This window comes from Maritimibacter sp. UBA3975 (assembly GCF_002384975.1).
Classification (GTDB): Bacteria; Pseudomonadota; Alphaproteobacteria; order Rhodobacterales; family Rhodobacteraceae; genus Maritimibacter.
Genome location: NZ_DGCP01000009.1, coordinates 223,367 through 279,407 on the forward strand (window position 1 = coordinate 223,367; position 56,041 = coordinate 279,407).

Annotated in this window: 56 protein-coding genes (1 of these 56 only partly in view); 31 read left to right on the top strand and 25 right to left on the bottom strand. The window is 65.7% G+C overall.

The window, feature by feature from the left end; genetic code table 11:
- Positions 1-597, top strand: a 597-nt coding sequence (locus B2585_RS06060; RefSeq protein ID WP_292021049.1) for a ferredoxin--NADP reductase, incomplete at its 5' end; no start/stop codon positions are given.
- Positions 598-655: 58 nt separating this feature from the next.
- Here B2585_RS06060 and B2585_RS06065 read toward each other — a convergent pair.
- A complete protein-coding gene (locus B2585_RS06065; RefSeq protein WP_292021051.1) occupies positions 656-1,591 on the bottom strand; it encodes a hypothetical protein in 936 nt (311 codons plus the stop codon).
- 181 nt (positions 1,592-1,772) lie between these two features.
- Here B2585_RS06065 and infC point away from each other — a divergent pair, with 181 nt between their 5' ends.
- Positions 1,773-2,318 (top strand): translation initiation factor IF-3, encoded by a 546-nt coding sequence (gene infC, locus B2585_RS06070; RefSeq protein ID WP_349678302.1) that lies wholly within the window; start codon positions 1,773-1,775, stop codon positions 2,316-2,318.
- 58 nt (positions 2,319-2,376) lie between these two features.
- Here infC and B2585_RS06075 read toward each other — a convergent pair whose 3' ends face one another.
- From B2585_RS06075 to B2585_RS06105, 7 genes are all read right to left on the bottom strand, one after another.
- Positions 2,377-3,921 (bottom strand): glutamate synthase-related protein, encoded by a 1,545-nt coding sequence (locus tag B2585_RS06075; RefSeq protein ID WP_292021055.1) that lies wholly within the window; start codon positions 3,919-3,921, stop codon positions 2,377-2,379.
- Positions 3,922-4,019: 98 nt separating this feature from the next.
- Entirely contained in the window at positions 4,020-6,149 is a 2,130-nt protein-coding gene (locus B2585_RS06080) for an OmpA family protein (protein ID WP_292021056.1), read from the bottom strand.
- 203 nt (positions 6,150-6,352) lie between these two features.
- A complete protein-coding gene (locus B2585_RS06085; protein WP_292021057.1) occupies positions 6,353-7,135 on the bottom strand; it encodes an FAD binding domain-containing protein in 783 nt (260 codons plus the stop codon).
- A gap of 12 nt (positions 7,136-7,147) precedes the next feature.
- Positions 7,148-9,511: a xanthine dehydrogenase family protein molybdopterin-binding subunit gene (locus tag B2585_RS06090; protein ID WP_292021059.1), complete on the bottom strand. Its 2,364-nt coding sequence runs from the start codon at positions 9,509-9,511 to the stop codon at positions 7,148-7,150.
- 38 nt (positions 9,512-9,549) lie between these two features.
- Positions 9,550-10,035 carry a (2Fe-2S)-binding protein gene (locus B2585_RS06095; protein ID WP_292021061.1) on the bottom strand — a complete coding sequence of 162 codons (486 nt, stop codon included), beginning with the start codon at positions 10,033-10,035 and terminating at the stop codon, positions 9,550-9,552.
- Between the two features lie 112 nt (positions 10,036-10,147).
- A complete protein-coding gene (locus B2585_RS06100) occupies positions 10,148-11,146 on the bottom strand; it encodes a molybdopterin-binding protein (protein WP_292021062.1) in 999 nt (332 codons plus the stop codon).
- Positions 11,146-12,114, bottom strand: coding sequence for an XdhC family protein (locus B2585_RS06105; RefSeq protein WP_292021065.1), 969 nt, complete (start codon positions 12,112-12,114; stop codon positions 11,146-11,148). The genes B2585_RS06100 and B2585_RS06105 overlap by 1 nt, the downstream gene beginning before the upstream one ends.
- 163 nt (positions 12,115-12,277) lie before the next feature.
- Here B2585_RS06105 and trpC point away from each other — a divergent pair, with 163 nt between their 5' ends.
- From trpC to lexA, 4 genes are all read left to right on the top strand, one after another.
- The gene (trpC, locus tag B2585_RS06110; RefSeq protein WP_292021067.1) at positions 12,278-13,078 is read left to right on the top strand and encodes an indole-3-glycerol phosphate synthase TrpC; all 801 of its coding nucleotides are present in this window, start codon (positions 12,278-12,280) and stop codon (positions 13,076-13,078) included.
- Positions 13,075-13,557, top strand: a complete 483-nt coding sequence (gene moaC, locus B2585_RS06115) for a cyclic pyranopterin monophosphate synthase MoaC (RefSeq protein WP_292021069.1) — start codon at positions 13,075-13,077, stop codon at positions 13,555-13,557. Before trpC ends, moaC begins: the two co-directional genes overlap by 4 nt.
- The gene (gene glp / locus B2585_RS06120) at positions 13,554-14,726 is read left to right on the top strand and encodes a gephyrin-like molybdotransferase Glp (RefSeq protein WP_292021071.1); all 1,173 of its coding nucleotides are present in this window, start codon (positions 13,554-13,556) and stop codon (positions 14,724-14,726) included. The genes moaC and glp overlap by 4 nt, the downstream gene beginning before the upstream one ends.
- A 96-nt stretch (positions 14,727-14,822) precedes the next feature.
- Positions 14,823-15,515: a transcriptional repressor LexA gene (gene lexA, locus B2585_RS06125; protein ID WP_292021072.1), complete on the top strand. Its 693-nt coding sequence runs from the start codon at positions 14,823-14,825 to the stop codon at positions 15,513-15,515.
- Here the strand turns inward: lexA and B2585_RS06130 are convergent.
- The gene (locus B2585_RS06130; RefSeq protein ID WP_292021074.1) at positions 15,509-17,605 is read right to left on the bottom strand and encodes a ComEC/Rec2 family competence protein; all 2,097 of its coding nucleotides are present in this window, start codon (positions 17,603-17,605) and stop codon (positions 15,509-15,511) included. The two genes, lexA and B2585_RS06130, sit on opposite strands and share 7 nt — an antisense overlap.
- A gap of 90 nt (positions 17,606-17,695) precedes the next feature.
- Between B2585_RS06130 and gltX the strand changes: the two genes are divergently transcribed.
- Together gltX and gltA are read left to right on the top strand one after the other, a co-directional pair.
- Positions 17,696-19,099: a glutamate--tRNA ligase gene (gltX, locus tag B2585_RS06135; protein ID WP_292021076.1), complete on the top strand. Its 1,404-nt coding sequence runs from the start codon at positions 17,696-17,698 to the stop codon at positions 19,097-19,099.
- Between the two features lie 42 nt (positions 19,100-19,141).
- Entirely contained in the window at positions 19,142-20,437 is a 1,296-nt protein-coding gene (gene gltA / locus B2585_RS06140) for a citrate synthase (protein ID WP_292021078.1), read from the top strand.
- Positions 20,438-20,575: 138 nt separating this feature from the next.
- On the opposite strand, the gene B2585_RS06145 is transcribed toward gltA, so the two are convergent.
- The 3 genes from B2585_RS06145 to B2585_RS06155 all read right to left on the bottom strand — a co-directional run bounded on the left by B2585_RS06145 (position 20,576) and on the right by B2585_RS06155 (position 23,885).
- Positions 20,576-21,352: an enoyl-CoA hydratase-related protein gene (locus B2585_RS06145; RefSeq protein WP_292021079.1), complete on the bottom strand. Its 777-nt coding sequence runs from the start codon at positions 21,350-21,352 to the stop codon at positions 20,576-20,578.
- Between the two features lie 101 nt (positions 21,353-21,453).
- A complete protein-coding gene (locus B2585_RS06150) occupies positions 21,454-21,909 on the bottom strand; it encodes a cytochrome c-type biogenesis protein (RefSeq protein WP_292021081.1) in 456 nt (151 codons plus the stop codon).
- Positions 21,906-23,885, bottom strand: a complete 1,980-nt coding sequence (locus tag B2585_RS06155; RefSeq protein WP_292021083.1) for a heme lyase CcmF/NrfE family subunit — start codon at positions 23,883-23,885, stop codon at positions 21,906-21,908. Before B2585_RS06155 ends, B2585_RS06150 begins: the two co-directional genes overlap by 4 nt.
- A gap of 237 nt (positions 23,886-24,122) precedes the next feature.
- On the opposite strand from B2585_RS06155, the gene B2585_RS06160 reads away from it, so the two are divergent.
- From B2585_RS06160 to B2585_RS06170, 3 genes are all read left to right on the top strand, one after another.
- A complete protein-coding gene (locus B2585_RS06160; protein ID WP_292021084.1) occupies positions 24,123-24,590 on the top strand; it encodes an outer membrane protein in 468 nt (155 codons plus the stop codon).
- A 480-nt stretch (positions 24,591-25,070) separates the two neighbouring features.
- A complete protein-coding gene (locus B2585_RS06165) occupies positions 25,071-25,406 on the top strand; it encodes a hypothetical protein (RefSeq protein WP_292021086.1) in 336 nt (111 codons plus the stop codon).
- A gap of 21 nt (positions 25,407-25,427) precedes the next feature.
- Positions 25,428-25,586 carry a hypothetical protein gene (locus B2585_RS06170; protein ID WP_292021087.1) on the top strand — a complete coding sequence of 53 codons (159 nt, stop codon included), beginning with the start codon at positions 25,428-25,430 and terminating at the stop codon, positions 25,584-25,586.
- 37 nt (positions 25,587-25,623) lie between these two features.
- Here B2585_RS06170 and B2585_RS06175 read toward each other — a convergent pair whose 3' ends face one another.
- Positions 25,624-26,046, bottom strand: coding sequence for a hypothetical protein (locus tag B2585_RS06175; RefSeq protein ID WP_292021089.1), 423 nt, complete (start codon positions 26,044-26,046; stop codon positions 25,624-25,626).
- Here B2585_RS06175 and B2585_RS06180 point away from each other — a divergent pair.
- On the top strand, positions 26,045-26,251 hold the full coding sequence (locus B2585_RS06180; protein WP_292021090.1) for a hypothetical protein: 207 nt from the start codon (positions 26,045-26,047) through the stop codon (positions 26,249-26,251). The two genes, B2585_RS06175 and B2585_RS06180, sit on opposite strands and share 2 nt — an antisense overlap.
- Positions 26,252-26,356: 105 nt before the next feature.
- On the opposite strand, the gene B2585_RS06185 is transcribed toward B2585_RS06180, so the two are convergent.
- From B2585_RS06185 to B2585_RS06210, 6 genes are all read right to left on the bottom strand, one after another.
- A complete protein-coding gene (locus B2585_RS06185) occupies positions 26,357-26,887 on the bottom strand; it encodes a holin family protein (RefSeq protein WP_292021092.1) in 531 nt (176 codons plus the stop codon).
- The gene (locus B2585_RS06190) at positions 26,878-27,489 is read right to left on the bottom strand and encodes a holin-associated N-acetylmuramidase (protein ID WP_292021094.1); all 612 of its coding nucleotides are present in this window, start codon (positions 27,487-27,489) and stop codon (positions 26,878-26,880) included. Before B2585_RS06190 ends, B2585_RS06185 begins: the two co-directional genes overlap by 10 nt.
- A 66-nt stretch (positions 27,490-27,555) precedes the next feature.
- On the bottom strand, positions 27,556-27,999 hold the full coding sequence (gene ccmE / locus B2585_RS06195; RefSeq protein ID WP_292022747.1) for a cytochrome c maturation protein CcmE: 444 nt from the start codon (positions 27,997-27,999) through the stop codon (positions 27,556-27,558).
- A 73-nt stretch (positions 28,000-28,072) separates the two neighbouring features.
- Complete coding sequence (gene argC, locus B2585_RS06200; protein ID WP_292021096.1) at positions 28,073-29,101, bottom strand: N-acetyl-gamma-glutamyl-phosphate reductase; 1,029 nt, start codon at positions 29,099-29,101, stop codon at positions 28,073-28,075.
- Between the two features lie 57 nt (positions 29,102-29,158).
- Positions 29,159-29,971 (bottom strand): glutamate racemase, encoded by an 813-nt coding sequence (locus B2585_RS06205; RefSeq protein WP_292021098.1) that lies wholly within the window; start codon positions 29,969-29,971, stop codon positions 29,159-29,161.
- Positions 29,972-30,290: 319 nt separating this feature from the next.
- Entirely contained in the window at positions 30,291-33,713 is a 3,423-nt protein-coding gene (locus tag B2585_RS06210; RefSeq protein WP_292021100.1) for an indolepyruvate ferredoxin oxidoreductase family protein, read from the bottom strand.
- Positions 33,714-33,872: 159 nt separating this feature from the next.
- Here B2585_RS06210 and B2585_RS06215 point away from each other — a divergent pair, with 159 nt between their 5' ends.
- The 5 genes from B2585_RS06215 (at position 33,873) to grxD (ending at position 38,533) form a co-directional block, all read left to right on the top strand.
- Positions 33,873-34,778: a LysR family transcriptional regulator gene (locus tag B2585_RS06215; RefSeq protein WP_292021103.1), complete on the top strand. Its 906-nt coding sequence runs from the start codon at positions 33,873-33,875 to the stop codon at positions 34,776-34,778.
- Between the two features lie 319 nt (positions 34,779-35,097).
- Positions 35,098-37,263, top strand: a complete 2,166-nt coding sequence (purL, locus tag B2585_RS06220; protein WP_292021105.1) for a phosphoribosylformylglycinamidine synthase subunit PurL — start codon at positions 35,098-35,100, stop codon at positions 37,261-37,263.
- A gap of 63 nt (positions 37,264-37,326) precedes the next feature.
- A complete protein-coding gene (locus B2585_RS06225; protein WP_292021107.1) occupies positions 37,327-37,836 on the top strand; it encodes a hypothetical protein in 510 nt (169 codons plus the stop codon).
- Positions 37,837-37,905: 69 nt separating this feature from the next.
- On the top strand, positions 37,906-38,148 hold the full coding sequence (locus B2585_RS06230; protein WP_292021108.1) for a BolA family transcriptional regulator: 243 nt from the start codon (positions 37,906-37,908) through the stop codon (positions 38,146-38,148).
- A 25-nt stretch (positions 38,149-38,173) separates the two neighbouring features.
- Entirely contained in the window at positions 38,174-38,533 is a 360-nt protein-coding gene (gene grxD, locus B2585_RS06235) for a Grx4 family monothiol glutaredoxin (RefSeq protein WP_292021110.1), read from the top strand.
- Positions 38,534-38,806: 273 nt separating this feature from the next.
- Here grxD and B2585_RS06240 read toward each other — a convergent pair whose 3' ends face one another.
- On the bottom strand, positions 38,807-39,172 hold the full coding sequence (locus tag B2585_RS06240) for a cell division protein ZapA (RefSeq protein ID WP_292021112.1): 366 nt from the start codon (positions 39,170-39,172) through the stop codon (positions 38,807-38,809).
- Positions 39,165-39,665 (bottom strand): hypothetical protein, encoded by a 501-nt coding sequence (locus tag B2585_RS06245; RefSeq protein ID WP_292021114.1) that lies wholly within the window; start codon positions 39,663-39,665, stop codon positions 39,165-39,167. The genes B2585_RS06240 and B2585_RS06245 overlap by 8 nt, the downstream gene beginning before the upstream one ends.
- A gap of 223 nt (positions 39,666-39,888) precedes the next feature.
- On the opposite strand from B2585_RS06245, the gene tkt reads away from it, so the two are divergent.
- A complete protein-coding gene (gene tkt / locus B2585_RS06250; RefSeq protein WP_292021116.1) occupies positions 39,889-41,910 on the top strand; it encodes a transketolase in 2,022 nt (673 codons plus the stop codon).
- Positions 41,911-42,105: 195 nt separating this feature from the next.
- On the top strand, positions 42,106-42,654 hold the full coding sequence (locus B2585_RS06255; RefSeq protein WP_292021118.1) for a hypothetical protein: 549 nt from the start codon (positions 42,106-42,108) through the stop codon (positions 42,652-42,654).
- A 9-nt stretch (positions 42,655-42,663) separates the two neighbouring features.
- Here B2585_RS06255 and B2585_RS06260 read toward each other — a convergent pair whose 3' ends face one another.
- Positions 42,664-43,641: a DUF808 domain-containing protein gene (locus B2585_RS06260; RefSeq protein WP_292021119.1), complete on the bottom strand. Its 978-nt coding sequence runs from the start codon at positions 43,639-43,641 to the stop codon at positions 42,664-42,666.
- A 291-nt stretch (positions 43,642-43,932) separates the two neighbouring features.
- On the opposite strand from B2585_RS06260, the gene gap (B2585_RS06265) reads away from it, so the two are divergent.
- The 5 genes from gap (B2585_RS06265) (at position 43,933) to B2585_RS06285 (ending at position 47,624) form a co-directional block, all read left to right on the top strand.
- Positions 43,933-44,928, top strand: coding sequence for a type I glyceraldehyde-3-phosphate dehydrogenase (gene gap, locus B2585_RS06265; protein ID WP_292021120.1), 996 nt, complete (start codon positions 43,933-43,935; stop codon positions 44,926-44,928).
- Between the two features lie 85 nt (positions 44,929-45,013).
- Entirely contained in the window at positions 45,014-45,157 is a 144-nt protein-coding gene (locus tag B2585_RS06270) for a glyceraldehyde-3-phosphate dehydrogenase (protein WP_292021123.1), read from the top strand.
- Positions 45,158-45,280: 123 nt separating this feature from the next.
- The gene (gap, locus tag B2585_RS06275) at positions 45,281-46,279 is read left to right on the top strand and encodes a type I glyceraldehyde-3-phosphate dehydrogenase (protein ID WP_292021125.1); all 999 of its coding nucleotides are present in this window, start codon (positions 45,281-45,283) and stop codon (positions 46,277-46,279) included.
- 114 nt (positions 46,280-46,393) lie between these two features.
- Positions 46,394-47,356 carry an alpha/beta fold hydrolase gene (locus B2585_RS06280; protein ID WP_292021127.1) on the top strand — a complete coding sequence of 321 codons (963 nt, stop codon included), beginning with the start codon at positions 46,394-46,396 and terminating at the stop codon, positions 47,354-47,356.
- Between the two features lie 106 nt (positions 47,357-47,462).
- Complete coding sequence (locus B2585_RS06285; RefSeq protein WP_292021129.1) at positions 47,463-47,624, top strand: hypothetical protein; 162 nt, start codon at positions 47,463-47,465, stop codon at positions 47,622-47,624.
- Here B2585_RS06285 and coaD read toward each other — a convergent pair whose 3' ends face one another.
- From coaD to B2585_RS06300, 3 genes are all read right to left on the bottom strand, one after another.
- The gene (gene coaD, locus B2585_RS06290; protein WP_292021131.1) at positions 47,625-48,122 is read right to left on the bottom strand and encodes a pantetheine-phosphate adenylyltransferase; all 498 of its coding nucleotides are present in this window, start codon (positions 48,120-48,122) and stop codon (positions 47,625-47,627) included.
- A 169-nt stretch (positions 48,123-48,291) separates the two neighbouring features.
- Entirely contained in the window at positions 48,292-48,726 is a 435-nt protein-coding gene (locus tag B2585_RS06295; protein WP_292021133.1) for a CBS domain-containing protein, read from the bottom strand.
- A gap of 64 nt (positions 48,727-48,790) precedes the next feature.
- The gene (locus tag B2585_RS06300; protein ID WP_292021135.1) at positions 48,791-49,687 is read right to left on the bottom strand and encodes a LysR family transcriptional regulator; all 897 of its coding nucleotides are present in this window, start codon (positions 49,685-49,687) and stop codon (positions 48,791-48,793) included.
- Between the two features lie 150 nt (positions 49,688-49,837).
- Here B2585_RS06300 and B2585_RS06305 point away from each other — a divergent pair, with 150 nt between their 5' ends.
- The 7 genes from B2585_RS06305 to B2585_RS06335 form a co-directional block, all read left to right on the top strand.
- Complete coding sequence (locus tag B2585_RS06305) at positions 49,838-51,337, top strand: CoA-acylating methylmalonate-semialdehyde dehydrogenase (RefSeq protein ID WP_292021136.1); 1,500 nt, start codon at positions 49,838-49,840, stop codon at positions 51,335-51,337.
- A gap of 101 nt (positions 51,338-51,438) precedes the next feature.
- Positions 51,439-51,846, top strand: coding sequence for a hypothetical protein (locus B2585_RS06310; protein WP_292021138.1), 408 nt, complete (start codon positions 51,439-51,441; stop codon positions 51,844-51,846).
- Positions 51,847-51,948: 102 nt separating this feature from the next.
- Complete coding sequence (locus tag B2585_RS06315) at positions 51,949-52,548, top strand: L,D-transpeptidase (RefSeq protein WP_292021140.1); 600 nt, start codon at positions 51,949-51,951, stop codon at positions 52,546-52,548.
- Positions 52,549-52,627: 79 nt separating this feature from the next.
- Positions 52,628-53,044: a hypothetical protein gene (locus B2585_RS06320; protein ID WP_292021142.1), complete on the top strand. Its 417-nt coding sequence runs from the start codon at positions 52,628-52,630 to the stop codon at positions 53,042-53,044.
- Between the two features lie 61 nt (positions 53,045-53,105).
- Entirely contained in the window at positions 53,106-54,239 is a 1,134-nt protein-coding gene (locus B2585_RS06325) for a carboxylate-amine ligase (RefSeq protein WP_292021144.1), read from the top strand.
- A gap of 218 nt (positions 54,240-54,457) precedes the next feature.
- The gene (locus B2585_RS06330; RefSeq protein WP_292021146.1) at positions 54,458-55,603 is read left to right on the top strand and encodes an acyl-CoA dehydrogenase family protein; all 1,146 of its coding nucleotides are present in this window, start codon (positions 54,458-54,460) and stop codon (positions 55,601-55,603) included.
- A 1-nt stretch (position 55,604) separates the two neighbouring features.
- Positions 55,605-56,041 carry the start of an enoyl-CoA hydratase/isomerase family protein gene (locus tag B2585_RS06335; protein ID WP_292021148.1) on the top strand. Its footprint extends 592 nt past the window's final position, so 437 of the gene's 1,029 nt are visible here — the first part of the coding sequence; its start codon is at positions 55,605-55,607; its stop codon lies beyond the right edge, outside the window.

Consider the following 56,041-nt stretch of genomic DNA (forward strand, 5'->3'; position numbering starts at 1 on the left):
GAGCTGGAGTTCTATTCGATCAAGGTGCAGGACGGCCCGCTGACCTCGAAACTTCAGCACATCCAGCCGGGCGACGAGATCATCCTGCGGCCCAAGCCCGTCGGCACGCTCGTCCATGACGCGCTGCTGCCCGGCAAGCGGATCTGGTTCTTCGCCACCGGCACGGGGTTCGCCCCGTTCGCCTCGCTCCTGCGTGATCCACAGACCTATGAGGATTATGACGAGGTCATCATCACTCACACCTGCCGCGAGGCGGGCGAGCTGGTCTATGGTGCCGAGATGATCGAACAGATCAAGAGCGACGAACTGCTGGCCGAGCTGATCGGGGAAGAGAACCTCGCCAAGCTGAAATACTACCCGACGACGACCCGCGAAGAGAGCGTCAAGATGGGACGGATCACCGACCTCATGCGCTCGGGCGAGGCGTTCGCCGACCTCGGGGTCGAGCCGCTCAATCCTGAGACCGACCGCGCGATGATCTGCGGCAACCTCGCCTTCAACCTCGAACTCAAGGAAATGCTCGAAGGCTACGGGCTTGAGGAAGGGGCGAATTCGGACCCCAAGCACTACGTTGTCGAAAAGGCTTTCCTCGACTGATCCTTGTTGAGGCAAGACATCGGAAAGCCGCCGCAACCCCTTGCGGCGGCTTTTCTTTTTACGGGTCGAGCGCCTCGTCCAGCTCGCTGATAACCGCGTCGATCAGCGTCTCGTCGCGGGCGGCGGCCTCCAGCTTGGCCGTGAGCGAGGCTTTCTGCACCTCGTCCAGATCGCTGCGGGCCACGACCAGTTTCAGCGCGTCCGCATTGAACCCTTCACGGGTCAGGTAGTCTTCCAGCGTCGGGGGATCGCCCGCGACGCTGCGCGCGGTTTCAGCGGCGCGGTTCGCGGCCTGAGCGGCGTTGAGGGCGGCCTCTTCAGCTTCCCGCGCGGCGCGCGCTGCGCCTTCCTCGGCAGCATCCTCGGCCCGGTCGGCGGCCTCGCGCGCCGTTTCGGCGGCGTCCTCGGCCAACGACGCGGCCCCTTCAGCGGCGGCCTGCGCGGTATCGGTGGCGCCCTCTGCGGCAGCCTCGGCCGTCGCGGCCGCCGCCGCGGCCTGCTCTGCGGCCTCTTCGGCGGCTTCGACGGTCTCGGCCAGCGCGGCCCCGGCGTCCTCGACGGCGGCACCCGCATCCTCGGCAGCTTCGCTCGCCACCTCTGCCGAGTCTCCTGCGGCGTCCACGGCGGCCTCCGCCGCGTCCTCCGCTTGACCTGCCGCTTCTTCGGCATCTTCCGCGGCCTCGTTGGCCATCGAGCGCAGGCTCTCGGCCACGCCGTCGACCATCTCCTGCGTCCGCTCACCGTCGGTCTCGGCGCCGGCCGCCTCACGCGCCGCGTTCGCGGCTTCCTCGGCCGCCGACGGCGGGGTCTCATCCGGCTCCGGCGTGTCACCGGTGACTTGCTCCACGGCTTCGCCCGCCGCCTCCTGCGCGTCCTCGGCGGCATCCGATACCGCGTCGCGCATCCCTGTCGCTTCCTCGTCCGGCGACAGGAGGACATAGCCCCCGACAGCCAGCACAGCGACGACGATTAACGCGATGATCCCACGGCCCATGTGATGCCCTCCCAAAAGACCGCCAAAGGTGGCGGCCCTCCATGATAAGGGGTGCGCGGCGGAAATCGTCAAGAGAACAGGCAAAACAGGGCGCTCCAAGCAGATAACGGCTTGAAAGCCCCCTTTGCCGCCTTTACGTTTCAGCCCCGAACTTCCCGTAAACGAACGAAGGAATTAGACCATAGCCCGCAGACCCCACAACGCGCCGCCAACGCGCGATACCGGCCCCCGAGTGAACGAAAAGATCAGGGTCCCTGAGATCCGACTGATTGGTGCCGAAGGCGAAAACGTCGGCGTCGTGACGCCCGAACGCGGCATGGAGCTCGCCGCGCAAGTCGGGCTCGACCTTGTCGAGATTTCGCCGAACGCCACACCGCCCGTCTGCAAGATCATGGATTTCGGCAAGTTCAAGTATGAACAGCAGAAGCGGGAATCCGAGGCACGCAAGAAGCAGAAGACCATCGAGGTCAAGGAGGTCAAGTTCCGCCCGAACACCGACATCCACGACTACGACGTCAAGATGCGCAACGTGCAGAAGTTCCTTGAAAACGGCGACAAGGTGAAGGTGACGCTGAGGTTCCGGGGGCGCGAGATGGCGCACCAGAACCTCGGGCGGGAACTGCTGGAACGCGTGGCCGAGGACACCAAGGAAATCGGCAAGGTCGAGAACATGCCCAAGATGGAAGGCCGCCAGATGATCATGATGATCGGTCCGGTCACCAAGTAGTCGCGTCACATGTGACGGATGCCAAAGGCCCTGCCAATGCGGCAGGGCCTTTTCGTTTTCACTCGGCCTCGCCCGCGAGCCCCGCGTAGCGAATGCGCGTCAGATCGGCCATCTCGCGTTTCCAGGTGGTCACGTCGCGCGGCGCGAAGTCCGACAGCGCCCCGTGGCCGCAGGCCCGCGCCATCACCTGCATCAGTTCGGTCGACGCCCCGAAGAATCGCGCGAGCCGCTTTGAGGCGGCCTCGACGTCCAGCCGCTTGCGCAGCTCTGGTTTCTGGGTAGCGACCCCGGTCGGGCAGTTGTTCGTGTGGCAGATCCGCGCTCCCACGCAGCCCACCGCCTGAATCGCGGAATTTCCAAGCGCGATGGCATCCGCGCCGAGCGCCAGCGCCTTGACGAAATCCTCGGGCACCCTGAGCCCGCCGGTGATGACCAGCGACACCTCGCGCCCCGTGCGCCGGTCGAGATGCGCGCGCGCCCGGGCCAGCGCCGGGATCGTCGGGATCGAGATGTGGTCGCGGAAGATCAGGGGCGCCGCGCCAGTGCCGCCCCCGCGCCCGTCGAGGATGATGTAGTCGGCCCCGGCGGCGAGCGCGAAGTCGATGTCATCCTCGATATGGTTGGCCGACAGCTTGAACCCGATCGGAATGCCCCCCGACCGCTCGCGAACCTCATCGGCCATCTTGGCGAAATCCTCGGGCGTGTGCAGATCCGGGAAGGTGGCGGGCGACACGGCGTCCTGCCCCTTCTCCAGCCCGCGCACCTCGGCGATCTTGTCGGTGATCTTGGACGCCGGGAGGTGGCCGCCCGTGCCGGTCTTGGCCGCCTGCCCGCCCTTGAAGTGGAAGGCCTGCACCCTCTCGGCGATATCCGGCGACCAGCCGAACCCTGCGGAGGCGTATTCGTAGAAGTAGCGCGAATTGGCTTCCTGCTCCTCGGGCAACATGCCGCCCTCGCCCGAGCAGATGCCCGTCCGCGCCATCTCGGCGCCGCGGGCGAGCGAAATCTTGGCCTCGGGCGATAGCGCACCGAAGCTCATGTCGGTGACGAACAGCGGAATGTCGAGGGCGAGCGGCTTGTCGGCGCGCGGCCCGATGGTCACGCCGGTCGCCACGTCGGCATCGTCCATCAGCGGCTTGCGCGCCACCTGCGCGGGCAGGAGCAGGATATCGTCCCAGGCCGGCAGGTCCTTGCGCGGCACGCCCATCGCATCGACGGTGCCATGAGGGCCGGACATTCCTTCGCGTGCGAGCTTGTGGATGCGTTCGACCGTCGGCTCTTCGGGTGTGGCCTCGGCCTTGGGCGGGCCGTCGCCCTCGTTCACCGGCGAGGGGTCGCCCGGTTCGAGGTCGTCGTCCAGCGTGGAATGGGTCCCATCACAGTAGGGCTGATCCCCCGTCGCCTTGCACCGGCACAGCGTGGCCGTGCCCGTTTCCTTGGCGGTGAAGCCCACCGGCGTGAACCCCGTTCCCTTGTGGGAGCCATCGCAGAACGGCTGGTTCTGCGAGCGGCCGCAGCGGCACCAGTAGTATTCCTTGCCCTCCTCCAGCTCGACCTCGACGGGGGATTTGGCGGCGATGATGGGGACTTCGTCCTTGGCCATCTGGCGTACCTCTCTGTCTGGAACCACTTTACCTCATTACGCAGAAAAAGGGCGCGGGGATCAAACCCCCGCGCCCGATTCCATATCTTTTCAATCGCTTATTGAAGCAGCGGCGTGATGTTGCGGACATTCGCGCGACGGTTGGCGCGCTCCGCATCCGACGTCACGATCTTCAATTCGCTCTCGCCGTAACCTTGCGTAATCATGTTCTCCGGCGGCACGTCGAAGTATTCGGTCAGTGCCAGCGCCACGCTTTCGGCGCGACGGTCGGAGAGCGCGAGGTTGTAGGCTGCGCCGCCCACGGCGTCCGTGTGGCCCTCGATGAGGAACACGGCGCCCGGGCGCTCTTCGATCACTTCGCGGATCGCCTGACCGAGTGCGGACAGTTCTTCCGCCTGACCCGCACGGATCGTCGACGACCCGGTGTCGAAGGTGATCGCGTCCACCTCGATCACGGGGGCGAGGTCCCGCACACCCGAGAACTGGCGCACCTGACGCAGCGAGTAGCTGCGGCCCGGGTCGCGATCCATCGAGGCCATGAGCGCCTGGCGCAGGGCCCGTTCGTCCGAAGTCGATGTCCTGATGTCGTCGATCGGCTCGTAATCGGCTACGTCCTCCTGGCTCACCGGCTGGGCCTGCTGCGTATCGTCGAACAGCACATAGCGGTCGCCGTTCTGGAGCACGCGGGTCCGTTTGAGGACCGTGCCGTCGGCTGCGCGGATGGTCACGATGCGCACGCCGTTCTGGCGCTCGACCACGGTGCGGGTGGACCCGTCATCGTAGTTCTTGGTGGAGACGACAACGCCCGGCTGGCGCAGGATCTGGTCGTCGTTCTTGAGGACTTCGTAAGTGCCGTCCTCACGCTGCACGACGATCCGGTCACCAGAGTTCGACACGATTTCCTTGCCATTGGCGAGGATGGTGCCGACGGCCACACCGCCAAGCCCGGCGAGGACCAGCTTCTCGAAATCGGTCAGGTCGCGGTTCAGGCCGGAGTTGTTCTGATTGCCGGTGTTGTTCGTCTGGGCCGAAGCTTCTTCGGTCACCGTGGCCTCGGTTTCAAACTCTTCGTTCGACGAGCGCGCGGTTTCCTCGGTCACTTCTTCAACGACGACATCTTCGTCCGAGGCCATGTCTTCCTCGACAGTCGTGTCACCGTCGCCTTCGGCAGCGGCCGCCGCTTCGGGAGCTTCGTCTTCCATCGGCTCTTCCGGCGCGGACGGAGCCTGCGCGGTTTCGGCATCGGTGTTTTCCTCGATGCGCTCACCGGCGGTCATCTCTTCGTCGCCCGCTTCGGCTTCGGCGTTGGCTTCGGCCGTCGCCTCGGCAGACGCGTCGCCTTCCGCCTCTTCCAGCGCGTCGGCCAGCTCGTCCTCGTCCGACGTCGCCTCGGTATCCGCATCGGCCTGGGCCGTCGCGTCCGTTTCGGCTTCAGCTTCCGCTTCAGCGTCGGCCTCGGCAGTGGTCTCAGACTCGGCTTGCGCGTCCGTTTCGGCTTCGGCCGTCGCTTCCGCGTCTGCCTCGGCTTCAGCTTCGGCCTCTGCGGTCGCCTCGGCTTCCGCGTCGTCGCCACCCGTCACGGCGTCAGCAAGGTCTTCGACCGCTTCACGGCCTGCCTCGACAGTATCGCTCACGGCGTCGCTGACAGCGTTGCCGGTTTCTTCGGCAGCATCGCCGGCCTCGGCAGCCTGTTCCTCGGCCATCTCACCCGCGTCTTCGGCTGTCTGTTCGGCAGCCTGGGTGGTGTCTTCGGCAGCTTCACTGGCATCTTCCGCGGTCTCGGCCATCGCCTCGCCCGCCTGTTCGCCGGCTTCCATCGTGCCTTCCGCCACGTCCTCCACAACGCCGGAGTCATCGGTTTCGGCGTCTACCGTCGCCTCGACCTGCGCGTCGGCTTCGCCTTGGGCGTCAGCCGCCGGAGTGTCTTCGGCAACTTTTTCGCCCGGTGCATTCGGGTCGGCGGGCGTTTCCGGCTCGGCCGGCGTTTCGGGTGCCTGCGGGGCGGTCTCGGCCTGTTCTTCACCCTCGTCGTTGCCCGGCATCAGGGTCTCGGAGGCAAGCTCCATCGCGTTCTCGATCTTGGTGCCGTCTTCCAGCACGCAGGGGAACGGCCCTGTGACGCCGCATTCTTCAAGGTTCTCGTCGGCGTTCTGGGCCAGCACCGGGGGCGTCATCAGCGCGGTGCACAGCGCCACCACCGAGGTGGATTTCATGGCGTTCTTCAGCATTGAGTGATCTCCGTTTCTTTCCCTCAGGAAGTCATGTGTTGGGCCAGTAACGCAGACGGAGGGTGCCGGGTTCCTCACACGCCACGTCACAAAGGCGGGGTGTCGGCGATAAGCCGCTGATTCACGGAGATTTTTCCGGCCGCACGAAAAGGGCCGCGCTCCGGGTGGAAGCGCGGCCCTTCATTTTTCTTCGATCGGACGGATCAGCCGGCCTTGGCCACCGCCCGCTTCGTCAGAACACCCACGAGGTGAGCCCGGTACGCGGGCGAGCCGTGCATGTCGCCGATCATCCCGTCCGCCGGGACGGACAGCCCGTCCAGCGCATCGGGCGAGAAGTTGGACGACAGCGCGTCCTCCGCCTCGCTCCAGCGGAACACGCCGCCCTCGGAGGCGCCGGTGACCGCGACGCGCACGCCATCGGCCCCCTTGGATACGAAGACGCCGACGAGAGCGAAGCGCGAAGCGGGTTGCTCGAACTTCACATAGGCGGCCTTCTCGGGCACCGGGAATTTCACGCCGGTCACGATCTCGCCCTCGTCCAGAGCGGTCTCGAACATGCCGGTGAAGAAGTCGTCCGCAGCGACCTCACGGTTGTTCGTGACGATGGTCGCCCCGGACCCGAGCGCGGCGGCCGGGTAGCAGGCCGAGGGGTCGTTGTTGGCGATCGAGCCGCCGATGGTGCCCCGGTTGCGGACATGCGGGTCCCCGATCAGGCCAGCGAGCTCGGACAGGGCCGGATAGGTCCCGTCGCGCGCCACATCGGCATGGCAGGTGGCCCCGCCGATGGTGAGCGTGCCGCCTTCGTTCTTGATGCCCTTCAGCTCTTCGATGCCGGTGAGCGACACGAGGGTTGAGGGCATGGCAAGCCGTTGGCGCAGGGTCGGGACGAGCGTCTGCCCGCCCGAGAGGGGCTGTGCGTCCTCCTCCCCCAGCGCCTTGATCGCATCGGCCAGCGAGGTGGGCCGTGTCAGTTCGAAATCATACATGGCGCAGTCTCCTTACTGGGTCATCGCGGCCCAGACCCGGGACGGGCTGAGCGGCATGTCGATGTGGGTGATGGACGATCCGTTGCGCTGAAGCGCATCGACCACGGCGTTGACCACCGCCGGTGGCGAGCCGATCGCGCCCGCCTCGCCGCAGCCTTTCACCCCGAGGGGGTTGTGGGTGCACGGGGTCTGGCAGGAATGGTCGACGTGGTAATACGGCACGTCATCGGCACGGGGCATGGCATAGTCCATGTAGGAGCCGGTCAGAAGCTGACCATCCTCGTCATAGACGCAGCCTTCGAGCAGCGCCTGACCGATGCCCTGCGCGATCCCGCCGTGAACCTGACCATCGACGATCATCGGGTTCACGATGTTGCCGAAGTCGTCGGCCGCCGCGAACCGTTCGATCGTGGCCTTGCCGGTGTCCGGATCGACCTCCACCTCACAGGCATAGGCGCCCGAGGGATAGGTGAAGTTGTTCGGATCGTAGAACGCCGTCTCCTCCAGCCCCGGCTCGATGTCCTCGAGCGGGTAGTTGTGCGGGACGTAGGCCGCGAGCGTCACGTCGCCCCAGGCCACCGACTTGTCGGTGCCCGCCACCGAGAACGCGCCATCCTTGAGCTCGATATCCCCTTCCGAGGCTTCGAGCAGGTGGGCCGCGATCTTCTTGGCCTTGGCGATGATCTTCTCGGTCGCCCGGACCATCGCCGAGCCGCCGACGGCGAGCGAGCGCGAGCCGTAGGTGCCCATGCCCATCGGGGCGTTGGCGGTGTCGCCGTGGACGATCTCGACCATCGAAGCGTCGATCCCGATCATTTCCGCGATCACCTGCGGGAAGGCGGTCTCATGCCCCTGCCCGTGGCTGTGCGACCCGGTCATCACGACAAGCCCGCCGGTGGCATTCACACGCACCGTCGCGGATTCATACAGACCCGCACGCGCGCCGAGCTGCCCGACGAGGTTCGACGGCGCGATGCCGCAGGCCTCGATATAGCAGTTGACGCCCAGCCCGCGCAGCTTGCCGCGCGACTTGGACTCGGCCAGACGAGCCTCGAAGCCTGAGAGGTCCGCGATCTCTTCGAGCTTGTCCATCGTCGCGTGGTAATCGCCGGTGTCGTATTCCACCGCAACCGGGGTCGCATAGGGGAACTCGGTGATGAAGTTCTGGCGACGCAGCGCGATGGGATCGACGCCCAGCTCGCGCGCCGCCTTGTCGATGACGCGTTCGAGTTGGTAGGTCGCCTCCGGCCGCCCGGCACCGCGATAGGCGTCCACCGGCACGGTATTGGTGAAGACCGCCTTCACGTTCACATAGATGAGCGGCGTCTTGTAGTTGCCGGCCATCAGAACGCCATGCAGCCACGTCGGCACCGACGGCGCGAAGGTGGAGAGATAGGCCCCCATGTTCGCATAGGTGTCGGTCCGCAGCGCGGTGAAGTTGTTGTCCGCGTCCAGTGCAAGCTGGATGGTCGACACATGGTCGCGACCGTGGGCATCCGACATGAACGCCTCGGAGCGCGACGACGTCCACTTGACCGGGCGCTTGAGCGCCCTGGCTGCGAAGGTGCAGAACGCTTCCTCCGCGTAGTGGAAGATCTTGGTGCCGAAGCCGCCGCCCACATCCGGGGACACGACCCGCAGCTTGTGCTCGGGAATGCCCAGCACGAAGGCCCCCATCAGGAGCCGGATCACATGCGGGTTCTGCGAGGTTGTGTAGAGCGTCGACATATCGCCCGCCGGGTCGTAATCGCCGATGGCCACGCGGGGTTCCATCGGGTTGGCGATCAGGCGGTTGTTGACGAGTTCCAGCGTTGTGACATGGGCCGCGTCCTGAAACGCCTGCTCCACCGCGTCCTTGTTCTCTTCGACGAAGCCCCAGTCATAGCAGAGGTTCGAGGTGAGGTCGTCATGCACCTTGGGCGCGCCCTCCTCGACCGCCTTCTTCATGTCGATCACGGCGGGCAGGTCTTCGATATCGACCTCGATCGCCTCGGCAGCGTCGCGCGCCTGTTCGGCCGTGTCGGCCACCACCGCGGCGATGGGATCGCCCACATGGCGCACCTTGCCCTGCGCCAGAACCGGGTGGGCCGGCTCCTGCATCGGCTGGCCGTGCTTGTCGGTCACCTGCCACCCGCAGGGGATGCCGCCCACGCCTTCGAAATCGGCGCCGGTGAAGATGCGCGCAACGCCCGGCATGGCGGCCGCGTCATCGGTGTTGATCGACTTGATCTTTCCGTGCGCAACGTTCGAGCGCAGGAAAAAGACATAGGCCTGACCGGGCCGGTTGAGATCGTCCGTGTAACGTCCGGTTCCGCTCAGGAACCTGATGTCCTCGCGGCGCTTTGTGGATGCGCCGATACCTCCATCTGCTGGCATGTCTATCCTCCCTGATAGTCGCTGGCTTGCAGGCCGGCTTATTCGGCGGCGATGGCGCTCACGTCCTGTCCGGACGCGGCCATGATCGCCTTGACGATGTTGTGGTAGCCCGTGCAGCGGCACAGGTTGCCCTTGAGATAATCCCGCACCTCGGTTTCCGAGGGCTTCGGGTTCTCTTTCAGCAGCGCGGCGGCGGTCATCACCATGCCCGGCGTGCAGAAGCCGCACTGGAGCCCGTGATGATCCTGAAACGCCTGCTGAATCGTGTTCAGCGAGCCATCAGCGTTGGCCATGCCTTCGATCGTCGTGACCTCGGCCCCGTCGGCTTCCTGTGCGAAGACGGTGCAGCTCTTCATCGAGGCCCCGTTCACATGGACGGTGCAGGCGCCGCATTGCGCGGTGTCGCAGCCGATGTGGGTGCCGGTCAAACCCGCCGTCTCGCGCAGGAATGTCGAAAGCAAGGTTCGACCTTCCACGGCTCCGGAGACGGCACGACCGTTAATGGTCATGGTAACGTCAGTCATGATTTCCTCCCTATTGTCATGTAACTAGAACACCGTTGCGGCGACTTGAGAACCGGAATTTTTTATCCCGGCGCATATCGGCTGCACATTTTCGCGACCATGCCTGCATGACTTAGCCGCCCGAACGTGGTTGCTTGCGCCCCGGGCTTTCCTTCAACAGCCCGCCGACGCCCATCGCGCCAACCTCGCCAGATGTGGGCGGATGGCCCGCTGCGAGCCGCTCCAGCACCCAGTCCGCGCCGTTGAGCGCAGGCGAGCGGGCGCAGCCCGGAAGGCCGATCACGGGGCGCCCGTCCGCGGCCGTGCCGTAAAACAGAAGATTGCCCGGATCGACCGGCATCCCGAAGCGCGTGACGCTGCCGCCTGCCCGCCTCAATGCCTCCGGCCCCACGTCGTGCGGGTCGGACGTGGCCGAGGCTGTGAGGATCAGGATCATCGCGCCCTCCGCCCCGGCAATAGCCTCTGCCACAGCGTCGGTCATATGCCCCACGCGCCGGGTGGCCGCGAGCCGCATCCCTAGCGCATCGAGCCGCGCCTCGATCGCGCGGAAGCCCTTGCCGGTCTCCTCGCCCGATCCCGCCTCATGATCCGTGACGATAAGCGTCGCATCCGGAGTCACAACCGGCGCCAGTCTCACTGCGCCGCGGGCAAGGTCCGACGCCCGTTCGACCGAGGCACGCGGCGCGCCATAGGCGATGACCTTGACCGTCCCGACCATGCCCCCCTCACCCATCCGGTGCCAGGGCGGCACGGTCGCAAGCGTCACCATGTCATCCACCGCGTTGGCCGCGTTCAGCCGCGCCGCGTCGAGTCGCGCGAGCCCGATCCCCGTCGCATGAATATTGACCCGTCCCGTGAAAGGTTCGGACAGCCTGAGGCCCCCGGCACCGTCGATCAGCGCCTCGGCCAGCAGACGCGCCGCCTCATCCTCGCCCACGTCACCGGGTCCAAGCCGCGCGATGGTCACCTGCGCCAGCCCCTCCGCCTGAAGCGCCGTGATATCCGCCGCATCCAGCCGCCGGCCCTTCTTGAGCCGCCCGCTCTCCAACGCGACGGAATGGGCGAGCACGGCGCCCTCGGCCTCGGCGACAGGCACGGCGCCGAATTCCATCAGCCCTGCCTCAGCGCCTGCGTGACCTGCGCCATGACCGAGACCGCGATCTCGGCGGGCGAACGCGAGCCAATGTCGAGCCCGACAGGCGCGTGGATGCGCCCGATCTGCGCCTCGGTGAAGCCGCGCCCGGTCAGCCGCTCCACCCGTTTCGCATGGGTGCGCGTGGAGCCGAGGGAGCCAAGATAGAAACACTCCGAGGCGAGCGCCGCCTCGATCGCCGGATCGTCGATCTTGGGGTCGTGGGAAAGCGTGACCACAGCCGTGCGCGCATCCAGCCCGACGTCAGGAAGCACCTCGTCCGGGTAGTCCTCGCGGATGTCCTCGCCGGGAAAGCGGTGATCCTGCGCAAAGGCCCCGCGCGGGTCGATGATAAGCGGGTCGTAGCCCGCGAGCCGCGCCATCGGCACCAACGCCTGCGCGATATGGACCGCGCCCACGATAATCATCCGCAAGGGCGGATTGTGAATGCCGACAAAGGTCACCACGTCGTCTTCGAATCCCGAGCGGTCGCCCCGGAACCGGTCGGGGAAATCGCCTGCGCCCACAAGCCGCCGCTCCCAGCTGTCCGTGTTCACAACATAGCCGACCGGCACCCGCGCCGCGCGCTTCTCGACGACGTCCGCCAGCAGCGCCTCAGGCACCGCCTTGCCCACCGGCTCCACCAGAACCCGGATCTTGCCGCCGCAGGCCAGCCCGACGGCGAAGGCCTCGTCATCGGACACCCCGAAGGTCAGAAGCCGCGACTCGCCGTCCTCGACCGCCTCCAGCGCCTCGGTGATGACCGCGCCTTCGACGCAGCCGCCCGACACCGATCCCTGGATCTCGCCGGTGCCCGACACGGCAAGCTGGCTGCCCACGGGGCGCGGGGCCGAGCCCCAGGTCTGCACGACCGTGGCCAGCACGGCGCCCTTCCCGGCCCGATGCCAGTCCAACGCCACTTCGGGAATGTCGTCGAAACGATCCATGCCAAATCCTCCGCGCCCGAGCCTGCCCCCCGCCTCGCCCGAGAGCAAGTCCCTTCGGTGAGCCCTGAGCTTTCCCGACAAGGAAACGAGCGTGCGGCGCAAGCCGTACACATTTTGACAACACCAACTTGCCCAAGTCCCGCGCCCTGCGTAAACCGGGGCCATGACCAACGTGCTCGACAAGATCAAGGCCTACAAGCTCGACGACGTGGCCGCGCGCAAGGCCGCGCGCCCGCTGCCCGAGGTCGAGGCCGCCGCACGCGACGCCCTGCCGACCCGCGGCTTCGCCACGCGCCTGAAACAGGCTGCCGATACCGGATACGGGCTCATCGCGGAAGTGAAGAAGACCTCGCCGTCCAAGGGGCTGATCCGGGCCGATTTCGATCCGCCCGCGCTCGCCCGCGCTTATGAGGCCGGGGGCGCCACCTGCCTGTCGGTGCTCACGGACGGGCCGTCTTTTCAGGGCGACGACTCGTTCCTGATCGCGGCCCGTACGGCGACGACGCTTCCTGCACTGCGGAAGGATTTCATGTACGATACCTATCAGGTGGTCGAAGCGCGCGCCCTCGGGGCCGACTGCATCCTCATCATCATGGCGAGCGTCACCGACGGACAGGCCGCCGAGCTGGAGGCCGCCGCGTTCGAATGGGGCATGGACGTGCTGGTGGAGGTGCATGACGCCGACGAACTGGAGCGTGCCACAACCCTGAAATCCCCGCTGCTGGGGATCAACAACCGCAACCTCAAGACATTCGAGACGACGCTGGACACGACCCGCGAGCTTTCCAGGCTCGCCCCGGATGATCGTCTTCTGGTCTGCGAATCCGGCCTCTCCACCCCTGCCGACCTTGCAGACATGGCCGGCGTCGGGGCGCGCGCCTTCCTGATCGGGGAAAGCCTCATGCGGCAGGACGACGTCGAGGCCGCGACCCGCGCGCTGCTCAAGGATCCGGTGCCGGTATGAGCGGCAAGCTCACCCATTTCGACGCGGCGGGACAGGCCCACATGGTCGATGTGTCCGCCAAAGAGGTCACCGACCGCACCGCCGTTGCCACGGGCCACGTTATCATGGAACCCACGACGCTCGCTCTGGTCAAAGAGGGCACCGCGAAGAAGGGCGATGTGCTGGGGATCGCGCGGCTGGCCGGGATCATGGGGGCCAAGAAGACCGCGGATCTCATTCCGCTCTGCCACCCGCTGCCCGTGACCAAGGTGTCGCTGGATCTCGAACCCGACGACGACCTGCCCGGTGTGCGCATCACGGCGACCGTCAAGACCTCCGGCCAGACAGGGGTGGAGATGGAGGCGCTCACCGCCGTCTCGACCGCCGCGCTAACGGTCTATGACATGCTCAAGGCCGCCGAGAAGGGTATGCGGATCGAGGGGATCAAGCTTCTCGCAAAGACCGGCGGAAAGTCAGGTACTTACGAGGCAAAGTCGTGATTTCAGTTGAAGAGGCGCGCACGCGCATCCTCGATCTGGTGCGCCCGGTCGGGACCGAAACCGTGCCGCTGGCTAAGGCCGCCGGACGCATCCTCGCGGCCCCCGTCATCGCGACCCGCGACCAGCCGCCCTTCGCGGCCTCCGCGATGGACGGCTATGCGCTCAACAGCGTCGAGGCCGATCCGGAAGCGCAGTTCAAGGTCATCGGCGAAGCCAAAGCGGGTGAACGGTTTTCCGGCCGTGTCGGTGCCGGACAATGCGTGCGCATCTTCACCGGCGCCCCGGTGCCCGAGGGCGCCGACCGCGTCATCATCCAGGAGGACGTCGACCGCTCCGGCGACCTTGTCACCCTCCACCGCGACCTGTCGGACGGGGCCAACATCCGCCCGGCGGGCAACGATTTCCGCGTGGGCGATACGGTCGACGCGCCCCGCCGCCTCAGCCCGCGCGACGTGGCGCTCATCGCCTCGATGAACGTGCCAGCGGTCACGGTCGCGAAAAAACCCGACATCGCCCTGATCGCGACGGGGGACGAACTGGTCATGCCCGGTGAAAACCCCGGCCCGGACCAGATCATCGCCTCCAATTCCTTCGGCCTGAAAGCGATGCTGGAGGCCGAGGGTGCCAACGTCCGCCTCCTCCCCATCGCGCGCGACAATGCCGAGAGCCTGCGCTTCGTTTTCGGCCTTGCGGCCAGCGCCGATCTCGTCGTCACCATCGGCGGGGCGTCGGTCGGGGACCACGACCTCGTCGGACCCGTGGCCGCCGAACTCGGCATGGAACAGGCGTTCTACAAGGTCGCCATGCGCCCCGGCAAACCGCTCATGGCGGGCCGGCTTGGCAAGGCACTGATGGTCGGACTGCCGGGGAATCCGGTCTCGGCAATGGTGTGCGGCACGGTGTTCATCCTGCCCGCCCTGCGCGCCATGCTGGGCCTGCCCGGCGATCCGGTGGCCACGCAGACCGCGACGCTCACAGCCGACCTCGCGCCAAACGGGCCGCGTCAGCACTATATGCGCGCCGTTGTTGCCCCCGACGGGATCGCGGCCATGAGCACGCAGGATTCCGCGCTTCTGTCGGTTCTCGCAACGGCCAATGCGCTCATCGTGCGCCCGCCCGACGACCCCACGCGCAAGGCCGGCGAAACGGTCGAATATCTCCCGCTCTGATTGCACAGCGTTGACACGAAACGGGAACACGGGTAGAACTTTACCCGAACAGACCCGTGCGGTCATGGAACATAACGGGCAGCCGGAGGGCGTGGAATGCTGACGAAAAAGCAATTGGACCTGTTGGAATTCATCCACAAGCGGATCCAGCGCGACGGGGTCCCCCCGAGCTTCGACGAGATGAAGGAAGCGCTGCAACTGCGCTCCAAGTCAGGAATTCACCGGCTCATCACGGCGCTCGAGGAACGCGGATACATCCGCCGCCTCGCCCACCGCGCCCGCGCCATCGAAGTGACGCGCCTGCCAGAGGCGCTGGACCCCTCCGGCCAGTCCGGGTTCGAGCCGCGCGTGATCGATGGTGACCGCCCGGACAGCCGACCGGCGCAGGCGATGCCGCTCGAAGGCTCCGCGACGGACCTGCCGCTTCTGGGCCGTATCGCCGCCGGCACGCCCATCGAGGCGATCGAGGATGGGCAGAGCCACGTCTCGGTCCCCGGCTCGATGGTCGGCCAGGGCAAGCATTACGCGCTCGAGGTGAAGGGTGATTCCATGATCAATGCCGGGATCAACTCCGGCGACGTCGTTATCATCCGCGAAACCTCCCATGCCGATAACGGCGACATCGTCGTGGCACAGGTCGATGGCTACGAGGCGACGCTGAAACGCTTCCGCCGCGCGGGCGAGATGATCGCGCTGGAGGCCGCCAACCCGGCGTTCGAGACGCGCATCCTGCCACAGGGGCAGGTCAAGGTTCAGGGCAAGCTCGTGGGGCTGATCCGCAGCTACTGATCCGCCACCAGAAACGGAAGTTCGGGCGCGACGGGGGCCACCCGCCGCGCCTTTTTCGTGAAGGCTGCCGACCAGGGGCGCAGCCCCGTCGTCTCGGCTGTCGCGACAAAGCGCGGGCCATCCGGCCCATCATGGATCGCGATGGGGCCGGTGCGGGCCAACATGTTCCGGTCGAGCACCGAACAACCCGCCGGATACCTCTCAAGCGGCTTGGCCGAGAACACCACCAGATCCGCGCCAGGGCAGGCATCGGCCAGCCGATCCGCCGCCCCGCGCCCGGCCACCTGCGCCAGCACCAGCCCCGGCAGCGCGAACCGCGCGTCACCGCCTTCGGGGTGCCGCGCGGCCGCCGCCTCCTGGTCTGCCGGATCGCCGTCATTCTCAAGCCAGGTGCGCGCCGCGAACCCCTCGCCCCGCGGCTTGGTGAGCGCGCGCCCCTCGGGAGTCATCACGCCGATCAGTCCGCCGGAGGATGAGATCAACACCCGGGGCCGCTCGGCCTGAGTCCAGAGCCCGAGCCCTGCAACCACCGCCAGAACCCCGGCCCCGCGCCCGCCCCCCTGCAACAGAACGATCGCGAGGCCCCCGAGCGCGACGAGCGGCATCACTGCCGCCGGCGGCGCCACCACATGCCCCACGGCGCCGTCGAGGGCAGCCACACGCTTTGCCACCCACAGGATCCATTCGATCGGCCAGCGCATGAGGTCGAGGGCGATCCAGCTCAGGCCAACGGGCGACAGCAGGGCCGCGAGCACCGCCAGCGGCATCACCAGCGCGCCCATCACCGGCACCGAGACCACGTTGGCGATCAGCCCATAATGCGCGACCCGGTTGAAGATCGCCGCTGAAAACGGGGCTGTGGCAAGCCCGGCGACCAGCGACGACAGGACAACGGCCAAGATGGGCTTGGCCCAGCCGGGCAACCTGCGGGTCTCGACGTGCCGGAACGCCCCGAAGACGAAGACGAGCGCCGTGGTCGCGGCAAAGGACATCTGGAACCCCGCCTCCACCAGCGTCTCGGGCTTGATGAGCAGAAGGATGAGCGCCGCCACGGCCACGGCCCTGAGCGTCAGCGCCCGCCGCCCCACGAGGATCGCGACGAGCATGACCGCCACCATGACGAAGGCGCGTGAGGTCGATACGGCCCCGCCCGAGAGCGCGAGGTAAAAGGCCCCCGCCACCAGCGCCACCACCGCCGCGATCCGGCGCACGTCCATCGACGGCCCCACACCCGGAATCATGACGAGGCCCAGCCGCACGGATCCGAACACGAAGCCCACGAGCAGCCCCATGTGCAACCCGGAAATCGCCAGAAGATGCGCGAGGTTCGAGGCCCGGAGCGCCTCCAGCGTTTCGCGCCCCATCGCGGAGCGGTCTCCGGTCGTGATCGCGGCGGCAAAGGCCCCGGCTTCGCCCGGTATCTCCGCCTGCACCGCCTCGGAAATGGCGGCCCTGAGACGGTGAATCGGCAGCGCGGCCTCGGGCCGGGCCAGCGGCAGCGCGGGCTTGCGCGCATAGCCCACCGCACCGATTCCGCGAAACCACGACATACGCCGAAAGTCGAAGCCGCCCGGCTCCACCGGTCCCTCGGGGCCTGACAAATGGGCCGTTACAGCGATCCGCATCCCCGGCACAGGGTCAAGGTAGCCTTGCGATCCGTGCAGCGATACCCGCACCCGGCGCGGCACTTTCCACGGCGCGACATCGTCCAGCCGCACCCGGTCGAGCGTCAGCCGCACCGCGTCCGACTGGCTCCGGTCAATGATGATGACGCGCCCCTCGACAGGCCCGTAGTAGCGAAAGTCGAGCACGGGGGCCGCAACATATGCCGTTCGCGCACCGGCGATCAGCAGACCCGCCAGCACGGCCGCCAGCGCGAGGAACGGAAGGCCGAAACCGGCCAGAGCGCTGCGCCCGATCCACCAGCCAAGACCGGCCGTCAAAACCGCGCCGCTCCCGATCACGGCCCAGCCGGTCAGGTCCGGCTCGGCGCGCAGCAGAAAATAGACCCCGATACCGATCCCGAGGAACACCGGGGCGAAAAGGATCAGTCGCCCGCGCAGCTCCTCCAGCCGATCCGAGATGGCCATGACCAAGGGCACTCTTGTCCTCCATCCCCGTCCCGTCTATCCCTCGCGCGACGCTACGCCTGTCTTGGTTTCCGAAAGGTTAACGCCCGCATGTCCAACACCCCCGTCGTCACCCGTTTCGCACCCTCTCCGACCGGCTACCTGCATATCGGCGGTGCGCGCACGGCGCTGTTCAACTGGCTCTACGCCCGCGGTCGCGGCGGCAAGTTCCTGCTGCGCATCGAGGACACGGACCGCGCCCGCTCCACGCCCGAGGCGACGGCGGCGATCTATGACGCGATGGACTGGCTTGGGCTGGATTACGACGGTGAGGCGGTCAGCCAGTACGAGCGCGCTTCGCGCCATGTGGAGGTGGCCGAAGCGATGCTCGCCGCCGGGACCGCCTACAAGTGCTTCTCCACGCAGGAGGAGATCGAGGCGTTCCGCGAGGCCGCCCGCGCCGAGGGCCGATCGACCCTGTTCCAATCCCCGTGGCGCGATGCGGACCCGGCCACCCACCCGGATGCGCCCTACGTCATCCGCGTGAAGGCCCCGCGCGAGGGCGAGACGGTGATCGCGGACGCGGTTCAGGGGGACGTGCGGTTCGGTAACGACCAGCTCGACGACATGATCTGCCTGCGCTCGGACGGCTCGCCGACCTACATGCTCGCGGTCGTGGTCGACGATCACGATATGGGCGTGACCCATGTGATCCGGGGTGACGATCACCTCAACAACGCCGCGCGTCAGAAGATGGTCTATGACGCGATGGGATGGGACGTGCCGGTCTTTGCCCATATCCCGCTGATTCACGGGCCCGACGGCAAGAAACTGTCCAAACGCCACGGCGCGGCGGGGGTCGAGGAGTACCGCGCGCTCGGCTACCCGGCCTCCGCGATGCGCAATTACCTCGCCCGCCTCGGCTGGTCCCACGGCGACGATGAGGTGTTCACCGACGAACAGGCGCGTGAGTGGTTCGGCATCACCGGGATCGGCAAAGGCGCGGCCCGTCTCGACTTCAAGAAACTCGACCATGTGTCGGGCCAGCACATCGCGATGACCGAGCCCGCCGACCTTATTTCGCAACTGCAGGATTTCCTTGACGCGACGTCGCAGCCGAACCTGACCGAAAGCCAGGTCAGCGGGCTCATGGAGGCGCTTCCCTTCACGCGAACCGGCGCCAAGACCCTGCCGCAACTCCTTGAGAAATCGCACTTTATCCTGACCGAACGCCCCATCGAGCGCGAGGAAAAGGCAGCGGCGAACCTCGATGATGTATCCCGTGGTATACTGGCGGAATTGACGCCGCAGCTGCAAACTGCTAGCTGGAACCGCGACGAATTGGAGACTATTCTCAACGCATCGGCAGAGACCCACGGCATCAAGTTCGGCAAGCTCGCCGCCCCTTTGCGGGCCGCGCTCGCCGGTCGGACGGCGACCCCGAGTGTTTTCGACATGATGCTGGTCCTCGGGCGGGACGAAACGATCGCCCGCCTCAATGAGGCCAGCCAGTAATCAGCCCTGCTCAAAGCGGGCCCCAACGAAGGGATAGGACGTATGGTGAATCAGACTGGAAAGGCGACGCTGACATTCGGCGACAAGGAACTTGAGCTTCCGATCTACACACCGACCGCCGGCCCCGACGTGATCGACATCACCAAGCTGTATGCTCAGGGCGGCGTATTCACCTACGATCCCGGCTTCACGTCGACCGCCTCCTGCGATTCGACCATCACCTTCATCGACGGCGAAAAGGGCGAGCTGCTGCACCGCGGCTATCCCATCGACCAACTGGCCGAGAAGTCGCACTTCCTCGAAGTCTGTTACCTGCTGCTCTACGGCCACCTGCCCACCGCGGCCGAGATCGACGATTTCGAGTACCGCGTGACCCGTCACACGATGGTGCATGAGCAGATGACCAAGTTCTATTCGGGCTTCCGCCGCGATGCGCACCCGATGGCGATCATGGTCGGCGTGGTCGGCGCGATGTCCGCCTTCTACCACGACTCCACCGACATCGCGGACCCGTGGCAGCGCGAAGTCGCCTCGATCCGCATGATCGCCAAGATGCCGACCATTGCCGCGATGGCCTACAAGTACACGATCGGCCAGCCCTTCGTGTATCCGCGCAACGACCTCGACTACGCGTCGAACTTCCTCAACATGTGCTTCTCGGTGCCGGCCGAGGAATACATGCCGAACCCGATCCTGTCGCGCGCGATGGACCGGATCTTCACGCTGCACGCCGATCACGAGCAGAACGCCTCGACCTCGACCGTGCGCCTTGCCGGCTCCTCGGGGGCCAACCCCTTCGCCTGCGTCGCGGCCGGTATCGCCTGCCTCTGGGGCCCGGCCCACGGCGGCGCCAACCAGGCCTGCCTCGAAATGCTCAAGGAGATCGGCTCGGTCGACCGCATCCCCGAATTCATTGCCCGCGCCAAGGACAAGGACGACCCCTTCCGCCTGATGGGCTTCGGCCACCGGGTCTACAAGAACTTCGACCCGCGCGCGAAGGTGATGAAGCAGTCCGCGGACGAGGTGCTCGACCTCTTGGGGATCGAGGACAACCCGACGCTTCAGGTCGCCAAGGAACTGGAAAAACAGGCGCTGGAGGACCCCTACTTCACCGAGAAGAAGCTGTTTCCGAACGTCGACTTCTATTCCGGCATCATCCTCGAGGCGATGGGCTTCCCGACCGCCATGTTCACCCCGATCTTCGCGCTGTCGCGCACGGTCGGGTGGATTTCGCAGTGGAAGGAAATGCTCACCGATCCGGGACAGAAAATCGGCCGCCCGCGCCAGCTCTACACCGGAGACACGCTGCGCGATTACGTGGATGTCGAAAAGCGCTAGGCGCCGCACCTGCCGAAATGACGAAGGCCGCCCCACCGGGCGGCCTTTCGCATATTCCGTCTCTGCTTCTTAAACCCTTCGGGGGGTCTGGGGGCTGGCTCCCGACGGGTCGCGGGACCGTAAGCTGCCGCGAACCCGCTACCGCCCTTCGAAGGCGGCCGCTCGTTTCTCGCGAAATGCCATGACGCCTTCCTTGAAGTCGCGTGTCGTCCCGCATTTGCCCTGAAGCCGCGCCTCGAGCGACAGCTGCGCCTCGAGGTCGTTCTCGAACGAGGCCCGCATCGCCGTCTTCACCGCGCGGTAGGCCTGCGTTGGGCCATCGGCGAGCTGCCTCGCCCGGTCCCGCCAGCCGTCTTCGAACACGGCGTCGTCGAACACCTCCCAGATCATGCCCCAGTCGGCGGCCTGATCGGCGTCGATCTTGTCGGCAAACAGGGCGGCGCCCATTGCGCGGGCGAACCCGACCTGCCGCGGCAGCGCATATGTCCCGCCCGCATCCGGCATCAGGCCGATCCGTGTGAAGGCCTGAAGGAAATAGGCCGAGCGCGCGGCGATCACCACGTCCGCCGCCAGCGCGAGGTTGGCACCCGCGCCCGCGGCCGGGCCATTCACCGCCGCCATCACGGGCACCGGCGCCTCGGCAATGGCGCGAATGATGGGCTCGTATTCGTCGCGCAAGACACGCTCAAGGTCCACGGCCGCCGCCGTGGTCCCTTCGCCAAGGTCCTGGCCCGAACAGAACGCCGCCCCCGCGCCGGTCAGAACGATCACCCGCGCAGCCTCCGACGCCCGCTTGAGCGCGTCGGCCAGTTCCGCCCGCATCTGCGGGGTCAGCGCGTTCATCCGGTCGGGCCGGTCGAGCGTGATCGTGGCGATCCCGCCGGTCAGGTCATAAAGAATCGTGTCGTAGTCCATCCGCGCCTCCTCGTTTGCGGGGAGACTAGCCGGTCGCTCGCGGATGGAAAGCGCAACGCCCCGTCAGCCGGGCGAAATCTGTCCGCTATCCGCGTGACGCTTCACTTTCCGAGGAGTTCGTCCAGCCGCGCCTGCTCGTCCTTCGACAGGCCATCGGACCCCGGCCCCGTGGATGTCGACCGGCGGCGCAGGTAGACCATCGCGCCTAGGGCCGCGAGGATGAACAGCGCAGGGCCCGCACCCCAGAGCAGGATGTTGGCCCCGCCCGTGGTCGGTTTCATCAGGACGTATTCGCCATAACGCTCCACAATGAAGTCCACCACCTCTTCGTTCGTGTCGCCCGCGACCAGTCGCTCGCGCACGAGAAGCCGGAGGTCGCGGGCAATGTCCGCGTTGGATTCGTCGATGTTCTCACCCTGGCAGACCACGCAGCGCAGCCCGGCCGAGATATCGCGCGCGCGGGCTTCCAGCGCCGGATTATCCAGCACCTCGTCCGGGTTCACGGCAAGGGCCGGGCTGGCGGCCAGGATCATCAGGGCGAGGATGAGCCGTTTCATTCCGCGGGCACTCCACGCACAGCAGTCCGGCGTGTCGCACCGGCCGCGACCCGGTAGCGCCGGTCCGAAAGACTCAGAAGCCCGCCGAGCGCCATGATGAGCGAGCCCGCCCAGATCCAGTTCGCGAAGGGCTTGATGAAGGTCCGCACGGCATAACCGCCGCCATCCTGCTTGTCCCCGATCACGACGTAGATGTCGCGCCAGAACCCGTTGTGAATGGCGGCTTCCGTCGTTGGCATCGCCTGCACCGGATAGACCCGCTTTTCAGGCTGGAGCAACGCGATCACGTTGCCGTCCTCGCCGCGCACCGTGATATCGGCCACGGTAGTCAGGTAGTTGGGCCCCTGCTCCTGGCGCACCTCGTTCATGGTGACGGTCAGGTCGGCGACCTCGAAAGGGGCCGCGCTTTGCGCGACGCGGATATCCTCGATCTGCCAGGCCATCAGCCCGGAGATACCCATGAACACCACGCCCAGCCCGGCATGGGCCGTCACCCGGCCCCAGTCTGCGCGCGGCAGGCGGACCATCCGGCCAAGGCGCCCGCCGATGGGCCCACGGCCCAGCCGGCTCCACAGGTCCGTTGCCGCGCCACCCACGAGCCATGCACCGAGGAGGAAACCCACCGGTCCAAGGATCGTTCGCTCCGTCTGCATCGTCCAGGCAAGCAGTGCCACGAGCACGGCCAGCACGAGCGCAGGCACCAGCGGGCGCATCAGCCGCCCGATTTTGGCCCGTTTCCACGGCATCAACGCGCCGAACGGCAGCGCGATGGCCAGAACCACCATAAACGGAGTGAAGGCGGCCTCGAAGAACGGCGCCCCGACCGAGAGCTTGCGGTCGAAGAACATCTCGGCCACCAGCGGCCAGATCGTCCCGATGAAGACGACGATGGACGACACGGCGAGCAGGATATTGTTGAACACCAGCGCCGATTCCCGGCTCACCATGCCGAAGACGCCCTTCGCCTCCATCGTCGAAGCGCGGAAGGCATAGAGCGTGAGTGCACCGCCCGTGAAGACGCCGAGGATCATCAGGATGAAGACACCCCGCTCCGGATCGTTCGCGAAGGCATGGACCGAAGTGATGACGCCCGAGCGCACGAGGAACGTGCCGATCAGCGAGAACCCGAAAGCCAGAATGGCAAGCAGGATCGTCCAGCTTTTCAACGCCTCGCGTTTCTCCACGACAATGGCCGAATGGAGCAACGCGGCGGCGAAGAGCCACGGCATGAACGAGGCGTTCTCGACCGGGTCCCAGAACCAGAAACCGCCCCAGCCAAGCTCGTAATAGGCCCACCAGGAGCCGAGCGCGATGCCGATGGTGAGGAAGATCCAGGCCGCGAGCGTCCAGGGCCGCACCCAGCGCGCCCAGGCCGCGTCGACCCGGCCTTCGATCAGGGCTGCGACGGCGAAGGAGAACGCCATCGAGAGCCCGACGTAGCCCAGGTAAAGGAACGGCGGGTGGAAGGCGAGCCCGGGGTCCTGCAACAGCGGGTTGAGGTCCTGTCCATCGAAGGGCGGCTGCGCGAGGCGCAGGAACGGGTTGGAGGTGAACAGGATGAAGGCGAGGAAAGCCACGCCGATGGCGGCCTGCACCGACAGCGCCAGCGCCTTGAGCCGGGGCGGAAGGCCGCTCCCGAACCAGCTCGCCATCGCGCCGAACAGCGCCACGATCAGCACCCACAGGAGCATGGACCCCTCGTGGTTCCCCCAGACGCCCGACACCTTGTAAAGCATCGGTTTCGCGCTGTGGGAGTTGAGCGTGACCAGCCGGACCGAGAAATCCGACGTGACGAAGGAATAGGTGAGCGCGGCGAAGGCCGCCGCGATCAGGAGAAACTGGAGCGAGGCCGCCGGGACGGCCATCGCCATCCAGCCCGACCACCCCTTTTGAGCGCCCACGAAAGGCACCACCATCTGCACGATCGCCACGCCGAAGGCGAGCACCAGTGCCACATGTCCAAGCTCTGCAATCATGCGCCGGTTCTAGACCTTTTCGCACGCTGCGCCAATCGCCTGTGCGCCCATGTCGCGCTTTTGTCACCGGCGGTCTCCCGCCCATGCCCCGTCGCAAGCCGGCAACACGCTGCCAATGTCGTGACTGCTGCGTTGGAACACGGCGTGGCTGCGTGAATTGAGCTAGCACAACGGTCGGGACAGTTGACCACACGCGGGACCGAGCACCCGCCCAATGACAACGACTTAGGAGGTCACATGAACCGCTACATCAAGACAACGGCCCTCGGGCTTGGCCTGGCCCTCGGCGCCACGGCGGCGAGCGCGCAGGATTTCGACGGCTTCTACCTCGGCGCCTACGGCTCCGGCGATTTCTTCTCCGGTCCCAACACCTACGGCTTCGGCGCGCAGGCGGGCTACATGTACGAGTTCTCCCCCGGCGGCTACGTCGGTGTCGAGGCGGATGCCTATTTCCCAATGGGCAATCCGAACATCTACACCGGTAACCTGCGGCTGGGCTATGACTTCGGCTCGCCGGTCATGCTCTACGGTAAGGTCGGCGCGGGTGCCGATTCCACCGGCACGACGCTCTACACCTTGGGCGCCGGCGCAGAATATGCCATGGGCAACGGGGCCTCGCTCCGCCTCGGCATGGACCGCTACCAATCCTTCGCGGGCGGCCCGGCGAACTATGTCGCCAAGGCCGGTCTCGCCTACACGTTCTGATCACGGACGTATCGCCGCGGCGGGCTGGCTCCGCCGCGGCTTTCATGGCATTCTCGCGCCATGAACAGACTTTCCTGTATCCTTGTCGCCCTCATGGTCTCAGCCACTCCGCACGCTGGCTTGAGTCAGGATTTGAACACGCCTGTCGTGCCAGAAGGGCTGTTTTCAACGAAAGAGCGTCCCTCGGTCGCGGCCCGCACCCGTGGGTTGTCGAATCCCCGACCATTGGGACACACTCCCAGCCGCAGCCCAGAGCGGCTTCCTCAGACCGACTTGGAAGAAAATCCGCAGAATGACGTCGAGTTTGGCGTCGAAGGCCACTTTTGGGCCGGTCTCGCGATGAAATTGTAACCAATAAACAACCCTGAGACAGAGAACCGCCATTTTATTAACGCATTTTCTTTGCGTGTCCGCTGCTGTGACTGCATAGTGTCGAAAAACATATGAGCGTGCAGAACAGCACGGATTAAGGAGATCGAAATGGGCAGTACCATTTGGAATGTTTCGACGGCGGCCGCGCTCGCGGTGACGGCGGTAGCGTTTGCCACCCCGGCTGCGGCACAGGGCTTTGAAGGATTTTACGCTGGCGCTTTCATCCAGAACGACTTCGCCAAGCCGGCCGGGACCGGCCTCGACGGCGCGGTCGGTGTCTGGGCGGGCTACAACTACGGGGTCGGCAACGGCTTTATCCTCGGCGCTGAAGCCGAGGTGCAGTACGACTGGGCCACGAGCGTCGTCACGCCGACCGGCATGGCCGTCACGGGCCTGCTGAACGCGCGCGCCGGTTACGCGATGAGCGACAACTTCATGCTCTAAGGCAAGGGCGGCACGGGCTTCATGTCCGGTGGCGCCGGCTTCGTCTATGACTTCGGCGTAGGCGGTGAAGCCATTTTCGGTGGCAACTACATGGTGCGCGGCGAAGTCCTGCGCGTCATGGGCGCGGGCATGAACCGCAACCGGACCGACTTCAAGGTCGGCGTCGGCTACAAGTTCTGAGTTTCCGGGTGAGGCCAGAAGGCCTCACCCGCATCCGTCACACCGTGACGTAGACGGCGACCGACACCAGGATCGCCGCGAAGATCGGCCACAGGAAGTGCATTCCGTGGAATCCGAAGCTTCTTTGAATAACCGCAAAATGCAGGATCGACCCGACGATGGGCAGCGCAAGCACGCTGAAGATCGCGGGATGCGTCTGTGCCCAAACCGGCGCGCCCAGCAGGTTGTAAAGCCACCACCACGCCGCAAGACACGCGAGCCCGAACCAGCTCACCACCATGCCGATAGCCAGCGGCGTCGTGCGTTCCAGCCAAAGCCACAGGAAGGTTGCCGCGATCATCGCCGCCATCAACGCGATGACGCCATAGACGATCTCGGCCACCGGATCGAAGCCCAGAAGCAGGAAGCCTGCCTCAAGCGCGAGGACGGTGAGAAGGATGAGGATAATCGCCTGTTTCATGTCCCAGGACCTCTCGCACGGCATGGTCCAGTTCCCCCGCCGCGCGCCGATGCCGTTCCAGCGCACGGATGAGTCCGCGGCCTGCGAGCGTGTCGCGCAGGCCCCTCCAGAGATCGCGCACCCGGCCCGTCACAGCTCCCTGCCCCGGCTCGGAAGCCGTTCCCGGATGATCGTCGTGATTTCGATCAGGATCGCGGAGTTCTAGTCGAGCACCGCGCGCGTGGCCTGATCCTTCTGAAGATCGCGCCACAGCAGGTAGAAGACGAGCAGCACCCAGGGTCCGTGATCCGTCAGGATCTTGATGAGAACGTCACTTCCCATCCCGGCTCCAATCCTCGAGCGCCGGGTTCGGATCACCCTGCGCCCGCGACCCCGCTTCCAGGCTGTCGAGAACGCCGAGGTTATGGACCACGCTTTCCGTCGAGGCGATCGTGGCCGCGACGGACCGCCGGAACTCCTGCGCCTTCACCTGATGACGCGCCCCGAAGTAAAAACTCACGATGGCCCCCATCAGCCACCACAGCGGCTCCGGCACCAGCGCGATCCCGTTCATCCGGGCCGCGAACCACACAGGGTCCACCATCGCCGAGACGAAAAGCCCGATCGTGCCCAGTGCCAGCGCGGGCCGGGGCACGCGGTTGATTCCGTCGATGAAGCGGTCGAACCAGCCTTTACCGGGCAGGGCGAACTCGTGCGCGAACTGGTCGAGCGCGGCCGAATGGCGGGCCGCCTCGCGCACCGCCTGCGCCTCGGCGTTCTCCCAGAACACGCCCGCCGTCTCGCGGACCACGTTCCGCCCGCTGCCGAAGACGAGGTTCATGGCACCGTCGATCAGCCCCATGATGCCACCCGCGCGCGATGCGCGGCCTCCGTCAGGTGGTATTTGGGAGAGATGAACTCTTCAGCCCGCACGATCCAGCCGCCCTTGCCGCCGTCGCGCCGCCGCGCGTATTTGCGCGACGCCGGTCGCCGGTCGGCCAGCCGGTAGTAGTAGTTGCGCCGTTCGATGCCATAGGCGTCCGCGATATGATCCGGAGCCTTCGCCGCCGCCGCCTGCGCGGCCCCGGCCGTCTGCGGCCCGATGGCCCCGTCCACGGCGCAGGGAAAGCCCATACGCGTGAGAAGCCGTTGCAGGATGCGCACCGCGTTCGCGCCCGCGTTGACATACATGTCGAACACAGAAGGCTGGAGCACATCCGGCAGCGACGCGATGCCCGGTGCCTCGAAGTAATGCCGGATGAAAATGTCGGTCGCCTGCCCGCGGCTCAACCGCTTGACGTCCGCAGGCGTCACCTGCCCGTCTCCGTCGAGGTCCATACCCAGCCGCCGCATCGTTCCAATGGTCACGCCATGCTTGGTCGCGCCGCCCGGATCGTCGGGGTCGTTCACATAGCCGCCTTCACGGGCGACGATCGCTGTCGCGATCTCTCGAACGCTTCGCATCTGCCTTGGCCTCCGCACTAGGATTGCGGGACAAAGGCTCCTCTCAATTGGTTAATGCAGGCGAAATCAGGAGTTCGGGTCGACGTAGACGCCCTGCTCCTTGAGCGTATCGAGGACCTCTTTCGGCATGTAATCCTCGTCATGTTTCGCAAGGATTTCAGAGGCCTGAAAGGTTCCGTTCACATAGGATCCTGTGCCGACCATCCCCTGATTCTCGCCAAACAGATCCGGCAGGACGCCCTTGTATTCGACCGGAATCGTATTGGCCCCGTCTGTGACCGAGAACGTGACCGTCTCGCTCATCCCGCGCACGAGAGAGCCTTCGGCGACAAGCCCGCCGATCCGGAACACCTCGTTCGGCGCCGGCGGCTCCTCGGCCACCTGGGTGGGCGAACGGAAATAGTTGATCCCGTCGCGAAAAGCGAAGCCGATCAGCCCCGTCGCCAGCACGAGCGCGCCGATGGTGACGAAGATGATCTGCACCCGCCGCTTTTTCTTGAGACCCTTCATCCCCGCCATGCCCTGTCCTCCATTGCCGAGCGCTTTCTTATAGCCTCAATCCGCGCGAAAGCCTTGATCACGATCAAGGGAACACCGGGGCGAGCATAAGTCCGGTCGTCTCGTCCTCGCCCAGCATCAGGTTCGCGTTCTGCATCGCCTGCCCGCTCGACCCCTTGCACAGGTTGTCCAGCGTCGCCACGACCAGCGCCCGGCCGGGTACACGGTCGCCGATCACGCCGATGTGGCAGAAATTCGAGCCCATGACGTGCCCCATCCCCGGCGCCTGCCCGAACGGCAGCACCTCGATGAACGGCTCGGCCTCGTAACGCGCGACGAGCGCATTGTGGATCGCCTTGGGGTCGCCCTCGACATAACAGTCGGCAAGGATACCGCGGTTCACCGGCACCAGATGCGGGGTGAACATGATCTCGACCTTGCGCCCTGCGATAGCACTGAATTCCTGATCGAACTCGCCAAGATGGCGATGCTTGCCGCCCTGGGCATAGCCCGTCACGTCGGTGGACCGCTCCGCGAACAGCATGTTTTCCTTGAGCGACCGGCCAGCCCCGGACACCCCGTTCTTGAGGTCGCAGATGATCCGGTCGAGGTCGATCAGCCCCTCCTCTATCAGGGGCCTGAGCGCGAACTGCACGGTCGCGGCGTTGCAGCCCGTCCCGGCCACCAGCCGCGCGCCGCGGATCTGGTCGCGATAGAACTCGGTCAGACCGTAGACGGCGGCGGGCTGAAGCTCTTTCGCCACATGCTCGTTGCCATACCACTTGCTATAGTCGTCCGGATCGCGCAGCCGGAAATCCGCGCCGAGGTCCACGACCTTCACATGCTCCGGCAGATCGCGCACCAGCGCTTGTGACAGACCATGCGGAAGGGCCGCGAAACACAGGTCGACCGCCGAGAAGTCGATCTCCTCCTTCGTCACCAGCTTGGGCAGGTCAAGGTGGCGCAGATGCGGATAAACCTCTGCCATCTCCATCCCGGCCTTTCGGTCCGCCGACAACGCCACCACCTCCATCGACGGATGGGTGGCGATGAGCCGGACAAGCTCCGCCCCGGTATAGCCGGACGCGCCGAGAATGGCGATTTTGTGGGTCATGTGCGCCTCGCAGAAAGTATCGCACCGCATGTAAGGGTTTTCGCGCCTTGGCGCAATTCACGCAGCCTCGAACGCGATCTTGCGCCGCAGGAACCGCGTGGCCCCGGCAGATACCTTGGCCGGATTTCCGGTGGTCAGGAACCTGCCTTGCGTCCCGGTGCCGAGCATCTTCGGGTGGCGTTCGAGGTAATCGGCCAGCGAGGCCGCGACCAGGTTGGCCTGGCTGTAGACCGCAACCTCCGGCCCCAGCGCTTCCTGAAACACCTCTTCCATGATCGGATAATGCGTGCAGCCCAGGATGGCCGCCTCGGGCGTCGGCATCTTGCGCTTCAGCGCATCGACATGCGAGCGCACGAGCGCATCGGCAAGGATCATGTCCCCCTCCTCGATCGCATCCACCACGCCGCCGCAGGCCTGCGCCTCCACGTCCACCCCGATGGCCCGGAAGGCGAGTTCCCGTTGAAACGCACGGCTCGCCACGGTCGCCGGCGTCGCGAACAGCGCCACATGCTTCACCGCCACTTCGCGCGGCGGGCTGTTGTCACCCCACTTGCGCTCCGTCAGTGCCTCGATCAGCGGTACGAAGACGCCCAGCACACGCTTGTCGGCCGGAATCCAGCTCTCCTGCATCCGGCGCAACGCCGCCGCCGAGGCCGTGTTACAGGCGAGGATGACAAGGTCGCACCCCTCGTCCCACAGCCGCGACACGGCCTGCGTCGTCAGGTTGTAGACATCGTCGGCATCGCGCACACCATAGGGCGCATGGGCATTGTCCCCGAAATAGACGAACGGCACCTCGGGCAGCCGCTTCGTCACGGCATCCAGCACCGTCAGCCCGCCGAGTCCCGAGTCGAAAATCCCAACCGCCATAGCCTTGCGCCCCGTGCCGTTTGCCTGAAACCGTCCCCGTGGCGCCTCAGCCCACGGGCATTGGCGAAAGGCATAGGTCCGTTCCGACCGGAAATCCATCGTCGAATGCACCACCCGGCACCACCGCGCACCCCGTGCCGCGCCACGCGCCGCCGGTCAACACGCGACCACCCCCTTCTCTGTTTTCAGAAAACCTCGGGGTGAGGCGGGATTGCCTGCAATCCCGGCGAGGGGCAGCGCCCCTCCAACCGCGTCGTCCCGGCGCAGCCGGGGCGGCGCAAAACCTGCGCGGGCGCAAGCCCGCGCCGTTTGAAAGCGCTTACTCTGCCGCCTGTGCCGCCGGCGCACCACCCGAGCGGATCTCGGCCAGCAGGGCTTCGCGTGTCTTGGCCGCTTCACGGGCATTTGCCTCCTTCACCGGGCCGAAGCCGCGGATCGAGAGCGGCAGGCGGGCAAGGGCCTGCGCCGTCTCGGCCGTCTCCGGGCCATAGGCCGCGAGCGCGGTTTCCATGTCCTGCTCATACTCGGTGATGAGCGCGCGCTCCATTTTGCGCTCGTCGGAGCGGCCAAAGGGGTCGAGCGGCGTGCCACGCAGCAGCTTGAGCCGTGGCAGCAGACCCAGCGCACGCACCGTGCGCTCCCCGAACGCCCGCTTCTTGGGTCGCCCGTCGGGGGCCGTGCCGTTCATCACCGGCGGCGCCAGATGCACCTTGAGCGACAGATCGCCCTCGAAAGCCGCCTCCGCCTTGGCCCGCGTCTCACGCAGAAGCCGGGCGACCTCGTATTCGTCCTTGTAGGTCAGCAACTTGTGGTAGCCGAGCGCAATGGCCTCACGCATCTCCTCATCCGGCGCACGGTCCACCAGTTTGCGATACCGCTTGGCCAGACGCCCGGACTGATAGGCCGTCAGGTGCTTCTCGCGGAACGCGATTTTTTCTTCCAAGGACAAGGGCTTGTCGACCACCTTTGACCCTGCGGCCCGCTCGGCCGCCTCCCGGTCAACCACGACCCAGCGGCCCGCGGCAAAGGCGCGCTTGTTGCGCTCCACCGCCTGTCCGTTCAACTCGACCGCCTGCATCAGCGCTTCGAACCCGATGGGCACCAGCCCCGCCTGCCAGGCCGCGCCCAGCACCATCATGTTGGAATAGATCGAGTCGCCCATCAGGCCTTCGGCCAGCTCCGTCGCGTCGAACAGCGTGAGCTTGTCCTTCAGCCGCGCCTCCAGCGACAGCTCCAGCCGGTCACCCGGAATACGGAACTCGGTGTCGCGGGTGAAATCGCCCGTCACCGTCTCATGGCTGTCCACCACGCCGCCGGTGCGGCCCGTGGTCATCAGGCCCAGCGTCGTGGCATCCGCCGACACCACCAGTTCGCCGCCGATCAGCGCGTCGAGCTCGCCGGTCGCCACGCGGATGGCCGAGATATCCTCGGGCGCGTCCGCCACGCGCAGGTGGACCGCCACCGCGCCGCCCTTCTGGGCCAGACCGGCCATTTCCATCATGCCCGCGCCCTTGCCCTCGATATGCGCGGCCTGCGCGAGCACCGCGCCGATGGTCACGACGCCGGTGCCGCCAACGCCCGTGACGACCATGTTCCACGTCCCGTCGATCGCGGGCAGCGTGGGGTCCGGCAGGTCGGGCAGCGAAATGTTCGGCGCGGCTTTCTTGCGCGGCGTGCCGCCCTCGACCTCGATGAAGCTCGGGCAGAACCCCTTGAGGCAGGAGAAATCCTTGTTACAGGCCGACTGGTCGATGGCCCGCTTGCGGCCCAGTTCCGTCTCGACCGGGGTGATCGCGACGCAGTTCGACTGCACCCCGCAATCACCGCAGCCTTCGCAAATGTCGGTGTTGATGAGGATGCGTTTGTCCGGGTCCGGAAACGCCCCCTTCTTGCGCCGACGCCGCTTCTCAGCCGCGCAGGTCTGAACGTAAAGAAGGACCGTTACACCCTTGATATCACGAAGTTCTTTCTCGGTATTCTCCAGCTCATCCCGCTCGCGCACCTCGACGCCTTTGGGGAAACGTGCCGGGTCCACCTCTTCCTTTGGATCGTGGACGACCACCAGCCGTTTGACCCCGGCCGCCGTCATCTCGGCAGCGATCCGGTAGGGGTCCAGCCCGCCCTCGTTCGCCTGCCCGCCGGTCATCGCGACGGCGTCGTTGTAGAGGATCTTGTAGGTGATGTTCGTGCCCGCCGCGATGGCCGCACGCACTGCCTGGATGCCGGAGTGGTTGTAGGTCCCGTCGCCCAGGTTCTGAAACACATGCTCGCGGGTGGAGAATGGCGCCTCACCGATCCAGTTCGCGCCTTCACCGCCCATATGGGTGAAGCCCAGAGTGGAGCGGTCCATCCACTGCACCATGTAGTGACAGCCGATCCCGGCATAGGCGCGCGATCCGTCGGGCACCTTGGTCGAGGTGTTGTGCGGACAGCCCGCGCAGTAATACGGCAGACGCGCCGCGATCTGCTCGGCATTGTCGGCGGTCTTGGCCGCCGCGATTTTCGACAGTCCGGCCCGGATCGCCTCGGTGTCGCGTCCCTCCTCGATCAGGATCTCGCCCAGCTTTTCCGCGATGAACACCGGGTCCAGCGCATAGCGCGTCGGGAACAGCTCCATCTGGCGCCCGTGTTCCCATGTGTCGCCCTTGTGCCAGCCATAGACGCGGCGCCCGCGCCGGTCGTCAAAGATGGCCTCCTTGATCTGCACCTCGATCAGCTTGCGCTTTTCTTCCACCACCACGATCAGGTCCAGACCTTCCGCGAATTCGTGAAACGACGTCATGTCCAGCGGCCAGGTCTGCGCGATCTTGTAGGTGGTGATGCCGAGCCGTTCGGCCTCCGCCTCGTCGATCCCGAGAAGCGACAGCGCGTGAACCAGGTCGAGCCAGTTCTTGCCAGCCGCGACGAACCCGATCTTCGCGCCGTCCTTGCCCCAGACACGCCGGTCGATACGGTTGGCGCGGGCATAGGCCTCGGCGGCGAACCGTTTGTAGTCGATCATCCGCGCTTCCTGCGCGATCCGGTCATCGACCAGCCGGATGTTGAGCCCACCGTCAGGCATCGCGAAGTCGTCGGGGGTGACGAGCGACATGCGGTCGGGCCGCCCATCGACCACCGCCGTCGCCTCCACCGTGTCCTTCATCAGCTTCAGACCCGCCCAAAGCCCGGAAAACCGTGACAATCCATAGCCATAAACGCCAAGGTCGAGGATTTCCTGAACCCCGGCCGGCGACAGGACCGGCATATAGGCATCGACCATCGCCCAGTCGGACTGGTGCAGCACGGTCGAGCTTTCGCCGGTATGGTCATCGCCCATCGCCATGAGCACGCCGCCATGTTTGCTGGAGCCCGCCATGTTGGCATGGCGCATCACGTCGCCCGTGCGGTCCACCCCCGGCCCTTTGCCATACCACAGGCCAAAGACGCCGTCGTATTTGCCTTCGCCCCGCAGTTCGGCCTGCTGAGAACCCCACAGCGCAGTGGCCGCCAGATCCTCGTTCAACCCCGGCTCGAACCGCACGTTCACGTCCGCAAGGTCGCGCCCGGCCCGCATCATCCAGCTGTCGACCCCGCCCAGCGGCGAGCCGCGATAACCGGTAACATACCCGGCCGTGTCCAGCCCCGCCGCCCGGTCGCGCGCCGCCTGGACCAGCATGAGCCGGACCATGGCCTGCGTGCCGTTCAACAGCACCGGGCTTTTGTCGAGGTCGAAACGGTCGTGAAGTGATACATCTTGCCGCATGTGCGCGCTCCTCCGGCTAGCTCTTGGGCATATTCAGGGTAGGTCAATTGTTTTGACCTGTAAAAGTCTTATCTTGTCACATAGAGGCTTGGCTTTTCACGGTTTGATGATGGTAAGAAGCCCTCGCATTTCGGCGGACAAAGGCAACAAGCGAAAAAAATGGACTGGGACAAACTCAGAATCTTTCATGCGGTCGCGGATGCCGGCAGCCTCACCCATGCCGGTGATGCGCTGAACCTCAGCCAGTCGGCCGTGTCGCGCCAGATTCGCGGGCTGGAAGAGAGCCTCAATGCCACCCTGTTCCACCGTCACGCACGCGGCCTGATTCTCACCGAACAGGGCGAGCTTCTTTTCGATGCCTCCCGCGCGATGGTGCAGCGCCTCGACGCCGCCGTCGCCCGTATCCGGGACTCGAAGGAAGAAGTGTTCGGCGAATTGCGCGTGACCACCACGACCGGCTTCGGCTCCCTCTGGCTCGCCCCCCGCCTCGCCAAGCTGTATGAGCAATACCCGGACCTCAAGATCGACCTCATGCTCGAAGAGCGGGTGCTCGACCTGCCCATGCGCGAGGCGGACGTGGCGATCCGGCTCAAGGAACCGTCTCAGGCCGACCTGATCCGTAAGCGGCTCATGGGCGTGAACATGCGGCTGTATGCGAGCCCAGCCTATCTCGACGCCCACGGGCGGCCCGAAAAGATGGACGACCTCGCCGCGCACCGCATCATCTGCCAGAACACCAATTCCGCGCAGGTCAGCGCCGGCGCCACCTTCACCCAGGAAATCCTGACGCATAACGTCGACTCGCTCCTGACGGTGAACAACTACTTCGGTGTGCTGCAAGCCGTGCTGAACGGCCTCGGAATCGGCGTGCTGCCCGACTACATCCTTCAGGACTTCCCGGAGATCGAGCGGGTTCTGCCGGAAGAGGAAAGCCGCGAAATTCCCGTCTTCCTCGCCTATCCCGAGGAATTGCGGCATTCGAAACGCATCGCCGCCTTCCGCGATTTCGTCACCGAAGAGATCTTCGAACACCGCAAATTGGCGCAGGCCACCGGAACTGCCTGACCCTTGAGGCCTTGTTTTCGTTGCCATTTCGCAACATCCCGAACAGGCTCCGCATGAAAATGCCGAGATTCCAAAAACTTGAGTGAACCTCAGCGAGCCATGCAGGAATTGCATAGCAGCTTTGTTCACGCGCTGCTTGCTTGGTGGGCACTGCGCCCATAAATCCCCCTCGAAGCCGGTCGTCATCGACCGCTTCACCTCCCTGTTGGACTTAGGCCGGGCCTTGTGCCCGGTCTTTTTTTTGCCCGCACGCCTGCCCCCTTCCCCCCGCGCCCGCCATCCCTTATGAGGCGGGCAATTGCTTTGAGGGGACCCGCGCATGACCACCGAGCCTGAGATCACTGACGAGATCATTGCAGCGCACGGGATCAAGCCCGACGAATATGCCGACATCCTGCGCATCCTGAACCGGGCGCCGAACTTCACAGAGCTGGGCATCTTCTCGGCGATGTGGAACGAGCATTGCTCCTACAAGTCCTCCAAGAAATGGCTGCGCACCCTGCCCACCACTGGCCCACAGGTCATCTGCGGTCCCGGCGAGAACGCGGGCATCGTCGACATCGGCGACGGCCAGTGCATCGTATTCAAGATGGAAAGCCACAACCACCCGTCCTACATCGAACCCTATCAGGGCGCGGCGACCGGCGTGGGTGGCATCCTGCGCGACGTCTTCACCATGGGCGCGCGCCCCATCGCCGCGATGAACTCGCTCTCCTTCGGCGAAACGACCCACCCCAAGACCAAGCGCCTCGTGCATGGCGTGGTCGAGGGTGTCGGCGGCTACGGCAACTGCTTCGGCGTTCCGAACGTGGGCGGCGAAGTGCGCTTTCACGCGGCCTACAACGGCAACTGCCTCGTGAACGCCTTTGCGGCGGGCCTCGCAGACACCGACAAGATTTTCTACTCGGCGGCCTCCGGCGTCGGCATGCCCGTCGTCTACCTCGGCGCCAAGACGGGCCGTGACGGCGTCGGCGGCGCAACCATGGCCTCGGCCGAATTCGACGACACGATCGAGGAGAAGCGCCCCACGGTTCAGGTGGGCGACCCGTTCACCGAGAATCGGCTGATGGAAGCGACGCTGGAACTCATGGCGACGGGCGCTGTCATCTCGATTCAGGACATGGGGGCCGCCGGCCTCACCTGTTCGGCCGTCGAGATGGGCGACAAGGGCGAGCTGGGTATCAAGCTCGACCTCGACGCCGTGCCCCAGCGCGAAGAGAACATGACCGCATACGAAATGATGCTGTCGGAGTCCCAGGAACGCATGCTCATGGTCCTGAACCCGGAGAAAGAGGCCGAGGCCCGCGCGGTGTTCGACAAATGGGATCTCGACTTTGCCATCGTGGGCGAGACGATCCCCGAGGACCGCTTCCTCATTATGCATCAGGGCACCTGCCGCGCCGACCTGCCGCTGCGCGCCCTGTCGGGCAATGCCCCCGAATACGACCGCCCATGGGAGCCGACGCCGGAGGCCGAGCCGCTGGCCGACGTGCCCCAGATCGACCCGATTGATGGGCTCAAGGGCCTGATCGCCTCGCCCAACTACGCGGGCAAGCAGTGGGTCTATGAGCAATATGACCACATGGTCATGGCCGACACCGTGCGCCGCCCCGGACTGGGCGCGGGCATCGTGCGCGTGCACGGCACCGAAAAGGCCATCGCCTTCACCTCGGACGTGACGCCGCGCTACGTCAAGGCGAACCCCGTCGAAGGCGGCAAACAGGCGGTGGCCGAGGCCTACCGCAACCTGACCGCCGTGGGCGCCACGCCGCTCGCCACCACCGACAACATGAACTTCGGCAACCCGGAAAAGCCGGAAATCATGGGTCAGTTCGTCGGCGCCATTCAGGGCATCGGCGAGGCGGTCAAGGCGCTGGACATGCCCATCGTGTCCGGCAACGTCTCGCTTTACAACGAGACTGACGGCACCGGCATCCTGCCCACCCCCACCATCGGCGCCGTGGGCCTTCTGAAAAACCTCGACGAAGACCTCATCGGCGGCGAAGTGCGCGACGGTCACGTCGCCCTCCTGATCGGCGAGCCGGGCAGCCACCTCGGCCAGTCCGCCCTGCTCGCGGAAGTCTTTAACCGTGAAGACGGCGACGCGCCGCAGGTGGACCTCGAAGCCGAACGGCGCAACGGCGACTTCATCCGCGCCAACCGCGCCAATATCCGCGCCTGCACCGACCTCTCCGACGGCGGCCTTGCCCTCGCGGCCTTCGAACTGGCCGAAGCCGCCGGCGTCGGCGTCCATCTCGACACAGACGCTACGCCCGCGCTCTTCGGCGAGGATCAGGCGCGTTACCTCGTCGCCTGCAACTTCGATCAGGCCGAAGCGCTGATGACCGCAGCCGGGCGCGCCGGTGTCCCGATCCACTCGGTCGGCAAGTTCACCGGCGACAGCGTGAAATTCGGCACCTCCGAAGCCCCGCTCGCGGATCTCGCCGACATCTACCGGACGAGCTTCGCCGCCACCGCGACCTGAGCGGCCAGACACCCCGCGCCATCCCCCTTGCACGCGACAGCCCGTCGCGCGAAAAGGCGACCTATGGCACGCATCCCCGACATGACTTCCGACTGCGGCAACTGCGCCGCGCTCTGCTGCATCGCGCTCGCTTTCGACGAAGGCGAGGATTTCGCGATCGACAAGCCCGCGGGCCTGCCCTGCCCGAACCTGAACGGCAAACTGGGCTGCTCGCTTTACAACCGGCTGGAGCAAGAAGGGTTTCCGGGCTGCGTCGCCTATGAGTGTCGCGGCGCGGGCCAGCGCGTCACGCAGGAGGTCTTCGACGGCGCCACCTGGGCCAGGACCCCGGACATCACCCAGCCGATGCTCGACGCCTTCGCCACCATGCGCAAGGTCCACGACGGCATCGAACTGCTCCTCGTCGCCGAACGTCTGGACCTGCCCGACAGCTACGAGGCCGAGCGCGAGGCGCTGCTCGAGATCTATGCCCGCGACGCCGAGTGGACCGAGGCCGACCTCGCCGCCTTCTCGTCCTCCGACGCCCCCGCCCGGCTCGCCGCCTTCCTGCCGCGGCTGCGCGACTTCGTGTAAGCCCGCGCCCTTGCGGCGCGCCGCGCCCCCCTCTACATCTGGGGCAGGAAAACGGGGAGATAAGCACCTATGGCGATGGAAGCATCGGAAATCGAAGCCCTCATTCGCGAGGATTTTCCGGACGCGCAGATCACGATCACCGACCTTGCCGGAGACGGCAATCACTGGGCGGCGGAAGTGATCGACGAAAGCTTCCGTGGCAAGAACCGTGTGCAACAACAGCGCGCGGTCTATGCCGCGCTCAAGGGCAAGATGGACGGTCCCAACGGCGACCTTCACGCGCTCGCCCTGACCACCAAGGCCCCGAATTGACACCGCGCGACCAAGGATGACCCAAATGACCGCAGAGACCCAGATCAAGGAAACCGTGACCGCGAACGACGTGGTGCTCTACATGAAGGGCACCAAGGAAATGCCGCAGTGCGGCTTCTCCTCCCGCGTCGCGGGCGTGCTCAATTTCATGGGCGTCGACTTCACCGATGTGAACGTGCTGGCCGACGACCAGATCCGTCAGGGGATCAAGGATTATTCCGACTGGCCGACGATCCCGCAGCTCTATGTGAAGGGTGAATTCGTCGGAGGCTGCGATATCATCACCGAGATGACGCTGTCAGGCGAGCTGGACAAGCTCTTCGACGACGAGGGCATCACCTACTCCAAGGATGCCGCCGAGAAGATTCGCGAAGCCAACGGCTAAGCCACCGCGCAGACCGTGAGTCGGTGACGGGTCAAGGATCGGCGCAGCCGACCGCGGCCCCGCCGCGGCCCGTCCTTGACGCGGCAGCGACTCGCACCACGCTGGAACACGCGTCTTGAGGGGCGGACCGGCCCCTCAAGCGCTTCTCAAGCAATAGTCCTTACATTTCAGAATGCGGCCCGCTCAGGCAAGCGCGCCCGCCGCGCGTGCCCGCCGAAGGCGGAGACGCGCAAAACCTGTGCGCGGGCCTGCCCGCGCGCATTGCGGAAACGCTCAGCCGGCCTTGTCTTCGACATGGGCCGCGATGGCCTCGGCCCGGGCGGCCAGTTCGGCCAACGAGTCACGCATGGACGCCGGGCCTTCGCCCGCTGCGGCGCGCGCCTCGGCCAATTCCGCCTCAAGCGCCGCGATCCGCTTTTCCGCGACCTTCAGCCCGTCTTCCATCCCGGCGGTCTTGTCCGCCAGCATGAGCCCGGCCATCAGTAGCATCCGCGCCTCGGTCAGATGGCGGATCTGGCCGACCATGACCTGCGCTTCGGTGTCCAGCATCGCCGCGGCCGATTTGAGGAAATGCTCCTCGCCCTCCGAACAGGCGACCTGAAAATCGCGTCCGCCGATGGTGATCGTCACGTCAGGCATGGTCCGACCCTCCCTGTTGTGCCGCGATCATCGCGTCGAGTTCGCCCAGAACGGCGTCGAGTTCGGCCCGGTCCGCCGACTGGGCGGCCCGCAGCGCGTCGAGCTCGGCCATCATGGATTTGTTCACGAGATGCGGCTCGGCCACGCCCGCCGAGATCGCCTCGCGCAGGGCCGCGTTGTTCGAGCGCAGTTCGGTGTTCACCCGCGCCAGCCGCGACGCCGTCTCTTCCTGCGTGGCAAGCAGGCGCGTCAGCCGCTCCACCTCGCCCGCCAGCGTCTCGACCGTCGAATCCTGTTTTTCCCGGATCGTGCGCACCCGCTCCTCGAGCTGGGCGTTTGCCGTGCGCTCGTCTTCGAGCTGCGCGCGCAGGGCCGCCACTTCCGCCGGGTCGCCGCCGGTGTCCGGCGCGGGCTGCGCCAATGCATCGAGCCCCGTGCCGATCCGGTCGAGCGCGTTGGCGATGCGTGCCTGAAGCTCGGAAATATCGCTCATGCTCCGCCTGTCCTTCGTTGTCCTCTTGGGGACTTTGCCCTGCCCGCAGGCGACGTGCAACCACGCCGCGAATCGCGCGGACACAAGCCCCGTGCCGATCCTAGCCCAAGGTCTGGCCGATTGCGCCCCCTTTGCGCTCAACCACTTGGCTTGCGCGCTTGATCTTGCCGGGATGGCTGTTAAGAGACCCTGACAGCGCAAACACCAACAAAGGATGGCCGCCGTGGACATTCCCGCCCTTCGTGAAAAACACCCCGATCACTGGATGAAAGCCGCCGCCATTCGCATGCTCGCGGTGGACGCGGTCCAGGCGGCGAATTCCGGGCACCCCGGCATGCCGATGGGCATGGCCGATGTGGCCACCGTCCTGTTCGAGAAACACCTGAAATTCGACCCCGCCCGCCCCGACTGGCCAGACCGCGACCGGTTCGTCCTGTCGGCAGGACACGGCTCCATGCTGCTATATGCACTGCTGCACCTGACCGGGTACAGCGACATGACGCTGGAAGAGGTCAAGAACTTCCGCCAGTGGGGCTCCAAGACGGCGGGTCACCCGGAATTCGGCCATGCCGAGGGGATCGAAACGACGACCGGCCCGCTGGGTCAGGGCCTGTCCACCTCCGTGGGCATGGCGATGGCCGAGGAAATGCTGCGCTCGCGCTTCGGCAAGAAGGTGCAGGACCACTATACATACGTCATCGCCGGCGACGGCTGCCTGATGGAGGGCATCAGCCAGGAGGCCATCGGCCTTGCCGGCAAGCTCAAACTCTCCAAGCTCATCGTCCTTTGGGACAACAACAACATCTCGATCGACGGCGAGATTTCGATGTCCGACATCACTGACCAGCGCAAACGCTTCCAGGCGTCGGGCTGGCAGGTTCTGGCCTGTGACGGCCACGACCCCGACGACATCGACCGCGCGCTGACCGAGGCGAAGAAGTCGAAAAAACCGACGCTGATCGACTGCAAGACCCACATCGGCTTCGGCTCGTCCAAGCAGGACACCGCCAAGGCCCACGGCTCGCCGCTGGGCGAAGACGAGATCGTAAAGCTGCGCGATACCTACAACTGGCCGCACGCCGCGTTCGTTATCCCGAACGAGGTGGCCGACCAGTGGAAGACCATCGGCGAACGCGGGGCCGAGGATCGCCGCGCGTGGGAAGGCCGCGTGGCGGAGCTTTCCGAGCAACGGCAAAAGGAAATCGCGCGCGTATTCGCCCGCGAGGCCCCCAAGAAGCTTTCGGCCCGCATCAAGGCGCTCAAGAAGCAGATTTCCGAGGAAGCGCCCAAGGTCGCGACCCGCAAGGCGTCTGAAATGGTGCTTGAGGTCGTGAACCCGATCATGCCGGAAAACATCGGCGGCTCGGCGGACCTGACCGGGTCCAACAACACCCTCACGGCCGATCTGGGCATCTTCGATGAGAAGAACCGCAAGGGGCGCTACGTCCATTACGGCATCCGCGAACACGGCATGTCGGCGGCGATGAACGGGCTTGTCCTGCACGGCGGCATCCGTCCCTACGGCGGCACGTTCATGTGCTTCACCGACTACGCACGCGGCGCGATCCGTTTGTCGGCTCTCATGGGGATTCCAGTGACTTACGTCATGACCCACGACTCGATCGGGCTTGGCGAAGATGGGCCGACGCACCAGCCGGTGGAGCATCTGGCGATCTGGCGGGCGACGCCGAATACCTGGACGTTCCGGCCCTGCGATACGGTCGAGACGGCGGAAGCGTGGGAGATGGCGCTGACCACCAAGTCGACGCCCTCCTGCCTCGCTCTGAGCCGTCAGGGGCTGCCGACTCTGCGCACCGAGCACAAGAACTCCAACCTCACCGCCAAGGGCGCTTACGTCCTGGCCGAGGCCGAGGGCAAGCGTCAGGCGATCCTGATGGCCACCGGGTCGGAGGTCGAGATCGCCATGAAAGCCCGCGACATCCTGCACGAGGCGGGCATCGGAACCCGTGTCGTTTCAATGCCTTGCATGGAACTCTTCGCCGAGCAGGACGAAGCCTACCGCAAGAAGGTGCTGCCCGCCGGTCCCGTCCGGGTGGGTGTCGAAGCGGCGCTGCGCGACGGCGGCTGGGACCGCTGGCTGCTGGGCGAGCGGGGCCGTGAAAACCGGCAGGCCTTTGTCGGGATGGAGGGCTTCGGGGCCTCGGCTCCGGCCCCCACGATCTATGAGCAGATGGGCATCACGCCCGAGGCCGTGGTCGAAAAGGTCAAGGCGCTGTTGGGCTGATCCAACCTGCATGAATGAACAGACGGGGCCTGTGGGCCCCGTTTTTGTGCGCGGATTTGTATGCACACTGTGTGCACACGGCGTACATACCGCGTGCATACGCCCGGCCATACACGGGGTCGCCGCCTTGAAACCCCGCATCGCCGGGATTCATGCTAAGGTCGGGTCATCCCCTCCCCGACCCAAGGCCCCGCCATGCGCCTCACCGACAAGACCGACACCAAACTCGTCCTCACCGATACGCAGGCCGACAAACGCTTCGCGCTGACGGCGGCGAGCGTCTTCCTCGCCGGTGTGGCGCTGTTCATGGCGTGGGAAGGGTTCTGGGAACTGCTGCCCATCGCCGCGATCCTGATCGTCGCCATGTATGTCTACCGCAAGCGCAGCGCGATGACCTCGACCCTGACGCTGGACCGGGCGGCGGACAGCGTGGTGCTGGTAGTCGACGACCGGAACGGACGCCAGACGTGGGACTGGAACCTGAGCGACATCGAGACGGCCGAGATCAGCACGGTGGGCGCGACGGGAACCGATACCGGCACCGCACGACCGCAATTCGTGCTGAAGGACGGCACCCGCGTCCCCATGCGGCCCTATCACGCCGCCGGCGGCCAGAGCTGGCACGCGGTGGCGGCGGTGAAGCTGTTCCTGGGTCAGGACCTTGACGATGCGCCGGTCGGGTGGATCACGCCGACCGAATTCGACGAGCTGTTCGCCGAGGAACTCAAGCGCCACTACAAGTGACGCCCCGCCCTAGTGCGCCGCGCTTTTCTTGCCGGTGACAGCCGCGATAGCGGGGCCGACGATGCGGGTGGCGACCGGGATCAGCAGGACACCCAGCACGAGGCCGAGAACACCGTCCTGCGCCGCCGTGGCGATCCATTCGACCGCGCCGCGCCAGCCTTCGGAGACCATCGCCCCCACCGCCACCGCGTTGTCGTGGACGAAGTCGTAGGGCACATGCCACCCCATCTCGTGCAGCCCGTGGACGATGATGTTGCCACCGACCCAGAGCATCGCGGCAGTGCCCACGATGGTCAGCAGCTTCATGAATTTCGGCATCGCTTTCACGAGCCCCCGGCCGAACGCGCGGGTCAGGCCCAGCCGCCCCTTGGCCGCCATCGCAAGCCCCACGTCATCGGCCTTCACGATCAGCGCGACGGAGCCGTAGACGGCGAGCGTGATGCCGAAGGCCACGACGGCGAGCGCGGCGGCCTCCATCCACAGCGTGGATTTCGGAAGCGCCGCGAGCGCGATGGTCATGATCTCGGCAGACAGGATGAAGTCGGTCTTGATCGCACCCTGCACCTTTTGCTGTTCCAGATGCGCCGGGTCAGGGTTCTCGTGAACCTTGGGGTCATGCACGACATGTTCGCCGGGAAAGAGGGCGTGCCACACCTTTTCGGCCCCTTCGAAACACAGATACGACCCGCCCAGCATGAGGAGCGGCGGGATCGCCCACGGCGCGAAGTTGGACAGGAGAAGCCCGGCGGGCAGCAGTATCAGGAGCTTGTTGCGGATCGACCCGAGCGCGATCTTGCCCACGATGGGCAACTCCCGGCTCGCATCGAACCCGGTGAGATACTTGGGCGTCACCGCCGCATCGTCGATCACGGCGCCCGCGGCCTTGGACCCGGCCTTGAAAGCCTGTCCCGCAATGTCGTCCACCGATGAGGCCGCGATCTTCGCGATCCCCGCGACGTCGTCCAGAAGTGCCAGTAGCCCGCTCATGTCGTCCCTGCCCGTTGTGCCGTTCGGGTCCGAAAGTATCGGACCGCTTCCGGATCGCAAGCCGCGAATCCCTGCCCCGGTTCCATCGTCCTCGGCATACGACGGCACACATCGTTACCGTTAACGGTTCCGCTAACGCCATGTCTGCGCCGCATGTTTTCGCTAACATGCTGGCATGGAAGGTGAAATCCGGGTGGTCTGAACCGGCCCCACACCCTATATCCAGCCACAGGATCAACAAAGCGCAGGACCTAGCGCTGGACCATGAACGACCGCAAAGGGGTTTCTGACATGACCGTCACCGTCGGCATCAACGGCTTCGGGCGCATCGGGCGCTGCACGCTTTCGCATATCGCGCAGTCGGGCCGCAACGATATCCAGGTCGTGAAGGTCAACGCCACCGGCCCGCTGGAAACCACCGCGCATCTACTGAAATACGACTCGATCCACGGACGCTACCCCGACGAGATCCGCGTGAACGGCAACACGATGGATATCGGGCGCGGCCCGATGGAAATGATGTCGACCTACGACATGGACGCGCTCGACTGGTCCGGCTGCGACGTGGTGCTGGAATGCACCGGCAAGTTCAACGATGGCGAAAAGGCCAAGGGCCACATCGAGCGCGGCGCGCGCAAGGTTCTGATCTCCGCCCCCGCCAAGAACGTGCAGAAGACCATCGTGTTCGGCGTGAACGACGAACAGCTCGCCTCGTCCCATTACATGATCTCGAACGGCTCCTGCACGACCAACGGGCTCGCCCCGCTGGCCAAGGTGCTCAACGACAAGATCGGGATCGAACGCGGCGTGATGACCACGATCCACAGCTATACCGGCGACCAGCCCACGCTGGACCGCCGCCACGACGACCTCTATCGCGCCCGTGCGGCGGCGATGGCGATGATCCCGACCACCACGGGTGCCGCGAAGGCGCTTGGCGAAGTCCTCCCCGAACTCGCCGGCAAGCTCGATGGAACCGCAATGCGGGTGCCGACGCCGAACGTGTCCTGCATCGACCTCACTTTCGAAGCGGGCCGTGACGTGACCGTGGAGGACGTGAACGAGGTCATGCGCGAGGCTGCCGAGGGCAACATGAAGCGCGTGCTGGCCTATGATCCCGAGCCGAAAGTGTCGGTCGATTTCAACCACACCGAATACAGCTCGATCTTCGCGCCCGACCAGACCCGCGTCGTGGGCCGCACGGTGCGCGTGATGGCGTGGTACGACAACGAGTGGGGCTTTTCGGCGCGCATGGCCGATGTGGCCGCGGCGATGGGCCGGCTCTGACCCCTGATCGCACGTCTTGAAAGAGCCCTGCTTCGGCGGGGCTTTTTTCTTGCCCGCCTGCCCCCCTTGAGCCACAACCACCGCCATGACGAACCGTCTTGCCCTGATCCTGTTTCTCATCATCGTGGCCTGCATCGCCTGGGACCTGATCCTGAACGGCGGTCGCGCTTCGGTCTTTCTGGGCAAGGAAATGTTCGAATTCCTCGACTGGATCGCCTTCTGGCGCTGAAAAAGCGGGCATCGCGAACGCGTGCCCCTTGAAGTTTTCACGCAGATGTTGATGTTAGCGTTAACGAAACGATAGCGTTCTGCCAGAATTCCAAGCCCCAGTTCCGCGAGCAAGGAGATCCCCATGACCCTCAAAGTCGCCATCAACGGTTTTGGCCGTATCGGTCGCAACGTGCTGCGCGCCCTCCATGAGCAGGGCCGCACGGATATCGAGGTGATCGCGATCAACGACCTCGGCCCGGTCGAGACGAACGCGCACCTGCTGCAATACGACAGTGTTCACGGCAAATTCCCCAACGAGGTGAAGGTCGACGGCAACACCATCGACGCGGGCAGCGGCCCGATCGAGGTGACGGCCATCCGCGACCCCAAGGAGCTTCCGTGGGGCGACGTGGACGTGGTGCTGGAATGCACCGGCATTTTCACGGGCGACAAGGCCAAGATCCACCTAGAGAACGGGGCGAGCCGCGTTCTGGTGTCGGCCCCCTCGTCGGGTGCGGACAAGACCATCGTTTACGGCGTGAACCACGACACGCTGACGCGCGAGGACGTGCATGTCTCGAACGCGTCCTGCACGACCAACTGCCTCGCCCCCGTCGCGAAGGTTCTGCAAGACAGCTTCGGCATCAAGCGCGGGTTCATGACCACGATCCACAGCTATACCGGCGACCAGCCGACGCTGGACACGATGCACAAGGATCTCTACCGCGCCCGTGCGGCGGCGATGAGCATGATCCCGACCTCGACCGGCGCGGCCAAGGCGGTGGGGCTTGTCCTGCCCGAACTGAACGGGAAGCTCGACGGCGTCGCGATCCGGGTGCCGACGCCCAACGTCTCCTGCGTCGATCTGACGATCGAGCTGGACCGGGATGCGACGGTGGACGACATCAACAACGCGATCATCGCGGCGGCGGACGGGCCGCTCAGGGGCGTTCTGGGTTACACCGACAAGCCGCTCGTCTCGGTCGATTTCAACCACAACCCCAACAGCTCCACCTTCGCGCTGGACCAGACCAAGGTGATGGACGGCAACTTTGTGCGCATCCTGAGCTGGTATGACAACGAGTGGGGCTTCTCGAACCGGATGCTCGACACGGCGGTCGAGATCGGCAAGCGGCTGTAACGCCCAAAACCCCGGCCGGTCGTGGGGCTGGCCGGGCGACGTTGCGTTAGCTTCTGCGAAACACCATTTTGCAGACCGGGAGAGCCGGGTAGCCTTCGCGAAACGGAGGACCCCATGATCCTGAAAACCATACTCATTGTCCTCGCGCTCATCGGCGCGGCTGTCGGGCTTTGGCTTCTGAGCCAGATGAAGCGCACGCGCGAGCTTGCCGCGCAGGCCGAGGCGGCGGTGCCCCCTGCCGGGCGGTTCGCCGCGATCTCGACCGGGCGGCTCCACTACACCGACACCGGCGGTTCCGGGCGGCCGGTGGTGATGATTCACGGGCTTGGCGGTCAGTTGCGTTCGCTCACCATGTCGCTGGCGGGGCCGCTGTCGCGCGACTTTCGCGTGATCGCCATCGACCGGCCCGGCATGGGCTATTCCGAGCGGGACGAGGCGGCCTCGGCGCGAATCGACGACCAGGCGGGCTATGTCGAGGAGCTGATCGACCAGCTGGGGCTGGAGCGCCCGATCATCCTCGGTCATTCGCTGGGCGGGGCCATAGCCTCGGCGCTGGCGCTGCGCGCGCCGGAGAAAGTGGGCGGGCTCGCGCTGATCGCGCCGCTGCTGCGCCCCTCGCAGATGCAGGCCAAGAGCTTCGCCGCCCTGGGCATCCGAACGCCGTGGCTGCGCCGTCTTGTCGCCGAAACGGTCGCCGTGCCGACCAGCGCGAAGAACGCCGACCTGACCCGGACCGAGATCTTCGGCCCCGATCCGGTGCCCGAGGGCTACACGGTGAAGGGTGGCGGGCTGCTGTCCCTGCGCCCGCGCAGCTTCTTCAACACCTCACGCGATTACATGGCCGTCGGCGGCGTCATCTCGAAGCAATACAAGCGGTATGACGAGATCACCTGCCCGGTCCGTGTCCTTTACGGCACCGAGGACCGCATCCTCGACTACCGCAAACAGGGTGAGGAGATGTCGGACCAATATCCGCATTTCCAGTTGGAGCTGGTCGAGGGGGCGGGACATATGCTGCCGCTCACACAGGTCGAACGCACGGTCGAGACGGTGCGCGCGGTCGACGCCGCCATCTGAAACCGCCTTGCAGACACGACATGGCGGTTATCGCTAACCGTCAATTGTGCTGCGGCGCGGCGTTCCTATCTTCGGGGTTGAGAAACGATCAACCCCGGAGGCTGCAATGACTGCCTATACCAAGATGAAGACCGCGCTCGCGAAACGCGCCCATTACAATCGGACGCGGCGCGCCATCGCCGCGCTGCCCACCGACCTCGCCATCGAGGATCTGGGCCTCAACCCCTACGACGCCAAGACCATCGCCCGCCGCGCCGTCTATGGCTGATCAGTTGCGTCCGAGTTTGGCGTAAAGCTGATCGCGCACTTCGCGGGTGACGAATTTCGACACGTCCCCGTTCAGCCGGGCGATTTCCTTGACCAGTTTCGAGGCGATCGCCTGGTGCTTCAGGTCCGCCATGAGGAACACGGTCTCGACCGTGTCGTCGAGCGCCCGGTTCATGCCGACCATCTGGTATTCGTATTCGAAGTCGGTGACGGCGCGCAGGCCGCGCACGATGATCGAGGCGCCCACGTCGTGGGCCGCGTGGATGAGCAGGTTCTCGAACGGATGGGCGACGATCTCGGTCCCGGTCTGTTCGGACAGGGCGGCACATTCGGCCTCCACCATCGCCACACGCTCTTCAAGCGAGAACATCGGTCCCTTGTCGCGGTTGATGGCGACACCGATCACGAGCCGGTCGACCATGAGGCAGGCCCGCTTGATGATGTCGATATGCCCGATGGTGATGGGGTCGAATGTCCCCGGGTACAACGCGACGCGCATGGCCTGCTCTCCTTCTGCCCCGTCGCACGCAACTATATTGCGCGGGGGATTGCAACCCCGACTCGTTTGATCCGTGGGGCGCGGTCGGGCCGCGCCGTAAAAGGCGGATCAAACACAGGGTTTCGGGCTCGGCAGGCAGGGCGCGCGGATGGGGCCGGTGCGCCGGTGGTCAGTAGCCCATGATCATGGATTTGAGCGACTCGGCCTGCTGGCTGAGTTCCTCGAGCCGTGCCTTGACCACGTCACCGATGGAGACGAGGCCGACCATTTCGTCGCCCTCCATCACCGGCATGTGGCGAAAACGCCCTTCGGTCATCTTCTGGAGCACGGAAATGGCGCGGTCGCCCGGCAGACATCCGATGAGCTTTTCGGTCATGATGGCCGACACCGGGTCCCTGAGGCAGTCCGTGCCGCGCGAGCCGAGTTCACGCACGACGTCGCGCTCGGAGACGATGCCCTGCACATGAACCCCGTCCTCGGAGACGATCACGGCCCCAACGCCCTCCTTGGACAGCAAGGCGGCGGCATCCGCCACGGACGTATCCTTGGTGACCGTCAGGACACCCTGTGTTGCCTTGTCCTTGAGAATCTGGCTGACCAGCATGGCTTCCTCCGTATTGGCGCACTCGCTCGCGCAATTCAAAGGTCGCTCTTGCCATAACGTCTTGTCAAGTAAGACCTTCCAGACGGGCGACTTCGGCCTTCAGCCCCGACATCAGCATGTCGGCCACCCGGCTCATCCGTTCGATGCGTGCGTCGCCCGCGTGGCGCACGAGGTAGAAGCTGCGGGTGAGCGAGACCTCGTCGGTCAGCACCTTGCGCAGGTTGCGCGCGAAGGGCAGCGCGAAGTCATGGGCGATGCCGACGCCGCCCCCTTCGCGCAGGAAACCGAGCTGGACCGACACGGAATTTGAGGCCAGCGTGACGCGCTCGGCCCCGATCTCGGACAGGTAGTCGAGTTCCTTGTCGAAGATCATGTCGGGGATGTAGCCCACGACCGGGTGACCGGCGAGGTCGTCGCGCGTCTCGATCGGCCCGTGTTCCTTGAGGTAGACCCGCGCCGCGACGAGGTGGAGGTGGTAGTCGGTGATCTTCTGCACCGTGAGACGGCCCGTGGTGGGTGGCGAGACGGCGATGGCGAGGTCGGCCTCGCGCTTGGACAGGTTGATGACGCGGGGAAGCGCGACGATCTGCAACTCGATCTCGGGGTGTTCGGCGGCGATCTGCGCGCAGACCTGCGGCAGAACGAAGTTTGCGCAGCCGTCGGGCGCGCCGATGCGCACCTGTCCCGACAGGCCGCCGGTGGTGCCCGCCAGCGCCTCGGCACCGCGCGTCACGGCCTGTTCGGCGTCCTCGGCATGGGACAACAGGCGCTGGCCCGCGTCGGTCAGGCCGTAGCCCTGTGGTGAGCGGGCGAAGAGCGGCGCGCCCGTTACCTCCTCAAGCCGTGAGATGCGCCGGCCCACCGTGGCCGGGTCGCGGTTGAGCACGCGGCCCGCCGCCGACAGGCTTTCGCCCCGCGCCACGGCGAGGAATATCCGCAGATCGTCCCAGTCGAGTTCCATGACTGCCCCCAAGTCCCAGCGTGCCCGGTGTCCCGTCCGGGCCGGGCGCGCCAACGCACCCGCATTTTCGCAATACGTTTTGAAATGTTGCCGCTTTCCGCCGCAAATTTGCAAGCCTATTGTCGACGCAGGATTAGAGGAGGACTCTCGATGTACGAAGTCGGTAACTGGATCAACGGGAAGACCGAGGCCTCCGCCTCGTCCCGCACGAGCGATATCTACAACCCCGCGACCGGGGAAATTCAGGGTAAGGTGACCCTGTCGAGCGCGGCCGAGCTGGACGCCGCCGTGGCGAAAGCCGCCGAAGCGCAGAAAGCCTGGGCCGCGACCAACCCGCAGCGCCGGGCCCGGGTGATGATGGAATTCGCCCGTCTCATCAATCGCGACATGGACAAGCTGGCCGAGAGCGTAAGCCGGGAGCATGGCAAGACGCTGCCCGATGGCGCAGGCGACGTGCAGCGCGGGCTCGAGGTGATCGAGGTCTGCATGGGCGCGCCCAACATGCTCAAGGGCGAGTTCATGGACAGCGGCGGGCCGGGCATCGACCTGTATTCCATGCGTCAGCCGCTGGGCGTCGTTGCGGGCATCACGCCCTTCAACTTCCCGGCCATGATCCCGCTGTGGAAGATGGGCCCCGCGCTCGTCTCCGGCAACGCGATGATCCTCAAGCCCTCCGAACGCTGCCCGACCACGTCGATGATGCTGGCCGAACTGCTCAAGGAAGCCGGGCTGCCCGATGGCGTGCTTCAGGTCGTGAACGGCGACAAGGAAGTGGTGGACGCGATCCTCGACAACGAGACGGTGCAGGCCGTCGGTTTCGTCGGCTCCACCCCGATCGCGCAATACATCTATGGCCGTGCCGCCAACAACGGCAAGCGCGCGCAGTGCTTCGGTGGTGCGAAGAACCACATGATCATCATGCCCGACGCGGACCTCGACAAGGCCGCCGACGCGCTGGTGGGTGCCGGTTTCGGCGCGGCTGGCGAACGCTGCATGGCGATTTCGGTCGCGGTGCCGGTCGGCAAGGACACCGCCGACAAGCTGATCGAAAAGCTCACCCCCAAGGTCGAGGCGCTGAAGGTCGGCCCCTACACCTCGGAGAAGGACGTGGATTACGGCCCGGTCATCACCTCGCAGGCCAAGGAGCGGATCGAGGGCCTGATCTCGTCGGGTGAGAAAGACGGCGCGACGCTCGTCACAGACGGGCGCGGCTTCTCGCTTCAGGGGTACGAGGACGGCTTCTATGTCGGCCCGACCCTGTTCGACAACGTCACCGAGGACATGGACATCTACAAGGAAGAGATCTTCGGACCCGTCCTGTCGACCGTGCGCAAGGACAACTACGAAGAGGCGCTCGATCTGGTGATGAAGAACCAGTACGGCAACGGCACGGCGATCTTCACCTCCGACGGTGACACGGCGCGCGATTTCGCATCCCGTGTGAACGTGGGGATGGTCGGCATCAACTTCCCGATCCCGGTGCCCCTGTCCTACTTCACCTTCGGCGGCTGGAAGAAGTCGGCCTTCGGCGATCTCAACCAGTACGGCCCCGATGCCTTCCGGTTCTACACCCGGACCAAGACAGTCACCGAACGCTGGTTCTCCGGCATCAAGGACGGCGGCGAATTCGCCTTCAAAGCGATGGACTGATCGTGCAATACTTCGGAGAGGGCCGCGTGTTTGGCCCTCTCCGTACCCCGTGGCCGGCAGGCCGCTTTCACGAGTTCCCACGACTTCAACGAGAGCGCGCGATGCCGATCCATATCTACCGATCCCCCGTTTCCGAAAGCGCCTATGTGCGATGTGACGGGGTCGTGTCGCTTGACGACATGCAGCAGCAATTCGCGGAGTTCCTGGCCGATGCGCCGCGTGAAAGCCCCTATCGGATCGTCGTGGATCTGACTTCGGTGCGTGACATCGACCTGTCGTTTCGCGACGTGCAGAACTTTGTCCCGACGCTGGTGCGGACCACGAAGTCCTCCGCACACGCCTATGCCTTCAGCATCGTCAGCCCGGATATGCAGACCCGCGCGCTGGTCAAGGTGTTCCAAATCCTCACGCAGGCCGTGCCCCGTGTCTCCGTCACCCTGCACACCACCGTGGCTTCCGCGCTCAGCGCGTTGAGCATGACGGACAGTGACATCAGGCGCGTGGCCTGACGGTCACATTCACTTGAACGCATAGGTCCTCACGCTTTGGTGCGTTGTCCTGCGCGGGCGCTGTGATACGGGTCGGCCAAACGATAACTGACAGGCAAGACAATGGCACAGACATTCACCCGTCGCCGGCTGCTCGCCGCCGCGAGCGCCCTCCCCCTCGTCACCCCCGCGATCCTGCGCGCGCAGGGAACCGAGCCGCAGATCGTCGATTCCAGCGACGAGACCGCGCCGGAGTTCGCGCGCCGCAACGTGTCGTCCTTCCGCGCGATGGACTGGCGCGACCATTTCGATACGCTGGGACTCGGGGCCATCGTCTGCGACACACAGTCCAAGGCGCTGCATTACTGGGGCGGCGACGGCGAGACGTATCGCCTGTATCCGACCTCGGTGCCCCGCTCGGACGATCTGACCAAGCGCGGCTATACCGAGATCGTGCGCAAGAAGGTGGGGCCGACATGGACGCCCACCGCCTCCATGCACGAGCGTTTTCCGGACCTGCCCGACGTGATGCCCGCCGGTCCCGAAAACCCGCTGGGCACCCATGCGATGTATCTGGGCTGGCCCGCCTACCTGATCCACGGCACCCACGACACGCGCAAGATCGGGCGGCGGTCGTCGGACGGCTGCATCGGGCTGTACAACGAAAAGATCGAAGAGCTCTTCGCGCTGGCCGAGATCGGCACGCAAGTCCGGCTTATCTGACCACCTAAAGCAGGGGGGCAAGGGGGCTGGACCGAACGGCACCGGCGGGTATTCTGTGCCCTGCGTGCACGGAGATCCAATGCCGGTTCAGTTTCGAATCCTTCCCGAGATCAACCTCACCTATGTGGAATACACCGGCCGCATGGTGGTGCAGGAGAGCGTCGACGTGTTTCGTGCCTATCTCAGGCATCCCGACTTCCGCCCCGGACAGAAGCACCTGATCGACCTCTCGGGCGTCACCGACTGGGAGCGCGACTATGCCGAGATCATGTCGATGCAGGCCATGACGGCCGAGGGGCTTTACGACCCCGCGCATCCGACCGTGGTGGTCGCGGTCGCGCCGACCAAGATGACCCGGACCGTCGCGAACCTCGTCAACCGGACATGGGACCGGGTGAACGGGGTTAGGTTCCTGGCGGCGCGCAGCGAGGAGGAAGCCCTGGAGCTACTGGGGCTGCCTGCGCGGGTCCATTCCGAGATATTCGGCACCGCCTGAGGCGCTTGTCAGCCCCGGCGTTCCGTCGCACTCTGACGAAAAGCCACGCGGGAGCCCTAACATGTCCGCCACGGAACCCCCGTTCAGCATCGGGATCGAGGAGGAATACCTGCTCGTCGATCGCGAGACCTGCGACCTTGCGGAAGCGCCCGATGCGCTGATGGAGGCCTGTAGCAACGAGCTTGACGATCAGGTCAGCCCCGAGTTCCTGCAATGCCAGATCGAGATCGGCACCCATGTCTGCGCCGGCGTGTCCGAGGCGCGCGAGGATCTGCGCCACCTGCGGTCGGTCGTGGCGAAATGCGCCGCCGAACACGGGCTCGCCCCGATCGCCGCCGCGTGCCACCCGTTTTCCGACTGGAAAGAGCAGCATCACACCGACCGCGAACGCTACAACGATCTGCGCCGTGATCTGGGCGGTGTGGCGCGGCGGCTTCTGATCTGCGGGATGCATGTGCATGTGGGCATTCCGGACCGCGAGGACCGGATCGACGTGATGAACCAGCTGTCCTATTTCCTGCCGCATATCCTGGCGCTGTCGGCCTCGTCGCCCTTCTGGCAGGGCGAGGATACGGGTCTGGCATCCTATCGCCTCACGGTTTTCGACAACCTGCCGCGCACCGGGTTGCCGCCGAAGCTGTGGAGTTGGGCGGAGTTTCAGCGCTCGGTGGATGCGCTGGTGGAGCTGGACCTGATCGAGGATGCCTCGAAAATCTGGTGGGACCTGCGCCCGTCCGCCAAGTTCCCGACCATCGAGACGCGCATCTGCGATGTGTCGCCCGAGATCGAGACGACGCTCACCATCGCGGCGCTGGTGCAATGCCTCGCGCGGTATCTGTGGCGCATGAAGGGGCGCAACCAGCGGTGGCGGATCTACGACAACTTCCTCATCTCGGAAAACCGCTGGCTCGCGCAGCGCTACGGCGCGTCGCGGGGGCTGATCGACTTCGGGCGGCGTGAGATCGTGCCGGTGGGCGACCTGATCGAAGAGCTGATCGAGTTGCTGGACGAGGACGCCGAGGCGCTGGGGTGCCGGACCGAGTTGCAAGCCGCGCGCGCCATCATCGCGCGCGGCACATCGGCGGACCGGCAGCGCCGGGTGTTCGAGGCCGCGCAGGAGGCGGGGTCGTCGCGCGAGGATGCGCTGAGAGACGTCGTGCGGGCCCTGATCGGGGAGTTCGGCGACGGGCTGTGAGGCGCGGGCCGTGGCCGGTGTCACGCATGGCGGCGACGGGGCGCGGATGCGCCCTGCCCGGCCCGCCGGGACCCGCGCAAATTCCGGTGCCGGGGCGCCAAACGGCGGACCCCTTTGCATCCGTGCAAATCCCATCTGAGGAATTGCCCCTTGTGCCGCACCGGCCCCTGACCCATTCTGAAACTGAACCAACGTTCATTTCTGTCGGGGAGGATAGGATGGATTTCGCGCTTTCCGAGGAGCAGGAGGCCATCTTCGACATGGCCCTCGGCTTCGGCCAGGACAATATCGCACCGCATGCCCGGGACTGGGAAAAGCAGGGGACGATCCCCAAGGAGCTTTGGCCCAAGGTGGCCGAGCTGGGCCTTGGCGGCATTTATGTTTCCGAGGATCAGGGCGGCTCCGGCCTGACCCGTCTGGACGCGACGCTGATCTTCGAGGCGCTCGCAATGTCCTGCCCCTCTGTCGGCTCGTTCCTGTCGATCCACAACATGTGCGGCGGCATGATCGACAAGTTCGGCACGGACGAGGACAAGGCGCGCTGGCTGCCGGCCCTCACGTCGATGGAAAAGGTGTTCTCCTACTGCCTGACCGAGCCCGGCTCCGGCTCGGACGCGGCCGCGCTGCGCACCAAGGCGGAGAAGACCAACGACAGCTGGGTCTTGAACGGCACGAAGGCCTTCATCTCCGGCGGCGGCTATTCCGACGCCTACCTCACGATGGTGCGCACGGGCGACGACAGCCCCAAGGGCATCTCGGCAATGGTGATCGAGGACGGGACCGAGGGGCTGTCTTTCGGCGGGCTCGAGGACAAGATGGGCTGGCGCGCGCAACCGACCGCGCAGGTGCAGTTCGACGACTGCCGCATCCCCCATGACAACCTCATGGGCGAGGAAGGGCGCGGCTTCGCCTATGCGATGGCCGGGCTTGATGGCGGGCGGCTCAACATCGCGGCCAGCGCCCTTGGCGGCGCGCAATCCGCGCTCGACACCACGCTGGCCTACATGGGCGAGCGCAAGGCCTTCGGCAAACCCATCGACCAGTTCCAGGCGCTCCAGTTCACGCTGGCCGAGATGGAGGTGAAGCTGCAATCGGCCCGCACCTTCCTGCGGCAGGCGGCGTGGAAGCTCGACACCGGGGCGCGCGATGCCACCAAGTTCTGCGCGATGGCCAAGCTTTATGTGACCGATGTCGCCTTCGACGTGGCGAATGAGTGTCTTCAGATGCATGGCGGCTACGGCTACCTCGCCGATTACGGGATCGAGAAGATCGTGCGTGACCTGCGGGTTCACCAGATCCTCGAAGGCACGAACCAGATCATGCGGCTGATCGTGAGCCGCCAGATGCTCGCGGACCGGGGGTGAAATGACCGAACTGTCCATCCGCACCGTCGGGCGCGCAGGGCGCATCACGCTGACCCGGCCCAAGGCCTTGAATTCGCTGAGTTACCAGATGTGCCTCGACATCGAGGCGGCGCTGGATGCGTGGCGCGACGACGAGGCCGTGTCGCTGATCGTGATCGACGCGGAGGGCGACAAGGCGTTCTGCGCGGGCGGCGACATTCAGGCGATGTACGAGCGCGGGCTGGAGGGTGATTACGAATTCGGCCGCACCTTCTGGCGCGACGAATACCGGATGAACGCCAAGATCGCGGAATATCCCAAACCCATCGTCGCCTTCATGCAGGGTTTCGTCATGGGTGGCGGCGTGGGTGTGGGCGGGCACGCCCGGATCCGGGTCGTGGGCGAGACCAGCCAGGTCGCCATGCCGGAGACCGGGATCGGCCTCGTGCCGGATGTGGG

Bases quoted from the DNA above. Each gene is read 5' to 3' on its own strand.
- B2585_RS06065 (WP_292021051.1), bottom strand. From the start codon at position 1,591: ATGGGCCGTGGGATCATCGCGTTAATCGTCGTCGCTGTGCTGGCTGTC.
- B2585_RS06075 (WP_292021055.1), bottom strand. From the start codon at position 3,921: ATGGCCAAGGACGAAGTCCCCATCATCGCCGCCAAATCCCCCGTCGAG.
- B2585_RS06080 (WP_292021056.1), bottom strand. From the start codon at position 6,149: ATGCTGAAGAACGCCATGAAATCCACCTCGGTGGTGGCGCTGTGCACC.
- B2585_RS06085 (WP_292021057.1), bottom strand. From the start codon at position 7,135: ATGTATGATTTCGAACTGACACGGCCCACCTCGCTGGCCGATGCGATC.
- B2585_RS06090 (WP_292021059.1), bottom strand. From the start codon at position 9,511: ATGCCAGCAGATGGAGGTATCGGCGCATCCACAAAGCGCCGCGAGGAC.
- B2585_RS06095 (WP_292021061.1), bottom strand. From the start codon at position 10,035: ATGACTGACGTTACCATGACCATTAACGGTCGTGCCGTCTCCGGAGCC.
- B2585_RS06100 (WP_292021062.1), bottom strand. From the start codon at position 11,146: ATGGAATTCGGCGCCGTGCCTGTCGCCGAGGCCGAGGGCGCCGTGCTC.
- B2585_RS06105 (WP_292021065.1), bottom strand. From the start codon at position 12,114: ATGGATCGTTTCGACGACATTCCCGAAGTGGCGTTGGACTGGCATCGG.
- trpC (WP_292021067.1), top strand. From the start codon at position 12,278: ATGACCAACGTGCTCGACAAGATCAAGGCCTACAAGCTCGACGACGTG.
- moaC (WP_292021069.1), top strand. From the start codon at position 13,075: ATGAGCGGCAAGCTCACCCATTTCGACGCGGCGGGACAGGCCCACATG.
- lexA (WP_292021072.1), top strand. From the start codon at position 14,823: ATGCTGACGAAAAAGCAATTGGACCTGTTGGAATTCATCCACAAGCGG.
- B2585_RS06130 (WP_292021074.1), bottom strand. From the start codon at position 17,605: ATGGCCATCTCGGATCGGCTGGAGGAGCTGCGCGGGCGACTGATCCTT.
- gltX (WP_292021076.1), top strand. From the start codon at position 17,696: ATGTCCAACACCCCCGTCGTCACCCGTTTCGCACCCTCTCCGACCGGC.
- gltA (WP_292021078.1), top strand. From the start codon at position 19,142: ATGGTGAATCAGACTGGAAAGGCGACGCTGACATTCGGCGACAAGGAA.
- B2585_RS06145 (WP_292021079.1), bottom strand. From the start codon at position 21,352: ATGGACTACGACACGATTCTTTATGACCTGACCGGCGGGATCGCCACG.
- B2585_RS06150 (WP_292021081.1), bottom strand. From the start codon at position 21,909: ATGAAACGGCTCATCCTCGCCCTGATGATCCTGGCCGCCAGCCCGGCC.
- B2585_RS06155 (WP_292021083.1), bottom strand. From the start codon at position 23,885: ATGATTGCAGAGCTTGGACATGTGGCACTGGTGCTCGCCTTCGGCGTG.
- B2585_RS06160 (WP_292021084.1), top strand. From the start codon at position 24,123: ATGAACCGCTACATCAAGACAACGGCCCTCGGGCTTGGCCTGGCCCTC.
- B2585_RS06165 (WP_292021086.1), top strand. From the start codon at position 25,071: ATGGGCAGTACCATTTGGAATGTTTCGACGGCGGCCGCGCTCGCGGTG.
- B2585_RS06170 (WP_292021087.1), top strand. From the start codon at position 25,428: ATGTCCGGTGGCGCCGGCTTCGTCTATGACTTCGGCGTAGGCGGTGAA.
- B2585_RS06180 (WP_292021090.1), top strand. From the start codon at position 26,045: ATGTCCCAGGACCTCTCGCACGGCATGGTCCAGTTCCCCCGCCGCGCG.
- B2585_RS06175 (WP_292021089.1), bottom strand. From the start codon at position 26,046: ATGAAACAGGCGATTATCCTCATCCTTCTCACCGTCCTCGCGCTTGAG.
- B2585_RS06185 (WP_292021092.1), bottom strand. From the start codon at position 26,887: ATGGGGCTGATCGACGGTGCCATGAACCTCGTCTTCGGCAGCGGGCGG.
- B2585_RS06190 (WP_292021094.1), bottom strand. From the start codon at position 27,489: ATGCGAAGCGTTCGAGAGATCGCGACAGCGATCGTCGCCCGTGAAGGC.
- ccmE (WP_292022747.1), bottom strand. From the start codon at position 27,999: ATGAAGGGTCTCAAGAAAAAGCGGCGGGTGCAGATCATCTTCGTCACC.
- argC (WP_292021096.1), bottom strand. From the start codon at position 29,101: ATGACCCACAAAATCGCCATTCTCGGCGCGTCCGGCTATACCGGGGCG.
- B2585_RS06205 (WP_292021098.1), bottom strand. From the start codon at position 29,971: ATGGCGGTTGGGATTTTCGACTCGGGACTCGGCGGGCTGACGGTGCTG.
- B2585_RS06210 (WP_292021100.1), bottom strand. From the start codon at position 33,713: ATGCGGCAAGATGTATCACTTCACGACCGTTTCGACCTCGACAAAAGC.
- B2585_RS06215 (WP_292021103.1), top strand. From the start codon at position 33,873: ATGGACTGGGACAAACTCAGAATCTTTCATGCGGTCGCGGATGCCGGC.
- purL (WP_292021105.1), top strand. From the start codon at position 35,098: ATGACCACCGAGCCTGAGATCACTGACGAGATCATTGCAGCGCACGGG.
- B2585_RS06225 (WP_292021107.1), top strand. From the start codon at position 37,327: ATGGCACGCATCCCCGACATGACTTCCGACTGCGGCAACTGCGCCGCG.
- B2585_RS06230 (WP_292021108.1), top strand. From the start codon at position 37,906: ATGGCGATGGAAGCATCGGAAATCGAAGCCCTCATTCGCGAGGATTTT.
- grxD (WP_292021110.1), top strand. From the start codon at position 38,174: ATGACCGCAGAGACCCAGATCAAGGAAACCGTGACCGCGAACGACGTG.
- B2585_RS06240 (WP_292021112.1), bottom strand. From the start codon at position 39,172: ATGCCTGACGTGACGATCACCATCGGCGGACGCGATTTTCAGGTCGCC.
- B2585_RS06245 (WP_292021114.1), bottom strand. From the start codon at position 39,665: ATGAGCGATATTTCCGAGCTTCAGGCACGCATCGCCAACGCGCTCGAC.
- B2585_RS06255 (WP_292021118.1), top strand. From the start codon at position 42,106: ATGCGCCTCACCGACAAGACCGACACCAAACTCGTCCTCACCGATACG.
- B2585_RS06260 (WP_292021119.1), bottom strand. From the start codon at position 43,641: ATGAGCGGGCTACTGGCACTTCTGGACGACGTCGCGGGGATCGCGAAG.
- gap (WP_292021120.1), top strand. From the start codon at position 43,933: ATGACCGTCACCGTCGGCATCAACGGCTTCGGGCGCATCGGGCGCTGC.
- B2585_RS06270 (WP_292021123.1), top strand. From the start codon at position 45,014: ATGACGAACCGTCTTGCCCTGATCCTGTTTCTCATCATCGTGGCCTGC.
- gap (WP_292021125.1), top strand. From the start codon at position 45,281: ATGACCCTCAAAGTCGCCATCAACGGTTTTGGCCGTATCGGTCGCAAC.
- B2585_RS06280 (WP_292021127.1), top strand. From the start codon at position 46,394: ATGATCCTGAAAACCATACTCATTGTCCTCGCGCTCATCGGCGCGGCT.
- B2585_RS06285 (WP_292021129.1), top strand. From the start codon at position 47,463: ATGACTGCCTATACCAAGATGAAGACCGCGCTCGCGAAACGCGCCCAT.
- coaD (WP_292021131.1), bottom strand. From the start codon at position 48,122: ATGCGCGTCGCGTTGTACCCGGGGACATTCGACCCCATCACCATCGGG.
- B2585_RS06295 (WP_292021133.1), bottom strand. From the start codon at position 48,726: ATGCTGGTCAGCCAGATTCTCAAGGACAAGGCAACACAGGGTGTCCTG.
- B2585_RS06300 (WP_292021135.1), bottom strand. From the start codon at position 49,687: ATGGAACTCGACTGGGACGATCTGCGGATATTCCTCGCCGTGGCGCGG.
- B2585_RS06305 (WP_292021136.1), top strand. From the start codon at position 49,838: ATGTACGAAGTCGGTAACTGGATCAACGGGAAGACCGAGGCCTCCGCC.
- B2585_RS06310 (WP_292021138.1), top strand. From the start codon at position 51,439: ATGCCGATCCATATCTACCGATCCCCCGTTTCCGAAAGCGCCTATGTG.
- B2585_RS06315 (WP_292021140.1), top strand. From the start codon at position 51,949: ATGGCACAGACATTCACCCGTCGCCGGCTGCTCGCCGCCGCGAGCGCC.
- B2585_RS06320 (WP_292021142.1), top strand. From the start codon at position 52,628: ATGCCGGTTCAGTTTCGAATCCTTCCCGAGATCAACCTCACCTATGTG.
- B2585_RS06325 (WP_292021144.1), top strand. From the start codon at position 53,106: ATGTCCGCCACGGAACCCCCGTTCAGCATCGGGATCGAGGAGGAATAC.
- B2585_RS06330 (WP_292021146.1), top strand. From the start codon at position 54,458: ATGGATTTCGCGCTTTCCGAGGAGCAGGAGGCCATCTTCGACATGGCC.